Here is a 57671-nt window from a genome sequence, read left to right as displayed (position 1 = left end):
ATGAGATCCCCAGGTAAGATGAGTCCTGACTCATGCTAACGCGATTCCGCTCAAAAAACAGCAACAGAAGCCAGGGAAAACGGGGATAGGTTAGCCAGGGGGATTCCCCTTTTCCGGCCAAAAAAAACCCGGATGACGCCGTTGAGCGTGCATTCCGGGTTTATCAAACGCTTACCCCGGTCAGCGAAGCGCTATACCGGGGAATTTGCGGCTTAGATATCGATATTCGCCGCTTTCAGGGCGTTTTCTTCGATAAATGCGCGGCGCGGTTCAACGGCGTCGCCCATCAGGGTGGTGAACAGCTGGTCAGCGGCAATCGCATCCTTAACGGTTACGCGCAGCATACGGCGGCTATCCGGGTCCATGGTGGTTTCCCACAGCTGGTCCGGGTTCATTTCACCCAGGCCTTTATAGCGCTGGATAGAGAGCCCGCGGCGGGACTCTTTCACCAGCCACTCCAGCGCCTGTTCAAAGCTGGCAACCGGCTGACGGCGTTCGCCGCGTTCGATAAACGCGTCGTCTTCAATCAGGCCACGCAGCTTCTCGCCGAGGGTGCAGATACGACGATACTCGCCGCCGGTCACAAACTCATGATCCAGCGGATAGTCGGTATCGACGCCGTGGGTACGGACGCGAACAATCGGCTCGAACAGCTGCTGCTCCGTGTTTTCATGAATATCAAACTTCCACTGGCTGCCGTGCTGCTCGTTTTCGTTCAGATCGGTCACCAGCTTATTCACCCAGCGGGTTACGGCCTGTTCGTCCGACAGCTCAGCTTCGCTCAGCGTTGGCTGATAGATAAGCTCTTTCAGCATCGTTTTCGGGAAGCGACGCTCCATGCGGCCAATCATTTTCTGCGTTGCGTTGAACTCGGCAACCAGCTTCTCTAACGCTTCGCCAGCCAGAGCCGGGGCGCTGGCGTTGGTGTGCAGGGTGGCGCCATCCAGGGCGATGGAGATCTGGTACTGATCCATCGCTTCATCGTCTTTGATGTACTGTTCCTGCTTGCCTTTCTTCACTTTGTACAGCGGCGGCTGCGCAATGTAGACGTGGCCACGCTCAACGATTTCCGGCATCTGACGGTAGAAGAAGGTCAGCAGCAGGGTACGAATGTGTGAACCATCGACGTCCGCATCGGTCATGATGATGATGCTGTGGTAGCGCAGCTTATCCGGGTTGTACTCGTCGCGGCCGATACCGCAGCCCAGCGCGGTGATAAGCGTAGCGACTTCCTGGGAAGAGAGCATCTTGTCAAAACGGGCCTTCTCAACGTTGAGGATTTTACCCTTCAGCGGCAGGATAGCCTGGTTTTTACGGTTACGGCCCTGCTTGGCAGAACCGCCCGCGGAGTCCCCTTCCACGAGGTACAGTTCGGAGAGCGCCGGGTCGCGTTCCTGACAGTCAGCCAGCTTGCCCGGCAGACCGGCCAGGTCCAGGGCGCCTTTACGACGGGTCATTTCACGGGCACGGCGTGCCGCTTCGCGCGCGCGCGCGGCATCGATAATTTTGCCTACCACAATCTTGGCGTCTGACGGGTTTTCCAGCAGGTATTCGTTCAGCAGTTCGTTCATCTGCTGCTCTACCGCGGTTTTCACCTCGGAGGAGACCAGCTTGTCTTTGGTCTGCGAGGAGAACTTAGGATCCGGTACTTTCACGGAAACGACGGCAATCAGGCCTTCGCGGGCATCGTCGCCGGTGGCGCTGACTTTGGCCTTTTTGCTGTAGCCTTCTTTATCCATGTAGGCGTTCAGGGTACGGGTCATCGCCGCACGGAAGCCCGCAAGGTGCGTCCCGCCGTCGCGCTGCGGAATGTTGTTGGTAAAGCAGTAGATATTTTCCTGGAAGCCGTCGTTCCACTGCAGCGCAACTTCAACGCCGATACCGTCTTTTTCGGTGGAGAAATAGAAGATATTCGGGTGAATTGGCGTTTTGTTCTTGTTGAGATACTCAACGAACGCCTTGATGCCGCCTTCGTAGTGGAAGTGGTCTTCTTTGCCGTCACGCTTATCGCGCAGGCGAATGGAGACGCCGGAGTTCAGGAACGACAGCTCGCGCAGGCGTTTGGCCAGAATCTCATATTCGAATTCGATCACGTTGGTGAAGGTTTCATAGCTCGGCCAGAAACGTACCATGGTGCCGGTTTTTTCGGTATCGCCGGTCGCGGCCAGCGGCGCCTGCGGCACGCCGTGGGCGTACAGCTGACGGTGAACTTTATTATCGCGCTGAATCACCAGCTCCAGCTTCTGCGACAGGGCGTTAACCACGGAAACGCCTACGCCGTGCAGGCCGCCGGAAACTTTATAGGAGTTATCATCAAACTTGCCGCCTGCGTGCAGTACGGTCATGATGACTTCTGCCGCCGATACGCCCTCTTCCGGGTGAATACCGGTCGGGATGCCGCGGCCATCATCCTGTACGGAGACGGAGTTATCGCTATGGATGGTGACAACGATGTCTTTACAGTACCCTGCGAGCGCTTCGTCGATAGCGTTATCCACAACCTCGAATACCATGTGGTGCAGACCGGTGCCGTCATCCGTGTCGCCGATATACATACCCGGGCGCTTACGCACCGCATCCAGCCCTTTCAGGACTTTGATACTGGAGGAGTCATAAGAATTCGACATCAACGTTTCTCGCTCATTTAATCTTGGGTTAATCCGTTATTTTACCCTTTTCCACGGTGAACATCTTCGAATTTTTGTCCGACATGTCCATTACGTGCTCAGCGCTTATTGCGCTGACGAAAACCTGCGACTGCGTGGCTTTTAAGCGGCTGGCAAGCAGCCCGCGCCGCGCGTCATCAAGTTCCGAGGCAAAATCATCTATCAGATACAGACAGCGTCTCCCGCTTTCGCGGGTTAAAAACTCGCCCTGTGCCAGCCGTAGCGCGCACATCAGGAGCTTGAGCTGTCCGCGTGACAAGGTATCTTCGACCGGCGCACCATCGGCACGTATGCGGAAATCCGCTTTGTGCGGGCCGTGGGCGGTATAGGTCAGCATGCGGTCACGCTCGAAGTTTCTCTCCAGTACCTCAGCGTAATCCGTTTCTTTTTCCCAGCCGCGCTGGAAGGAAAAGGTCAGAGAGAATTCAGGTAAAAACTGCTTACAAGTATCCGCCATGTCTTCGACGATAGCGGCGCTGTAGTCAGCACGCCAGCGGCTAATCTGCTCCGCCAGCGGGATCAGCTCCAGATCCCAGGGCCGAATTTGCGCATAGCGGCTAACCTGACGCAGCGCGGCGTTGCGCTGCTTCAGCAGGCGCTTCAGGTTGCTCCAGGCTGTAAAAAACCCGGTTTCATTGTGAAAGCATCCCCAGTCAAGGAAGGCTCTTCTGTACTTCGGGCCGCCGTTGAGCAAAGTAAACCCTTCCGGCGTAATCAGCTGCATCGGCATTAAATGCGCCAGCTCAGCCACTTTGTGACCATCGGTGCCGTCGATCCGCACCTTGCTGTCGCCGAGCTTGTCTTTAGTCAGCCCGATGGCGACTTCACGCTCGCCATCCTGTAAGCGCCCGTGCAGGATAAATGACTCCTGCTCATGGCGGATGACGCGACCAATTTGCAAACTGCGAAACGCCCGACCGTGACCAAGCGTATAAATGGCTTCCAGCAAGCTGGTTTTGCCGCTGCCGTTGGCGCCAACCAGAAAGTTAAAGCCGGGGGATAGGGCGAGATCCGCATTTTCGATATTGCGGAAGTCTTTGATCAGGAGTCGGGATAGCGACATATCAACTCATAGCCAGGGCGTTATCGTCGCATCCAGTTTCAACGCGGACTGCGCACAGACCCTGGAGCGTACACGAAGTACGTGACAGGGGCGAGCACAGCCCAGGTTGAAAATGGCAAGTAAGATAGCCCGATATTTTCTACAACCTCATGGGCATGACAACGTAGGCTGCGGATTGTGACGCCGCATCCTCAATCTGCACGCTCGACACCGAATCGGTCAGCAAAATACGCACGTTTTCGCACTTCAGCGCATTCAGCACGTCCAGCACGTAGCTGACGTTAAAGCCAATTTCCATCTCGCTGCCGGAGTAAGAAACGTCGAGGATCTCTTCCGCTTCTTCCTGCTCCGGGTTGTTGGCGGTGATTTTCAGCTGATTTTCGCTCACGTAGAGGCGCACGCCGCGGAACTTCTCGTTCGAGAGAATTGCCGCCCGGGCAAACGCCTGCTTGAGGATATCGCAGCCGGCATCCAGATGCTTATCCGGATTCTTCGGCAGCACGCGGCGGTAGTCAGGGAAACGACCGTCAACCAGCTTCGACGTAAAGATGAAGTCACCGACGTGGGCGCGGATGTTGTTGCTGCCAATCTGCACGCGCAGCGGCGTATCGCCACCGTCGAGCATGCGCATCAGCTCAATCACCCCTTTACGCGGCACGATCACCGAATGGTTAGGCAGCGATTCACCCAGCGGCATAGAGCAGACCGCCAGGCGGTGCCCGTCGGTTGCGACGGTGCGCAGCTCGTCGCCTTCGGTCTCAAACAGCATACCGTTTAAGTAATAGCGAACGTCCTGGTGCGCCATTGAAAACTGGGTGGCTTCAATCAGGCGCTTCATCGTCGCCTGCGGCAGCGTGAATTCAACTTCGCTCTGCCAGTCGTCGAGATTAGGGAAATCAGCGGCAGGAAGCGTCGACAGCGAGAAGCGGCTGCGCCCGGAGCGCACCAGCATCCGATCGCCTTCCAGCTGAACGGCGATCTCCGCCCCTTCAGGGAGGCCACGGCAGATATCAAAGAATTTACGTGCCGGAACCGTCGTTGCGCCCGTTTCATGCGGTTGCATCAGCGCAACGCGCGCCACCATTTCCATTTCCAGGTCCGTACCGGTGAGCGACAGCGCGCCTTCCGAGACCTGAAGCAGCAGGTTACCGAGAATGGGCAGCGTCGGACGACCACCTAACGGGCCGCTTACCTGTTGCAAAGGTTTTAATAAATGTTCACGTTCTACGGTAAATTTCATAGCGTCACGAGGATAATGTTCTGATTAAATTGGAAAAATCTTCTTTGATATCGTGGCTTTCTTCACGCAGCTGCTCAATCTTACGGCAGGCGTGCAGCACGGTGGTATGGTCACGACCGCCGAACGCGTCGCCAATTTCCGGCAAACTGTGGTTCGTCAGCTCTTTAGCCAGCGCCATCGCCATCTGACGAGGACGCGCCACCGAGCGGGAGCGGCGCTTGGAGAGCAGATCCGCCACCTTAATTTTATAGTACTCCGCCACCGTCTTCTGAATATTGTCGATGGTGACCAGCTTTTCCTGCAGCGCCAGCAGATCGCGCAGCGCTTCGCGCACGAAATCGATGGTGATCGCCCGGCCGGTAAAGTTGGCGTTAGCGATAACGCGGTTCAGCGCCCCTTCCAGCTCACGTACGTTGGAACGTAAACGCTTGGCAATAAAGAAGGCCACTTCACCCGGCAGACGAATGTCGTTTTCGTCCGCTTTTTTCATCAGGATCGCCACGCGGGTTTCCAGCTCAGGCGGCTCGATCGCCACCGTCAGCCCCCAGCCGAAGCGTGATTTCAGACGATCCTCAACGCCGTTGATCTCTTTCGGATAGCGATCCGAGGTGAGAATGATCTGCTGATTACCTTCCAGCAGGGCGTTGAAGGTGTGGAAAAACTCTTCCTGCGAGCGCTCTTTATTAGCAAAGAACTGAATATCATCGATCAGCAGGGCGTCTACGGAGCGGTAGTAGCGCTTAAATTCTTCGATCGCGTTGTTCTGCAAGGCTTTAACCATGTCCTGAACAAAGCGCTCGGAGTGCATATAGACCACTTTGGCGTTCGGTTTGCGCGCAACGATGCCGTTACCGACCGCGTGCAAAAGGTGGGTTTTACCCAAACCGGTACCGCCATAAAGGAATAACGGGTTGTAGGCGCCGCCCGGGTTATCCGCAACCTGACGCGCCGCCGCGCGGGCCAGCTGGTTAGACTTACCTTCGACAAAGTTATCAAAGGTGTGCTTGACGTTGACGTTAGAGCGGTAGGTCGGTTCCGCCGGCGCCGGGACGTTATCCCAGCCTGGGCGGACGATCGTCGGCGCAACGCGCGCCATCTGAACCTGCGCGGCCGGTACGGCTGCCGCGACGTTGTTTACCGCGCCGCGCTGCGGCTGTACCGCCGGTTTAGTGCCGACTTCAAAGCGCAGCTGTGGGGCATCAGCACCGCAAAAATCATTGAGGAGTCCATTGATATTATTGAGGTATTTATCCCTTACCCAATCGAGCACAAAACGGTTTGGCGCATACAGTGCCAGCGTGTTATCGCTCAGTTCCGCCTGCAACGGGCGTATCCACATACTAAATTCTGTGGCTGGTAACTCATCCTGCAATCGGGCAAGACACTGCTGCCAAAGCGAAAGTGACACGGCGGACTCCACTCGAACATAAAATCGATATAAAGAAAAAAAGAAACAATCGTGATTGTTGGCACACGTCGACCAGACCCTGCATAAGCCGAAAAGCCCCTGCACAAAAGGGGTGACGTGCGAACCGCTATCTGCGGTTTTTGTCCGATGCGGATCCGGGGATCGCGATCGGGACCGGGGATCATAGCCTAAACTGAAAAAGATATCTTGTGTTTCTCAACAGATTCTTCCCGTTTTATCCACAGGAAGGATCGAAGCCGGGTAAGTGTAATCGATCCTGGGAAGGGTGGGACACGATTTCGCCCGCATATTGGAAAAATTAATGAGCTATGCCGGTTTTGGGCCTAAACGATCTAACAAAGATCCCCTGCGATCCTTGCGCTTTACCCGTCAGGCCGTATAATCCTCCACCCGGTGCGTAATGCCCGTTTTCCGCAGCCTGTCTCAGCTCATTTTTTGTGCGGCAAGGTGTGAGAAATAAGGAAAGAGAATTGACTCCGGAGTGTACAATTATTACAATCCGGCCTCTTTAATCACCATCGCTGAGGCGTTAGTCGTTCGAAGTTCGTTCGGGTATACGCAAAAGTCAGTGAAATAATTCAAGTTTAGGTAGAAACCGCCATGAAACGCACTTTTCAACCGTCTGTACTGAAGCGCAACCGTTCTCACGGCTTCCGTGCACGTATGGCTACTAAAAATGGTCGTCAGGTTCTGGCACGTCGTCGTGCTAAAAGCCGTTCCCGTCTGACCGTTTCCAAGTAATAAAGCTAACCCTGCGTGGTTAAGCTAGCATTTCCCAGGGAGTTACGTTTGTTAACTCCCAGTCATTTCACTTTCGTCTTCCAGCAGCCACAACGGGCTGGCACGCCGCAAATCACCATCCTCGGCCGCCTGAATTCGCTGGGGCATCCCCGCATCGGTCTTACTGTCGCCAAGAAAAACGTCAAACGCGCGCATGAACGCAATCGGATTAAACGTCTGACGCGTGAAAGTTTCCGTTTACGTCAGCATGAACTCCCGCCAATGGATTTCGTGGTGGTGGCAAAGAAAGGGGTTGCCGAACTCGATAACCGTGCTCTCTCGGAAGCGTTGGAAAAATTATGGCGCCGCCATTGTCGCCTGGCTCCCGGGTCCTGATAGGCCTTATACGGGTCTATCAGCGCCTGATTAGTCCGCTACTCGGGCCGCATTGTCGTTTCACTCCAACCTGCTCAAGCTACGGAATTGAGGCATTGCGCAGGTTTGGGGTGGTAAAAGGCAGTTGGTTGACAGTGAAACGCGTATTAAAATGCCACCCTTTACACCCTGGTGGTGACGATCCCGTCCCGCCTGGACCATTTGATACCAGAGAACACTAACGATGGATTCGCAACGCAATCTTCTTATCATCGCTTTGTTGTTCGTGTCTTTCATGATCTGGCAAGCCTGGGAGCAGGATAACAATCCGCAAGCCCAGCAGCAGCAGACCACGCAGACAACGACCACAGCAGCGGGTAGCGCCGCCGACCAGGGCGTACCGGCCAGTGGCCAGGGGAAACTGATTACGGTTAAAACAGACGTGCTTGATCTGACCATCGACACCCGCGGTGGTGATGTTGAGCAGGCGCTGCTTCCGGCTTACCCGAAAGCACTTAAGTCTACCGAACCGTTCCAGCTACTGGAGACCACTCCGCAGTTTATCTATCAGGCTCAGAGCGGTTTAACCGGTCGTGATGGCCCGGATAACCCGGCGAATGGCTCTCGTCCGCTGTATAACGTCGATAAAGATGCGTTTGTGCTGGCCGATGGCCAGAACGAAATCGTCATTCCGCTGACGTACACCGACAAAGCCGGCAACGTATTCACCAAAACGTTCACCCTGAAACGTGGTGAGTATGCGGTGAACGTAGGCTACAACGTACAGAACGTCGGCGAAAAACCGTTGGAGATCTCCACCTTCGGTCAGCTGAAACAGTCTGCTAACCTGCCAACCGCGCGCGATACGCAAACCGGTGGCCTGTCTACGATGCACACCTTCCGCGGTGCCGCGTATTCAACCGCAGATACGAAGTACGAAAAATACAAATTCGATACCATCGTCGATAACGAAAACCTGAACGTCAGCACCAAAGACGGTTGGGTCGCCATGCTGCAGCAGTACTTTACTACCGCATGGGTTCCGCAGAATAGCGGCACCAACAGCTTCTACACCGCTAACCTCGGTAACGGTATCGTCGCGATTGGCTACAAATCTCAGCCGGTTCTGGTACAGCCAGGTCAGGTTGATAAGCTGGAAAGCGTGCTGTGGGTCGGCCCGGCAATTCAGGACAAAATGGCTGCCGTTGCGCCGCACCTGGATCTGACCGTTGACTACGGCTGGCTGTGGTTTATTTCTCAGCCGCTGTTCAAGCTGCTGAAATGGATCCATAGCTTCCTCGGCAACTGGGGCTTCTCGATCATCGTTATTACCTTTATCGTTCGTGGCATCATGTACCCGCTGACTAAAGCGCAGTACACCTCCATGGCGAAGATGCGTATGCTGCAGCCGAAGATTCAGGCAATGCGTGAGCGTCTGGGCGATGACAAACAGCGTCAAAGCCAGGAAATGATGGCCCTGTATAAAGCGGAGAAGGTTAACCCGCTGGGCGGCTGCTTCCCGCTGATTATCCAGATGCCAATCTTCCTTGCGCTGTACTACATGCTGAGCGCCTCGGTTGAACTGCGTCATGCGCCGTTTATCCTGTGGATCCACGACCTGTCTGCACAGGACCCGTACTACATCCTGCCGATCATCATGGGCGCAACGATGTTCTTCATTCAGAAGATGTCGCCAACGACCGTGACCGACCCGATGCAGCAGAAGATCATGACCTTTATGCCGGTCATCTTCACGGTGTTCTTCCTGTGGTTCCCGTCTGGTCTGGTGGTTTACTACATCGTCAGCAACCTGGTCACCATTATCCAGCAGCAGCTGATTTACCGTGGTCTGGAGAAACGTGGCCTGCATAGCCGCGAGAAGAAAAAATCCTGATTCTCTTCATTCTTCAAGCCGCAGATGCGTTGGCTTCGTTAGTTCGCCCCAGGAACTTACTTCAGTAAGTTCCTGGGGCCTCTCTAATTTGACGCCTTCCTGCAACTTGAACTATTTCGAGAATATACGGTAAAGTTAATGCCAGAGAAGGCGGTCAATAGACCGCCTTTTTTACATTTACATAGAGAGTCATCATGAGCCATAACGACACTATCGTCGCCCAGGCAACCCCACCGGGACGCGGTGGTGTGGGCATTCTGCGCATCTCTGGCCTGAAGGCGCGCGAGGTCGCAGAGGCGGTCCTCGGCAAGCTGCCAAAACCGCGCTATGCCGACTACCTGCCGTTCAAGGACGTTAACGGAACGGCGCTGGATCAGGGCATCGCCCTGTGGTTCCCGGGGCCAAACTCCTTTACCGGCGAAGACGTCCTCGAGCTGCAGGGGCACGGCGGCCCGGTCATTCTCGATCTGCTGCTCAAACGCATCCTGACGCTTCCGGGCCTGCGCATTGCTAACCCGGGAGAGTTCTCCGAACGCGCGTTTCTCAACGATAAGCTCGACCTGGCTCAGGCCGAGGCGATTGCTGACCTGATTGACGCCAGCTCCGAGCAGGCGGCGCGTTCGGCGCTGAACTCGCTGCAGGGCGCCTTCTCCGCGCGCGTTAACCACCTGGTGGAAGCGCTGACGCACCTGCGTATCTACGTCGAAGCGGCCATCGACTTCCCGGATGAGGAAATTGATTTTCTCTCCGACGGCAAAATAGAGGCCCAGCTTAACGACGTGATGGCCGATCTCGACGCGGTTCGCGCCGAGGCCCGTCAGGGCAGCCTGCTGCGTGAAGGAATGAAGGTGGTGATCGCCGGGCGCCCTAACGCCGGGAAATCGAGCCTGCTGAACGCGCTGGCCGGGCGTGAAGCCGCTATTGTGACGGATATCGCCGGCACCACCCGCGACGTGCTCCGCGAGCATATCCACATCGACGGCATGCCGCTGCACATCATCGATACTGCCGGTCTGCGCGACGCCAACGATGAGGTTGAACGCATTGGTATCGAGCGCGCGTGGCAGGAAATCGCCCAGGCCGACCGGGTGCTGTTTATGGTGGATGGCACCACTACCGACGCCGTCGACCCCGCCGAGATCTGGCCGGACTTTATCGAACGCCTGCCGGCAAAGCTGCCGATTACGGTGGTGCGCAATAAAGCCGACGTCACCGGCGAAACGCTGGGCCTGAGTGAAGTAAATGGTCACTCGCTTATTCGCCTGTCGGCGCGTACCGGCGAAGGCGTTGAGGCGCTGCGCAATCATCTTAAGCAGAGCATGGGCTTCGAGACTAACATGGAGGGCGGCTTCCTCGCCCGCCGTCGCCACCTGCAGGCGCTGGAAGCAGCGGCTAACCATCTGCAGCAGGGTAAGGCCCAGCTGCTTGGCGCATGGGCCGGCGAGCTGCTGGCTGAAGAGCTGCGGCTCTCACAGCAGGCCTTAAGCGAAATTACCGGCGAATTTACCTCTGACGATCTGCTGGGGCGCATTTTCTCCAGCTTCTGTATTGGTAAGTAACCGCGACTCGCGTAGTCCGTAAACGTTCACTAACCCGCATTAACCGGCTGTTGATGCGGGTTTTTACTTTTTAAGCCCCCCGTTTTTCCTCCCAGGAAATCATTGTTGTCCAAATGGCAACTCGTACTGGCAGGCATTCACCATTACTCTGTACGGCACTATTATCGCGAGGGGTTCTATGGCACGCTTTCTGATCTGTGGTTTTGCGCTGGTTTTGCTCTATCCATCCGGCATTGATATGTATTTGGTTGGTCTGCCGAAAATTGCGCAGGATCTGGGGGCCAGCGAGGCGCAGCTGCATATTGCCTTCTCGGTCTACCTGGCGGGTATGGCCACCGCGATGCTGTTTGCCGGGCGCATTGCCGACAGGTCCGGACGCAAGCCGGTCGCTATATTTGGCGCCTTTATCTTTATTCTGGCCTCCCTGCTGTGCTCGCTGGCGCATACCAGCACCCTTTTCCTGATCGGTCGCTTTATTCAGGGCATCGGCGCCGGCAGCTGCTACGTGGTGGCTTTTGCGGTGCTGCGCGATACCCTCGACGACCGGCGGCGAGCCAAGGTGCTGTCGCTCCTCAACGGCATTACCTGCATTATCCCGGTGCTGGCACCGGTGCTGGGCCATCTGATTATGCTTAAGTACCCGTGGCAAAGCCTGTTTTACACCATGACCGGCATGGGCGTGATGGTCGGCCTGCTGTCAATCTTCGTGCTGCGGGAAACGCGCCCAACCGCGCTGCCAAACGAGGCGGATCGGCAACCCGCCGGCTCCGAGTCGCTGCTGAACCGCTTTTTCCTCAGCCGGGTGATCGTCACCACCCTTAGCGTCACCGCCATCCTCACCTACGTGAACGTCTCGCCGGTGCTGATGATGGAGGAGATGGGCTTCGACCGCGGAAAATACTCGATGGCGATGGCCCTGATGGCGCTGATCAGCATGGCCGTCTCGTTCTCCACGCCGTTTGCGCTCACCCTGTTTAAACCGCGCACCCTGATGCTGACCTCGCAGGTGATGTTCTTTATTGCCGGGGTGCTGCTCAGCCTCGCCACCAGCCAAACGGTTACCATGCTGGGGCTGGCGCTGATTTGCGCGGGCTTCTCCGTCGGCTTCGGCGTGGCAATGAGCCAGGCGCTGGGGCCGTTTACCCTGCGCGCCGGCGTCGCCAGCTCCGCGCTGGGTATCGCTCAGGTCTGCGGCTCTTCGCTGTGGATTTGGCTGGCCGCCGTCGTAGGCTTAAGCGCAATGAATATGCTGATCGGGATCCTCATTGGCTGTAGCATAGTCAGCATTGTGCTGATTGTGGCCGCTGCCCCCGCACGGGCCGCGCAAAATTATGAAGAAACCCCTGTCGAGTCTCGATCTTAATTTATTACTCTGCCTGCAGCTCTTAACCCAGGAGCTCAGCGTCACCCGCACGGCGAAACGGATGAACGTTTCGCCGTCGGCGGTGAGCAAGTCGCTGGCCAAACTCCGCGCCTGGTTCGACGATCCGCTATTCGTTAAAACACCTCTCGGCCTGACGCCAACCCCGCTGATGACCAGCATGGAGCAGGATCTGGCGGACTGGATGCAGATGGGCAACCAGATCCTCGATAAGCCGCATCACGCCACGCCCAGCGGCCTGAAGTTCGAGCTGGCGGCGGAAATGCCGCTGATGATGATCCTCTTTGATACCCTTGCCCGGCAGATCTACCAGCGCTATCCCCAGGCGCTGATCCGCCTGCGCGGCTGGGACTATGATTCGCTGGACGCCATTATTCGCGGCGAGGTTGATATTGGATTTTGCGGGCGGGAAACGCACCCGCGCTCACGGGAACAGCTGAGCCAGCTGCCGTGGTATATCGATTTCGAGGTGCTGTTTACCGACCTGCCGCAGGTGTGGCTGCGCGCGGATCACCCGGCCCTCAGCGAGGAGTGGAATCTGGAGACATTTTTACGCTATCCGCATATCAATATCAGCTGGGAGCAAATCGATACCTGGGCGCTGGACGACGTATTGCAGGATTTGGGGTACAAGCGCACCGTTGCCCTGACCCTGCCGGGCTTTGAGCAATCGCTGTTTATGGCCGCCCAGCCGGATCACCACATGCTGGCGACGGCGCCGCGTTACTGCCACCACTATAACCGCCAGCACCAGCTGCCGCTGGTGTCGCGCCCCCTCCCGCTGGAGCCCCAGCTGCTGGAAAAAGTCCGGGTGCCGTTCGTCCTGCTGTGGCATAAGCGTAACAGCTACAATCCCAAAATCGTCTGGCTCAGGGAAACCCTGAAACGACTCTATACGGACCCGCTATAGAGACGTTATACGTATCACCCTCTCTTTGTTACGCAAGAATTTGTAAAATTCACATAATCCCCTTTTCAAGGGATGATTTCCGCATTAAAACCTATCAATTCCAGGCGATAATGTAGTTCTCAATTTTTATCTCTGCCCATTAATCACGGAGCGACGAATGGCAACGCATTTTGCAAGAGGGATACTAAGCGCAAGGGAGCCGCTATCGACACGCCTGTCGGCGGCCTGTCATCAAAGCGCACGACGTTTGCCGGAGTACCGACAAACCCGCTACTGCGCGTCGCGGTCGCTGCTCGCAGAGCTGCTGTTTATGCTGTACGGCATTAGCGAGCTTCCCGAAATCATCAAAGAAGCCGACGGCAGGCCGGTCTTTCGCGACAGCCACCTTCCCCGCTTTTCCATTTCATATGCCGGAAATATCGTTGGCGTCACGCTGACAACGGAAGGCGACTGCGGCCTGGACATGGAGCTGCAGCACGCTTCTCGCGGCGTGCATCCGCTGCACGACGCCAACCGGTATGTTTTCAACAGCAACGAAAATCTCTGGATTAACAACCAGCACGATCCTGATGAAGCTCGCGCCCAGCTGGTCGCGCTGCGCCGCAGCGTCCTCAAGCTCACCGGCGAAGCACCCGTGCGCCTGCAGCTGCTGCCAGGCGCAGGTCGGCTGCGTACCGCCAACATGCAGCCCATAGAGGCGCTCTGCGACGCCGAGTCGGTGCTGGTCTGGTCCATTGCCGCTACGCCGGGTATCGGCCAGCTTAAGGTCTGGGAATACGCGGGTAGCGACGGCTGGCGTACCCTGCCGGACGCCCAGGCACGTGCGAAAGAGCCCGCAGCTCGCCTGATGCGCTTCACCAGCCTGCCGGTGGAAAAAGCACTCTCCCTCAACTGACCGGTTCGGCCGGCCATCATGATGCAAAGGAGCAATCATGTCTGATACGTTGAAAATTGTTACGTTACTCGGAAGTCTGCGCAAAGAGTCGTTTAATGGCATGGTTGCACGTACCCTGCCGGGCATCGCGCCTGAGGGGATGGCGATCTCCGCGCTGCCGTCGATTGGCGACATTCCGCTATACGATGCGGATGTTCAGCAGGAAGAGGGGTTCCCGCAAAGCGTGCAGGAGATTGCGCGCCAGATTCGCGAAGCGGATGGGGTGGTCATCGTGACGCCGGAGTATAACTACTCGGTTCCCGGCGGCCTGAAAAATGCGATTGACTGGCTATCTCGCCTGCCTGAACAGCCGCTCTCAGGGAAGCCGGTATTGATCCAAACCAGCTCGATGGGCGCTATCGGCGGCGCGCGCTGCCAGTATCACCTGCGGCAGATTCTGGTGTTTCTCGACGCGATGGTGATGAACAAGCCTGAGTTTATGGGTGGGGTTATTCAGAACAAGGTCGATCCGCAGTCGGGAGAAGTGGTCGATCAGAGCACGCTCGATCATCTCAGCGGGCAGCTGAGCGCCTTTGGCGACTATATTCAGCGCGTTAAAGCCTAGGTGACAACCCTCTCCCAGTTGGGAGAGGGTTGAGTGCGGGCAAATCAGTGGGCGTCGATAAACACAATTTTCAGCACAAACAGCAGTGATACGATAATCACGCACGGGCTGAGGTCGCGCAGGCGGCCGGTGCCAATCTTCATCACGCAGTAGGAGATAAAGCCCAGGGCGATACCTTCGGTAATGGAGAAGCTAAACGGCATCATCACCGCGGTAATGAACGCCGGTACCGCTTCCGTCAGATCGTCCCACTTCACGCGCGCCAGGCTGGAGGTCATCAGCACGCCGACGTAGATTAACGCACCGGCGGCAGCGTAGGCTGGCACCATTCCCGCCAGCGGCGACAGGAAAATCACCAGCAGGAACAGAATGCCGACAACTACCGCCGTCAGGCCGGTACGTCCACCGACGGAGACGCCGGAGGAGGATTCGATATAGGCCGTAACCGACGAGGTGCCGATAAAGGAGCCCGCTACGGAAGAGACGCTGTCCACGAACAGCGCCTGCTTCATGCGCGGGAATTTACCTTTCTCATCGGCAAGACCGGCTTTATCCGTCACCCCAATCAGGGTACCGGAGGAGTCAAACAGGTTGACCAGCATAAAGGAGAAGATAACGCCGGCCAGGCCAAGATTAAACGAACCGGCTAAATCAACATGACCGACAACCGTCATCACGCTCGGCGGCGCAGAAACAATGCCGGTGTAGTGAACATCGCCCAGCATCCAACCCAGCAGCGTTGTCACCACGATAGAAACCAGGACCGCCGCGTGGATGTTACGCGACGCCAGAATGGCGATGATAAAGAAGCCGAGGATCCCCAGCAGCACGCTGTGGGAGGTCAGGTTACCGATGCTGACCAGCGTGTCTTTGTTGGCAACGATCACTCCCGCATTTTTCAGCCCCATCATACCGATGAACAGGCCGATACCGCTGGTGATGCCCACCCGCAGGCTCATCGGAATATTGGCGATCATCCAGTAGCGTACGCGGAAAATCGTCAGCAGCAGCAGGCCGACGGCGCCCCAGAAAATAGCCCCCATCCCCACCTGCCACGGCAGGCCCATTGCCTGAACGACCACAAAGGCGAAGAAGGCGTTAAGACCCATTGCCGGCGCCAGGGCGACGGGCAGGTTAGCAAACAGCCCCATCATAATACTGCCGAATGCCGCGATCAGGCAGGTCGTCACAAACACAGCGCTGGTATCCATACCCGCCACGCCGAGAATCTGTGGGTTAACGAAAACAATGTAGACCATCGTCAGGAAGGTGGTGAAACCTGCGATCGCTTCGGTGCGTGCCGTCGTGCCATGTTCACGCAGCTTGAACACGCGCTCCAGCAGACCCTGGCCAGAAGACTGGCTGGTTTGTTGTTGACTCATTATCGGTTTCCGAACAAAGGAGGGAAAATTCGAGGCTATCCTATACCAAAATGCGACACCTGGTGCAGTTGTGTGTTAATTTTTTTTCATTGCTTTTGCTTATACGGCAACGATTGCGTCCCGCAAATCTGCATTACGAAAACGTTAAACTTGTTAAAATGGAAACAGCATGTCCCCAATAGAAGCCCTGTTTTTCGACTGTGACGGCACGCTGGTCGACAGCGAAGTGATCTGTTCCCGCGCCTATGTTCAGATGTTCAAAGAGTTCGGCATTACGCTGGATTTAGAAGAGATCTTTAAGCGCTTCAAAGGCGTAAAGCTCTACGAAATCATCGATACCATAAACGAGGAGCACGGCGTTAGCCTGCAAAAGGCGACGCTTGAGCCGGTCTATCGTGACGAGGTGGCGCGCCTGTTTGATTCAGAGCTGGAGGCTATCGCCGGTGCTGAAGCGCTGCTGGACGCGGTGACCGTTCCCCAGTGCGTGGTCTCGAACGGCCCGGTCAGCAAAATGCAGCACTCGCTCGGCAGAACCGGCATACTGCACCATTTCCCCGACCGGCTGTACAGCGGCTACGATATTCAGCGCTGGAAGCCCGATCCGGCGCTGATGTTCCACGCGGCGAAGGCGATGAACGTTAACGTCGAAAACTGCATTCTGGTGGATGACTCCAGCGCCGGCGCCCAATCGGGAATTGATGCCGGAATGGAGGTGTTCTACTTCTGCGCCGATCCGCACAATCCGCCGATCGTGCATCCGAAAGTGACGATGTTTACCGATTTAGCGCAGCTTCCGGCGCTGTGGAAAGCGCGGGGCTGGGAAGTGACCCGGTAAGCTCCCGGCGTCGCTGCGCTCGGCCGGGCCAGGGTTTCGCGAGATCCCGTTGCCCCGGCCAGCGTCGCGCGGCCGGGGAGCGGTGGTTACTCTTTCGGATCTTTACCCGCCAGCAGCTTATCCAGCTCATCGCCGCCAACGTGGCGGAAGTCCTGGCCTTTGACGAAGTAGAAGATATATTCGCAGATGTTCTGGCAGCGGTCGCCGATGCGCTCAATCGAGCGGGCGCAGAACAGGGCGGTCAGCACGCTCGGAATCGTACGTGAATCTTCCATCATATAGGTCATCAGCTGACGCACGATGCCCTCATACTCCTGATCCACTTTCTTATCTTCACGATAGATACGCACGGCTTCGTCCAGATCCATTCGCGCAAAGGCGTCGAGCACATCGTGCAGCATCTGCACGGTGTGGCGGCCGAGCGACTCCAGGCTCACCAGCAGCGGCTGATGCTGCTGGGAGAACTTCTCCAGCGCCGTGCGGCAAATTTTATCCGCCACGTCGCCGATACGTTCCAGCTCGGCAATGGTTTTGATAATCGCCATGACTAAGCGCAGGTCGCTGGCGGTAGGCTGACGTTTGGCGATGATGCGCACGCAGGCTTCATCAATGGCCACTTCCATCATATTGACCTGCTTATCACCATCGATGACGCGCTTGGCCAGCTCGCTGTCCTGGTTATGCATCGCGGTGATCGCATCAGAAAGCTGCTGCTCCACCAGCCCACCCATCGTCATCACCTGGGTGCGGATATACTCCAGTTCAGCGTTGAACTGGCCGGAAATATGTTTATTAAGATTTAGGTTATCCATCGTTCCTCCAGATGCCCAAAAGATTTCTGGCCATAGCGAGGCGGCAAGAGCGCAAATCCCCGGTCGCGTAGAGCGCTACGTAACCGGGGTGAGCAAAGGCAGCCAGCGCGGGTACAGCCTGAAAGCTGAGGAGCATATCAACCGTAGCGGCCGGTAATGTAATCTTCAGTTTGCTTCTTAGCGGGCTTAGTAAACAGATCGTCCGTGTTGCTGAATTCAATCAGCTCGCCAAGATACATAAATGCCGTATGGTCAGAACAACGCGCAGCCTGCTGCATGTTGTGAGTAACGATAACGACGGTGTAATCCTGCTTCAGCTCGGTGATCAGCTCTTCAATGCGCCCGGTGGAAATCGGATCCAGCGCGGAGCACGGTTCATCGAGCAACAGCACTTCCGGGCGAATAGCGATACCGCGCGCAATGCACAAACGCTGCTGCTGACCGCCGGAGAGAGAGTAGCCGCTCTGATGGAGCTTATCTTTGGTTTCGTTCCACAATGCGGCCTTGGTCAGCGCCCACTGCACGCGCTCGTCCATATCGGTGCGCGACAGCTTTTCAAACAGGCGAACGCCAAAGGCGATATTGTCATAAATCGACATCGGGAACGGCGTCGGTTTCTGGAAGACCATCCCGACCTTGGCGCGCAGCAGGGCGATGTCCTGAGTGTTGGTCAGAATATTATCGCCATCCAGCAAAATTTCGCCTTCCGCGCGCTGCTCCGGATAGAGCTCAAACATTTTGTTGAACGTCCGCAGCAGGGTCGATTTACCGCAGCCTGACGGGCCGATAAACGCCGTAACCTGGTTTTTGGAAATATCCAGGTTGATGTTTTTCAGGGCATGGAATTTTCCGTAGTAGAAGTTCAGGTTACGAACTGAAAGCTTACCCGGGATAGTATTCACCATACTCATCAATCTCTTCCTCATTCAGCGCCGCGTTTCGCCGCGCTGCAAAAATTAACCGTGTTTATTCTTCGCGAAAACCACGCGCGCCAGAACGTTCAGCAGCAGTACGCACAGGGTGATAATCAATACCCCGGCCCATGCCAGTTGCTGCCACTCCGCAAACGGACTCATGGCAAATTTGAAAATCGTTACCGGCAGGTTGGCGATCGGCTGCATCATGTCGGTACTCCAGAACTGGTTGGAGAGCGCGGTAAACAGCAGCGGCGCCGTTTCCCCGGCGATACGCGCGATAGCCAGCAGGATGCCCGTCATAATGCCGGAAACCGAGGCTTTCAGGGTGATCGCGGAAATCATTCGCCATTTCGGCGTACCCAGGGCGTAAGCCGCTTCACGCAGGCTGTCCGGCACCAGCTTCAGCATATTCTCGGTGGTACGAATCACGATAGGCACCTGCAGCAGCGCCAGCGCAATAACGCCCGCCCAGCCGGAGAAGTGCTGCATCTGTGCGACCACGATGGTGTAAACGAACAGGCCCACTACGATAGACGGGGCGGAGAGCAGGATATCGTTAATAAAACGAATCACTTCCGCCAGCGCGGATTTACGGCCATATTCCGCCAGATAAATCCCCGCCATGATGCCCAGCGGCGTGCCGAAGATCGTTGACCACAGGATCAGCAGGCCGCTGCCCGCAAGGGCGTTAGCCAGGCCGCCGCCAGCGGTGTTCGGTGGCGGGGTCATTTCGGTGAATAGCGCCAGGCTCATACCATCAATACCGCGGGTCACCGTGGCCATGAGGATCCAGATAAGCCAGAACAGACCGAATACCATCGTCCCCATCGAGAGACCCAGCGCGATCCGGTTTTTCAGGCGCCGCTTAGCCTGCATTTTACGCCGGGACTCCGCCAGCTCGGCGGTGGTTTGTAGCTCAATCGTCGCCATTAGCGTGCTCCCTCATTCTTCGCCAGACGCATCACCATGAACTTAGATGCGGCCAGAACAATAAAGGTAATAACGAACAGAATCAGACCCAGCTCCATCAGCGCGGCAACGTGCAGGCCGGACTCGGCTTCGGCAAACTCATTCGCCAGCGCGGAGGTGATACTGTTGCCCGGCATATACAGCGAAACGCTATCCAGCTGGTAGGTGTTACCGATGATAAAGGTGACCGCCATGGTTTCCCCCAGCGCGCGCCCCAGACCGAGCATCACCCCGCCTATCACCCCGTTGCGGGTAAAGGGCAGCACAATGCGCCAGATAACCTCCCAGGTGGTGCAGCCGATGCCGTAGGCAGACTCTTTCATCATCACCGGCGTCTGCTCGAACACATCGCGCATAACCGCGGCGATATAGGGGATGATCATGATGGCCAGAATGACGCCGGCCGCCAGAATACCGATACCAAACGCCGGTCCCGCAAACAGGGCGCCGACGAAAGGAATAGTCGACATGATGTTGCCAACCGGCTCCTGGAAGTAGGTGGCGAACAGCGGAGCAAAGATAAACAGGCCCCACATGCCGTAAACGATACTCGGAATAGCCGCCAGCAGTTCGATCGCAATACCAAGAGGGCGCTTAAGCCAGGCGGGAGAGAGTTCGGTCAGGAACAGCGCAATGCCGAAGCTCACCGGAACGGCAATCAGCAGCGCAATAAATGAGGTAACCAGCGTACCGTAGATCGGAACCAGCGCCCCGAAGACTTCGTTCGGCGCATCCCACTCTTTAGTCCACAAAAAGGAAAAACCAAACTTTTGAATGCTTGGCCACGAAGAGATAATCAGGGAAACGATGATGCCGCCCAGCATCAATAGCACAATCAGCGCCGCCAGTTTGACCAGCACGCCGAAAATTATGTCACCCTTTTTCCCCGGAGGGTTGAATGCCGGCTTGGTTGCAGCCATAGGTTACTCTTTAAGTTCGGGTCCGAAAGGCCGCTATATTACTGACCTGTTAGACAAAGGTAATGCTATACCCAAAATAATTCGCGCCGCAGCAACGGAGCCTGCAGCGCGAAGTATAGCGAGTATTAGTACAGCGCTTTACCGCTGCTGTCCTTCACGTTGGTTTTCCATGCAGCGCGAACCTGCTCAACCACGCTTTCCGGCAGCGTTGCGTAATCCAGTGCGTTAGCTTCTTTACCGCCGTTTTTATACGCCCAGTCGAAGAACTTCAGCACTTCAGCCGTCTGCTCAGGCTTGTTGGAAGCCTTGTGCACCAGAATAAAGGTGGTTGAGGTGATCGGCCATGCATTTTCACCTTTCTGGTTAGTCAGGTCCTGAGCAAAGGACTTGCTCCAGTCGATACCTTTCGCGGCGTTCGCGAAGTTATCTTCCGTTGGGCTAACCGGCTTGCCGTCGGCAGACACCAGCTTGGTGTAGGCGAGGTTGTTTTGTTTCGCATAGGCGTACTCAACGTAGCCAATAGAACCCGGCAGACGCTGAACGAAAGCGGCGATACCGTCGTTGCCTTTACCGCCCAGACCGGTCGGCCAGTTAACGGTAGAGCCTGCGCCGATTTTAGATTTCCACTCTTCGTTCACTTTCGCCAGGTAGCTGGTGAAGACGAAGGAGGTACCGGAGCCATCAGCACGACGAACCACGGCAATATTCTGTGCCGGCAGCTTCTTGCCCGGGTTGAGTTTGGCAATCGCTTCGTCATCCCACTTCTTAATTTTGCCCAGGTAGATGTCACCCAGCGTTTTACCATCCAGCACCAGCTCGCCGGACTTCACGCCTGGCAGGTTAACGGCCAGCACCACGCCGCCGATAACGGTTGGGAACTGGAACAAACCTTCCTGAGCCAGCTTGTCGTCAGCCAGAGGAGCATCAGAAGCACCGAAATCAACGGTGTTGGCAATAATTTGTTTTACACCACCGGAAGAGCCGATGCCCTGGTAGTTCACTTTATTGCCGGTTTCTTTCTGATAAGTATCAGCCCATTTGGCATACACCGGCGCAGGGAAAGTTGCGCCTGCGCCCGTCAGACTTGCTGCTGCAAATGCAGAAAAAGCGCTCATAGATAAGGTCGCGGCGACAACTGTTGCGACGGTGGTACGCATAACGTTCATAATGTCTCCTGCTGGATTCGTAAATCGTTGTTTCGAGGCTATGGTGAGCAAAATAGGACAAAGAGGTGACAGTAAAATGTACGAATTATTACAGTTTTATGACAGGTAGTTATGCGCAGAATTATGGTAAATAAAATCCTTTTTAATCATTATGTTAATCATAATAATGACGACAAGTTTACGGAAAAATTTTCTTTTTATGACAGCCTGATTTCGCGCTAAAGCGCGGCTGTTGTCATAAAAGAGTGCCGATGCGCTTTTTGATTTCGTGCGCAAAAAGCGGCCAGCGGAGCGACAAAAAAGGCCGCCATTCGGCAGCCCTTTGTGCTGGTTTAACCGCCTCTCAAAGCGGGTCCGCACGATACACCTGCCGGCCTTCGAACATCGTCCATAAAACGTTGGCATCCCGCAGTTCCTCAATGCTGACCTTCTCAAGGTTGCGGTCGAACAGCACCAGATCCGCGCTTTTTCCAACGCTAACAGACCCTATCTCCCGCTCGCGGCCAATCACTTTCGCCGCGTTTATGGTGTAGGCCTGCAGCATCGCCGCCCGGCTTATTTTTTCGCTGTCCGGTGGCAGCACGCCTGACTCAGCGGTGCGCGTAACCGCGGTGTAAATTGCCAGCAGCGGATTGGGGCTGGAGACCGGCCAGTCGCTGGCCCCGGCAATCAGCGCATGATGCCGGTACAAATCCCCAGCCGGGTAAAGATGTTGCAATAACGACGGCGCCACTTTGCCCTCAAGCAGCGTGGTTGTTGCACCATCGCTATCTTTCCCGGCCCACAGCAGCTGCATGGAGGCAGCGACGTTAAGCTGCTGAAAACGAGGAAGGCTTTGCGGGCTCACCACTTCAAGATGGGTGATGCTGTGCAGAACATTCATATTGCCATTCGCTTTGCGGGCGCAGGCCACCGCATCCAGCGACTCCTGCACCGCCCGGTCGCCTATAGCATGAAAATGCGCGATCAGGTTTTCAGCATCGGCTTTGCTAATGAGCTGGCAAAACTTCTCTTTATCCAGCGTTTCGCTGCCGCGATAGCCGGGACGATTAAGATACGGCTGGCTTAGCTTTGCACTCTGAGAGGGATACTCAATCACGCCATCCTGGAAGATTTTAATCCCCACCAGCTTAATGTCCGCAGCCTGCGAGAACTGCTCTCTGAGCGCGATGACATCATCAACGATCGCCGGCGAAGAGTTGATATTCACCAGCGCCAGCCCGCTGACATGCGCGGTTAATTTACCAGCTTTCGCCAGCGCGACGTACGCCGGGAGCAGCCCCAGGTTGCGGCGATCGGGGCTGGCGTTGAACGAAGGAGAGAGCGGGCGAATATTACTGAGCGGCTCCATCCACGCCGTGAGGCCAAAGCGGTTCATCACGTCCGCACCCGCCGTGATGGCGCGGGCGATTTTCTCGTCGTCGACGGGGGGAATGGCGCTCAGGACATGATCCCAGGCCCCTTCGGTAACGAAGCCGGATATTTTGCCGTCAGGCGTCAACACGGTACCTGCTTTAATACCGGGATCCGCTTTTTCAAGCGTCAGATCGTTTAGTCCCGCTTTGCGTAACATGGCCTGATTAACCCAGCCGGTATGCGCGTCAGCGCCGCCAAGGGCGATCGGCGTATTTTTATACGCCGCTGAGTTAAATACGCTATCCAGCAGGCCGATATTATCCCAGTAGCTCAGAGGAACGTTGCTATAAAACTGCACCCCGTGAATATCGCGACGTGGATTATTCGCATTTTTCTCAACAAACGCCCTAATCGCAGCGGCATCTTTCATGCCGTCAGGAAACGCCACGGTGAGGGTCTGAAAACCGGCATCCGCCACGTGCGCATGGCTATCGATAAGCCCCGGCATCAGGTATTTTCCCTGCAAATCCATCCGCCTGGCGTTCTTTCCCAGCTGGTTAAGCACATCCGCATAGCGGCCTACAGCAACGATCTCTTTGCCGGCAATCCCAATGGCTTCCGGATGGGGATTGTGGGGATCGGCGCTATATATTTCACCGCCATAGATAATCGTTTTATCACTACCCTGAGCGGCGTAAGCCGGAAGCGCAGATATAGCCAGGGCGCACACCAGATAAAGCATCGAGCGTTTCATTATTAACTCCGTTGCGTTGCGAATAAACACGATAATAATTATTGTGAGGCGTTATCCTTGTGGTGTTTTTTTACAGGAATGAAAATATCAAAAACATAATAATCGAGAGTAACATCGGTTTCGTTATAATATTTTTCATAGCACGGAAGGTCACCCTTCATTAATCCTCGGGCCTTTATCCAGGCAAAAGCGATCTCCCATGCTGCATCCAGGCGCTCGCCGAAAACGGCGAACTTACATACCGCGTAGCTGCCGCCGGCAATCGTCTGTACGGCAACGCCTCTGCCCGGCCTCTCTCCTTCGCTGAGCTCAATACAGACGTCGGTGCGGCAGCGCGATCCAAGCGTGACTTCAGGCGCATCCCAGTAGATGCAGACCATCCCGGCCGGCTGTCGCGGCGTCCCGCAAGGGAATGAGGCCGCCAGATCGTGATGCGTCAGCCAGCAGGTCTCTTTCCCATAGGGGCCAAATCGTCGCATATAGGCGACCCGCCGCGCCGGTAGCGAAAGCACGCCCGCCGCTAAGAAGTCAGGATCGGCCCGTACGACCTTCATCGCTTCGGTTTGAGAATAGGCGCTTTTTTCGCCCGTAACGTTTCCTGGCTTGCTTTTCACGCTGGCAGCATGCAGACGTCGGTACTCGCCGGGCGATACGGAAAAATGCTGGCGGAACGCCTTAGCAAAGTTTTGTGAGCTGGAGAATCCGACCCGCAGCGCTAAGCCGGTAATATCGCGTCGCGGAGATTCGATCAGCCACATCGCCGCCTTCTCCATCCGCAGACGGCGGGTGAACCCGGCGATAGTTTCGCCCACTTCGGCCTTGAAAATACGATGGAAATGAAAGCTGGATAGCGCAACGGCGCTGGCGATTTCCTCGAGCGTCGGGTTAAAGCACAGATTCTGGCTGATGTAGTCTATCGCTTTAAATACCTGCGCACGGTAATCCTGAGGCATGGTTCAATTATCTTCTGCATCGCGTTAATCCGTTGCTGTAATTTACGGACTGAGTCGCAGCCGGGGAATATATAAAAAGAGAAGGTGTGAAGCGGGTAAAAAAAATCCGGGGAGCTGAGTTCTCAGCACCACCGGATTTTTAATTGACTCACGAGCAGCTGAAGCACATCGCTTCAGCAAGGTGGCCTTATTCTACGGTCACCGATTTTGCGAGGTTACGCGGCTGGTCAACGTCGGTGCCTTTAATCAGCGCCACGTGATAGGCCAGCAGCTGCAGCGGCACGGTGTAGAAGATTGGCGCGATCGCCTCTTCAACATGCGGCATCTGGATGATGTGCATATTGTCGCTGCTGCTAAAGCCAGCATCACCGTCGGCAAAGACGTACAGCTGACCGCCGCGGGCGCGAACTTCTTCAATGTTGGATTTGAGCTTCTCCAGCAGTTCGTTGTTCGGTGCGACCACAATAACCGGCATCTCGGCGTCAATCAGGGCCAAAGGACCGTGCTTCAGCTCGCCGGCCGCATAGGCTTCAGCGTGGATATAAGAGATCTCTTTCAGCTTCAGCGCCCCTTCAAGGGCAATAGGGTACTGATCGCCACGGCCGAGGAACAGCGCGTGGTGCTTATCAGAGAAGCTTTCCGCCAGCGCTTCAATACGCTTGTCCTGCGACAGCATCTGTTCGATTCGGCTCGGTAACGCCTGCAGACCGTGCACGATATCGTGCTCAATCGCCGCATCCTGGCCCTTCAGACGCGCCAGCTTCGCCACCAGCATCAGCAGCACGGTCAGCTGAGTGGTGAAGGCTTTGGTGGAAGCCACGCCGATTTCGGTGCCCGCTTTGGTCATCAGCGACAGATCGGACTCGCGAACCAGCGACGAGCCAGGGACGTTGCAAATAGCCAGAGAGCCAAGATATCCCAGCTCTTTCGACAGGCGCAGAGCGGCCAGCGTATCTGCCGTTTCGCCGGACTGGGAGAGCGTGATCATCAGGCTGTTGCGGCGTACAGCCGATTTGCGATAGCGGAATTCAGAGGCGATTTCGACATCGCACGGCACGCCGGCCAGCGCTTCAAACCAGTAGCGAGAAACCATCCCGGAGTTATACGAAGTGCCGCAGGCGACAATCTGGATATGCTCAACCTGGGACAGCATCTCGTTGGCGTTAACGCCCAGCTCGCTCAGATCGACTTCTCCGTGGCTAATGCGCCCGGAGAGGGTGTTCTTGATGGCGTTCGGCTGCTCGTAGATCTCTTTTTGCATGTAGTGGCGGTAGATGCCCTTATCGCCCGCGTCGTACTGCAGGTTGGATTCGATATCCGGGCGTTTAACCTCCGCGCCTGACTTATCAAACACCACCACCGAGCGGCGGGAAACTTCCGCGATATCGCCCTCTTCGAGGAAGATAAAGCGGCGGGTCACCGGCAGCAGCGCCAGCTGATCGGAGGCGATGAAGTTCTCCCCCATACCCAGACCGATAACCAGCGGGCTGCCTGAACGAGCGGCCAGCAGGGTGCCCGGATCGCGGGTATCCATGATCACGGTACCGTAAGCGCCGCGCAGCTGTGGGATAGTGCGCAGAACGGCTTCCCGCAGGGTTCCGCCTTGCTCCAGCTCCCAGTGCACCAGGTGTGCAATCACTTCCGTATCAGTCTCTGATACAAAAATATAGCCGCGCGACTGCAGCAGCTCGCGCAGCGGTTCATGGTTTTCGATGATTCCGTTGTGGACCACCACAATATGTTCAGAAACATGCGGATGCGCATTGCTCTCAGACGGCTCGCCGTGGGTCGCCCAGCGGGTATGGGCAATCCCCGTACCGCCGTGCAACGGCTGCTCTTCTACCGCCTGAGCCAGCATCTGTACCTTACCGAGCCGACGAACGCGGGACATATGTCCTTCGTTATCAACCACTGCCAGACCGGCAGAGTCGTAGCCACGGTATTCCAGACGACGTAAACCTTCGATAAGGATTTCAGCAATATCACGCTGCGCGACTGCGCCAACAATTCCACACATAGTTAAATTTCCTGATAATGGCGTTATGCCATGCGTTGTCGCTGACCTGTGTTTTACCCAACGCATTTGCCGTTGGGTAATGCCCTTTTCGGGCGCCCCGAGCCTTGTAGAGAGTGGGGCTATTTTTATGGTTACTGCCGTGGGGGGAGGATTATTTTATCCTCTCACCCCGGCCCTCATCCCAAAAGGACGAGGGATAAATGACCTACTTTTTCTTCACCGGACGCTGCCAGCCCTGCTTATGGACCTGCGGCACGCGGCTTAATACTAATTCATTATCAGCGATATCGCGGGTTACCGTCGTACCGGCGGCAATAGTCACGCCGTTGCCTACGGTTACGGGCGCCACCAGCTGGCTGTCCGAGCCGACAAACACGTCGTTGCCGATGATGGTTTTAAATTTATTGGCGCCGTCATAGTTACAGGTGATGGTCCCTGCACCGATATTGACGTTATCGCCGATTTCCGCATCGCCAAGGTAGGAGAGGTGCCCCGCCTTCGAGCCTTTACCCAGCCGCGCTTTCTTCATTTCGACAAAATTGCCGACGTGCGCGCCTTCCAGCAGCTCCGCACCCGGACGCAGACGAGCAAAAGGTCCGATAGTGCAGGCAGCCTGCAGGTAGGCATCTTCCACCACCGAGTACGGGCTGATTTCGCAGTTATCGCCGATGGTGCTGTTTTTAATCACGCAGCCGCTGCCAATTTTCACCCGTTCGCCAAGTACCACGTTGCCCTCAAGGATAACGTTAGTATCAATCTCAACGTCGCGCCCGTGCGTCAGGGTGCCGCGCAGATCAAAACGAGCCGGATCGCGCAGCATCACGCCCGCCAGCAGCAGTTTTTCCGCCTGTTCAGACTGATAGACGCGCTCGAGGCGGGAGAGCTGCAGGCGGTTGTTGACGCCTTCAACTTCGCTTAAACGCTGCGGGTGGACGGCAACGATTTCCCGGCCTTCCTGATACGCCATGGCGATGATATCGGTAATGTAGTATTCGCCCTGGACGTTGTTATTCGTCAGCTTCGCCAGCCAGCGTTTTAAATCCGCGCCGCCGGCGATGAGGATCCCGGTGTTGATTTCCTGAATTTGACGCTGCGCTTCGCTGGCATCTTTATGCTCAACGATACCGCTTACCCGGCCGTTTTCACGGGTGATGCGTCCATAGCCGCTCGGATCGTCCAGCTTCACCGTCAACAGGCCAATCCCGCCCTGCGGTTTGGCGGCGCGCAGGCGCTGCAGGGTATCGACGGAGATCAGCGGGACGTCGCCGTACAGCATCATGATGTCTTCATCATCGGCAAAGAAAGGTGCCGCCTGCTGCATCGCATGGCCGGTTCCCAGCTGTTCCGCCTGCAGAACCCAGTTAAGGTTGTCTTCATGCAGCGTTTGACGCAGCAGATCGCCGCCGTGGCCATACACAAGGTGTACGGAAGAGGCGCCTAAATCTTTAGTAGCATCAATGACATGCTGAACCATTGGCTTCCCAGCCAGGGCGTGCAGCACCTTGGGAAGATCGGAATACATGCGGGTCCCTTTGCCTGCGGCAAGGACAACCACGCTCATCGCACTGTTTGACATACGCATCCTGACAGCTGTTAGAACGAAAAGTAAAAGCCTTTCACGTTGAAATTACTACATATTTTTCATCATGAAACGAGACGAGGATAAAACGCTCAGGCTCAACGCTATACACCATTTTATGGCGCTATTTTTAGTCACTGCAAATCAGTTTATCTCCGAAAAAACCCGATAAGAGAGATGAATATTTGCTATCCCTCTGCTTTTGCTGTTTTTTCGACGCCTGAATAAAGCGAAAACATAAAATTAAAACATGGTTTTATTATTCATTTATTGTGACGCGACAAATAGAAACGCCGTTTCATTCCCCCGATAATGCTGCTCATTATTTACTCTGGAGGAAAAAATGAATAAAAAAATCCCTTTGGCATTAGCCCTTTGTAGCTCAATTATCGCATTGCCGCTGCACGCTGGCGAGGCTCATGTCTGGCGAGGTATCGCTTTTGGTCAATCAACCGACGTTAATTTCTCCTCCAACGTACTGCCGGAAAAAATAGGGGTGAATGACGTTACGATAGCAGGTAAAAAGCTGACGCCCCAGGATACAGCCGATCTCAGCGCTCCCGTCACCATTGAGAGCCGGGGAGGCAAGATTGCGAATTCGCATGACGGCCTGACCTTCTTTTATACCATGCTGCCGGTTAGCCAAAACTTTATCCTGCAGGCGACGGTCACGGTGGATCAGTTCGGCCCGGAGAACGGCGCCCGTCCGGCAGCGCAGGAAGGCGCCGGGCTGCTGGTGCGTGATGTTATCGGTCTGCCGCGCCAGCAGCCTTTAAAGGTGGGCTATGAAGAGTTTCCGGCAGCATCGAATATGCTCATGAACGCGATCGTGACCCAGGATAAGAAAGATCATACGCATATAAAACTGCAGGCGATCGGCCGGGAAGGGATTTCCCAGCCCTGGGGCAATGCCGGTTCTTCTATTACCAGGCAGAGCTACAAAGAGAATATCGATCTCCAGCAAACCCCAGCTTTTCAGCTCAAGCTGGAACGCACTAACGACGGTTTCATCACCTCATGGGCACCGACGGGCAGCAGCGAATGGGTAAGCAAGAAGGTTCCCCGCAGCGACACGATCGCCCAGCAGGATAAAGACCATTACTACGTCGGCTTTTTCGCCTCACGTAATGCCAAAATCACCATCAGCAACGCCTCGCTGACGACTTCAGCAGCCAGGACGCAGGCTTCTGCGCCCTATATCGCGAAAGCCTGGCCGGTTGTGATGCAGATTGCCTCTGGCACCCAAAGCCAGAGCGCGGAGTATATTCTGCAGGCGCGGGCTAACTATGACGGGCGCTTCACCGTCCGCCAGGACGAAGTCATCATCGGCAAGGACATCGCCGTCAAAGCCGGGGAGATGTTTACGCAACCCGCCACGCTCAAAGACAAGAACATCTTCGAGGTGCTGTTTACGCCGGCCACCAGCGGCAAGCCGGTGACGCAAACGCTGACGGTTGAACGCAGCGTCGGCGTCGAAGGGCATACCCTCTACGTTTCTGCGCAAGGGCAGGCGAACGCCAGCGGAACGGCTGACGATCCGCTCACTCTCTCCCGCGGCGTGGAACTACTGCCGGCTGGCGGCACGCTTATCTTAGCCGCCGGAGACTATCCGCAAACGCCGATCCCGCTCAGCGCCAGCGGGCTCAAAGGGCAACCTAAGACGCTGCGGGCCGACGGAAAGGCGGTTATTCACGGCCTGCAGCTCGACGCCAGCTACTGGCATATCAAGGGGATCTCCGTCACCGATAAAAGCCTGCGCGTGCAGGGCAGCCATAATCTGATTGAGAACGTCACCGCTTATCGCAACGACGATACCGGGATTCAAATTTCCTCTCCACCGGACGTGGGACGCCCGCTGTGGGCCAGCTACAACCGGGTAGTCAACTCCGAATCGTTCAGCAATGAAGATCCGGGCAAGATCAACGCCGATGGGTTTGCGGTCAAAATGCGGGTCGGTGAGGGAAACCGGCTCGAAGGCTGCTACTCCTACGATAATATCGACGACGGATTTGACCTGTTCAACAAGATTGAAGATGGTGCCAACGGCGTTGTGACGATCGAGAACTCAATTGCCCGTAATAACACCAGCAATGGTTTTAAGCTGGGTGGGGAAGGGCAGCCGGTGGCGCATGAGGTGCGCAACAGCATTGCGATAGGTAATCACCTGGACGGTTTTACGGATAACTTCAACCCCGGCAGGCTGGTGGTGGTCAACAACGTGGCGGTGGATAATCAGCGCTTTAACTACATCTTCCGCGCCAGCCCGTACGGTAAACCCGAGACTCAAGGCTCGTTTAGCGACAATATCTCCCTGCGCAGCTGGCCGGGAAAATACGATGATGCCGTGATCGGTAATATCGACGACAGCAACTATTTTATCCACGACGGTAAGAGCATCAACGCCGAGGGAAAGAGCATTAAGAGCGACGACTATCAAACGCTGGCGCTGCCGGACCCGCTGCTGCGTCATGCGGATGGCCGTTTCAATATGGGTGATTTCCTCAGCCGCAGCCAGCCTCGTTCCTGATACTGGCCCTAAAATACAAAGGTCGCCCGCGGGCGACCTTTTACTTTCTTTCCTGCTTCACACCGCATGTGTTGTCGTTTTAGTTAGCGGTACAGCGCAAATGCAGGCCGGAGAGTGGTTTCTTAGTTATTGAAGGTACCGAAGGTCACGTTCATAGTGCTGAAGAAGGCGATGATTTTATTGAGCAGTTTCATGATGACTTCCTGAATAGAGAGACGTTTTGATAAATTATTTTTTGTGATGTACATCACAAAAAGAAGTCTACACCTCATTTTTTGAGCGATCAACAAAAACGCGATCATCATCACAAAATTTTTAAAATGTCTTTTTAGTTTTGAAATTACTGAAACGAAACCATAAAAAAAGCCAGCCTGGAAACCAGACTGGCTTTTTAACTTTCAAGCCGGTGTTACATCGCTTTTTTGGTCAATTCGATAACGCGCAGTTTGGCGATCGCTTTGGCCAGTTCCGCAGACGCCTGAGCGTAATCTACGTCGCCGTGAGAGCTGTTAATGTGCTCTTCCGCTTTACGCTTCGATTCCAGGGCTCGTGCTTCGTCGAGATCCTGGCCACGAATTGCCGTATCAGCCAGTACGGTCACGCTGCCAGGCTGCACTTCAAGAATGCCGCCGGACAGATAGATAAACTCTTCATGACCGTGCTGTTTAACGATGCGAATCATACCAGGCTTAATGGCGGTGAGCAGCGGTGCGTGACCCGGGAAAATACCCAGCTCACCTTCACTACCCGTTACCTGGATTTTCTCGACCAGACCAGAGAACATTTGCTTCTCTGCGCTGACGACGTCCAGGTGGTAAGTCATTGCCATATCACCCTCCGATTAAGGCGTTAAAGTTTTTTGGCTTTTTCCACGGCTTCGTCGATGGAACCAACCATGTAGAACGCCTGCTCCGGCAGGTGATCGTATTCGCCTTCCATGATGCCTTTAAAGCCACGGATGGTGTCTTTCAGGGAGACGTATTTGCCCGGAGAACCGGTAAATACTTCTGCCACGAAGAACGGCTGGGACAGGAAGCGCTGGATCTTACGCGCGCGAGCTACCACCAGTTTATCTTCTTCAGACAGCTCATCCATACCGAGGATGGCGATGATGTCTTTCAGTTCCTGATAACGTTGCAGCAGAGACTGTACGCCACGCGCGGTGTCGTAGTGTTCCTGACCCACAACCAGCGGATCCAGCTGACGGCTGGTGGAGTCCAGCGGGTCAACGGCCGGGTAGATACCCAGAGACGCGATCTGACGGCTCAGTACCACGGTTGCATCTAAGTGAGCAAAGGTGGTTGCTGGGGATGGGTCAGTCAAGTCATCCGCAGGGACGTATACCGCCTGCACGGAAGTGATAGAACCGGTTTTGGTGGAGGTGATACGTTCCTGCAGAACGCCCATCTCTTCCGCCAGAGTCGGCTGATAACCTACCGCTGAAGGCATACGACCCAGCAGCGCGGATACTTCAGTACCGGCCAGGGTATAACGATAGATGTTATCGACGAACAGCAGTACGTCACGACCTTCGTCACGGAATTTCTCAGCCATGGTCAGACCGGTCAGCGCAACGCGCAGACGGTTTCCCGGCGGCTCGTTCATCTGGCCGTAAACCAGGGATACTTTATCCAGAACGTTGGAGTCAGTCATCTCGTGGTAGAAGTCGTTACCCTCACGAGTACGTTCACCTACGCCCGCAAACACGGAGTAACCGGAGTGCTCAATCGCGATGTTACGGATCAGCTCCATCATGTTTACGGTTTTACCCACACCCGCACCACCGAACAGACCGACTTTACCGCCCTTAGCGAACGGACACATCAGGTCGATTACTTTGATACCGGTTTCCAGCAGTTCCTGAGAGCTTGACAGCTCTTCGTAGGAAGGCGCCGCGCGGTGGATAGCCCAACGGTCTTCTTCACCGATGTCGCCTTTCATATCGATCGGCTGACCCAGCACGTTCATGATACGACCCAGCGTTGCTTTACCAACCGGGACTTCGATCGGGTGCTCGAGGTCTTTAACTTCCAGACCACGACGCAGACCGTCAGAAGAACCCATGGCGATAGCACGTACGATACCACCGCCGAGCTGCTGCTGAACTTCCAGCACCAGACTCTCGTTACCATTTTGTACCTCAAGAGCATCGTACACGCGCGGTACGGCATCCTGAGGGAATTCGACGTCAACCACGGCGCCGATTACCTGGACAATTTTTCCAGTAGCCATCTTGAATCCTCTACGAATTAACCTGGTTATACCGCGGATGCACCACCGACGATTTCGGTGAGTTCCTGAGTAATGCTGGCCTGACGAGCTTTGTTGTATACCAACTGCAGCTCTTTAATCAGGCTGCCGCCATTATCGGTAGCGGCTTTCATCGCCACCATACGTGCGGCCTGCTCGCTGGCCAGGTTTTCTACCACGCCCTGATAAACCTGAGACTCAACGTAGCGACGCAGGAGGGTATCCAGCAGCGCTTTTGGGTCTGGCTCATACAGGTAATCCCAGGATTTACGCTTCAGATCAGCATCGTCTGACGCCGGTAACGGCAGCAGCTGAGTAATGGTCGGAGCCTGAGACATGGTATTAATAAATTTGTTGCTGACAACGTACAGCTTGTCCAGACGGCCTTCATCATAGGCCTGCAACATCACTTTTACCGGACCGATCAGTTCGGACAGGGACGGGTTATCACCCATGCCGGTCACCTGAGCGACAATATTGCCGCCCACGGAATTAAAGAAAGAAACGCCTTTAGAGCCGATCATTGCGATATCGCACTGAACGCCTTTATCGGACCAGACTTTCATATCCGCCAGCAGTTTTTTGAACAGGTTAATGTTCAAGCCACCGCACAGACCACGGTCGGTCGACACCACCAGGTAGCCTACGCGCTTAACGTCGCGTTCTTCCAGGTAAGGGTGCTTATATTCCAGATTACCGTTCGCAAGGTGACCAATCACTTTGCGCATGGTCTCTGCATAAGGACGGCTGGCCGCCATGCGATCCTGCGATTTACGCATTTTGGAAGCGGCGACCATTTCCATCGCTTTAGTGATCTTCTGCGTGTTCTGGACGCTTGCGATCTTACTACGTATCTCTTTTGCGCCGGCCATGAACTTCTCCTCAATGCCGTGCGGCTTGCCCTAAGACAAGCCGCCAGACTTTACCAGGACTGGGTTGCTTTGAAGGAGTCGAGGATGCCTTTCAGCTTGCCTTCGATCTCGTCGTTATAGCCACCGGTCTGGTTAATCTCTTGCATCAGCGGAGCGTGGTCACGGTCAACGTAAGCCAGCAGAGCGGCTTCGAAGCTACCGATTTTCGCCAGTTCCACATCTTCGAGGTAACCGCGTTCCGCAGCAAACAGAACCAGGCCCTGCTGTGCTACAGACATCGGAGCATACTGTTTCTGTTTCAGCAGCTCGGTTACTTTCTGACCATGGCTCAGCTGTTTACGGGTTGCTTCATCCAGATCGGATGCGAACTGAGAGAACGCAGCCAGTTCACGATACTGTGCCAGAGCGGTACGAATACCACCGGACAGTTTCTTGATGATCTTGGTCTGAGCAGCACCACCAACACGGGATACGGAGATACCCGGGTTGACCGCCGGACGAATACCGGAGTTAAACAGGTTGGTTTCCAGGAAGATCTGACCATCGGTAATGGAAATTACGTTAGTCGGAACGAATGCGGAAACGTCACCAGCCTGAGTTTCGATAATCGGCAGCGCGGTCAGGGAACCTGTTTTACCTTTCACTTCACCTTTGGTGAAGTTCTCAACGTATTCAGCGTTAACGCGGGATGCGCGCTCCAGCAGACGGGAGTGGAGGTAGAACACGTCGCCTGGGAATGCTTCACGTCCTGGCGGACGGCGGAGCAGCAGGGACACCTGACGGTAAGCAACGGCCTGTTTAGACAGGTCATCGTATACGATCAGCGCATCTTCGCCGCGGTCGCGGAAGTATTCGCCCATTGCGCAACCGGCATACGGAGCCAGGTACTGCAGCGCAGCGGATTCAGAAGCGGTCGCCACAACAACGATGGTGTTGGACAGCGCGCCGTGTTCTTCCAGTTTACGTACCACGTTAGAGATGGTGGACGCTTTCTGGCCGATAGCCACGTAGACGCACTTAATGCCGGAATCACGCTGGTTGATGATCGCATCGATTGCCATCGCGGTTTTACCGGTCTGACGGTCACCGATGATCAGCTCACGCTGGCCACGGCCGATTGGGATCATTGCATCGACGGATTTATAACCGGTCTGTACCGGCTGGTCGACGGACTGACGTTCGATTACGCCCGGTGCGATAACTTCGATTGGCGAGAAGCCATCGTGTTCAACCGGACCTTTACCGTCAATTGGTGCACCCAGGGTGTTCACCACGCGGCCCAGCAGGCCACGACCGACAGGAACTTCCAGGATACGGCCAGTACACTTAACCTTCATGCCTTCGGCAAGGTCAGCGTACGGACCCATCACTACCGCACCTACGGAGTCGCGCTCCAGGTTCAGGGCGATAGCGAAACGGTTACCCGGCAGAGAGATCATCTCACCCTGCATACAATCGGCCAGGCCGTGGATGCGGATAACACCGTCACTGACGGAAACGATAGTACCTTCGTTGTGAGCCTCGCTCACAACATTGAACTGAGCAATGCGCTGCTTGATCAGTTCGCTGATTTCGGTGGAATTCAGTTGCATGCTCCAGTCCCCTTAAGACTGCAAGACGTCTGCAAGGCGATCAAGACGGCCGCGTACGCTGCCATCAATGACCATATCACCCGCACGGATGATAACACCTGCCAGTACAGACTTATCGATTTTGCAATTCAGCTTAACTTTGCGTGACAAACGTTTTTCCATCGCGTCGGCAATCTTCGCGAGCTGTTCTTCACTCAGTTGGGTGGCAGAAATAACATCTACCTCTGCGGTTGCCTCACTGGCAGCGCGCAGGTGAATGAACTGCTCAAGAACATCCGGGAGCACCTTCAGACGACCGTTTTCAGCCATAACCCGAATCAGGTTCTGGCCGCTGTCGTCCAGCTGCTCGCCGCAGATCGCGATGAACGCTTCAGAGAGCGTTTCCGGCGCCAGAGCACCGGACAGAAGCTCTGCCATTTGTTCGTTTTTAGTCACTTCAGCGGCAAACGCCAGCATATCCTGCCAGCGCTCAACACCTTTGTGTTCAACGGCAAAGTCAAAAGCTGCTTTGGCGTAGGGGCGAGCTACCGTTACAAATTCAGACATCAGCCCCTCCCTCCTTACAGTTCAGCGACAAGTTTATCCACGATGTCGCTGTTAGCAGCTTCATCCACGGAACGTTCGATGATCTTCTCGGCGCCAGCAACAGCCAGGATTGCGACCTGCTTACGCAGCTCCTCACGAGCACGTTTACGTTCGGCATCAATTTCAGCCTGCGCCTGTGCGACGATTTTGGTGCGTTCCTGTTCTGCTTCAGCTTTAGTTTCATCCAGAATCTGAGCGCGACGCTTGTTTGCCTGCTCGATGATTACCTGGGCTTCCGCTTTCGCTTTTTTCAGCTGGTCGGTCGCGTTGGCCTGTGCAAGGTCCAAATCCTTCTTAGCGCGTTCTGCAGAAGCTAAGCCGTCAGAAATCTCTTTCTGCCGCTTTTCGATGGCAGCCATTAAAGGCGGCCATACGTACTTCATGCAGAACCATACGAAAAGAACAAACGCGATGGCCTGGCCGAGGATTGTTGCGTTCATGTTCACAGCACAATACCTCTTAAATTAACTCTGTGGCTTAGGTTTCTTACGTACAACTTACTACGCGACAGCAAACATCACGTACAGACCCAGACCTACAGCGATCATCGGGATAGCATCCACCAGACCCATAACGATAAAGAACTGAGTACGCAGCAGAGGAATCAGATCCGGTTGACGCGCTGCGCCTTCCAGGAATTTGCCCCCGAGGATGCCGATACCGATCGCAGCACCGATCGCCGCCAGACCCATCATCACAGCGGCAGCCATGTACAGCAGATCCATATTCAGGTTTTCCATGACAGTCTCCAGTTTGTTTCAATAAAAACGTAGTATGTTGGTAAAAATCAATGCTCTTCGGATGCCATCGACAGATAGACGATCGTCAGAACCATGAAGATGAAGGCTTGCAGCGTAATAATCAGGATGTGGAAAATGGCCCATGGCACATTCAGAATCCACTGTGACCACCACGGCAGCAGGCCAGCAATCAGAATGAAAATCAGCTCACCGGCATACATGTTGCCGAACAGTCGCAGACCCAGTGATACAGGTTTGGACAGCAGGCTTACCCCTTCAAGGATTAAGTTGACAGGAATGAACGCCCAGTGATTGAACGGCTGCAGCGTCAGTTCTTTAACGAACCCACCCACGCCTTTCATTTTGATGCTGTAGAAAAGAATCAGGATAAACACGCCAAGCGCCATCGACAGGGTGATGTTAACGTCCGCAGACGGAACCACGCGCAGTGCAGGCAGGCCGAAAATGTGTTCACCGATATAAGGAATCAGGTCGATTGGCAGCAGGTCCATCAGGTTCATCAGGAATACCCAGACGAACACGGTGAGGGCCAGCGGAGCAATCAGCTTGCTCTTGCCATGATACATATCTTTAACGCTGCCATGGACGAAGCCAATGGTCATCTCGATAGCCGTCTGGAGTTTACCCGGTACTCCGCTGGTCGCTTTCTTCGCAACGCTACGGAAAATGGTAAGGAACAACAGACCGAGCACCACTGAGAAGAACATGGAGTCAATGTTGAGCGTCCAGAAGGTGGCCGGGGGGTTGTGCGGATCCACCAGCGAGAAAGTACGCAGGTCCAGCTGAAGGTTATTCAGATGGTGTCCTATGTATTCCTGCGGCGTCATATTTTCTGCAGCCATGATGCCTTTTACCCTTTGTTGTTAATTACAGCTGGTGCCAGAATTTGTACCACCAGCACCAAAACCCACGTCACGATCAGCGGTAAAAATACCACTTTGAAAACGGCCAGCGCCATCACGAGGAGGGCGAAGGTCAGCAACACCTTGGAAGCTTCACCGATAGCGAAGGTCCAGGCCATTCGGCCTTTAGCTGGTGTATGCGCCTGATGACGCCAGGCAAAAATCATAAACATTATGTTTGGCACAACGACCGCCAAACCTCCGCATATTGCGGAGATGCCCCAGAAGGGGTCTTTGAGGCTGAACAGCAGTCCACTTGCTATTACTGCCAGTAACTGAATAAACAGAAGCTTACGAGCAACGTTTCGACTCAAGAGCGACACAGACATCACGTTTTTACTCCTGCTCCCTTCGAGGTATGTCGCGTGTCGTATAAAACGTCCTTTGAGGCGAAGAGTCAAGCATCAAAAAGCGGACAAATTATACGGTGACAACCCGTGAATTCAAACAATAAGTAGCAAAATAGTGAATAAATGTTTAATTATTTTCTGACAGGCAACTTTTCCTGCATTTTGCCAATCTGTGAGCGATCATGCAAAACTGCAAATACCGAGAAAACACGGCCTATAAAGCGTGCATTAGATCACATTATAAACATTTAGGGTTCGGTTGAATTAATTCTGTTCATAAATCATGACTTTTCATCCTTTTGATATTCAACATAAAAATCAGGGACTTTTTCTAAAACAACCCTACATACATTAAAAACGTTTTATTGACATTTATAATAAATATTTAACAACTATATGCCTGTTCAGCGCCTTGATTTGTAGCGGGCTGATATTTTCAAAGTTGACTATTGTTCTGGTAAATGAATCAGCAAACGTTAACCGCCAGAAAAACCATAGTGAAAATATGGTTAAATGCCCCCCGATAATACCCCGGCGTTACCTTCATTTTTGTAACATCCGCAGGTGACATTTTTTCCACATTTTTTGGTAAAAATTAAATCTTTTTTGATTTAATAACCACCAGGTGACGCTCCCCTTCCAGCTGGGGGACACGCAGTTTAATCACCTCGCTCACCGCGTATCCGGCAGGCAAATCGGTGAGCTCCTCTTCCTGAGCCACGCCCTTAAGCGCGTAAAAACGCCCCTCTTCTGCCGGCAAATGGTGGCACCAGCTCACCATATCGTTCAGCGAGGCGAACGCGCGGCTAATCACGCCATCAAACGGCGGCTCGGCCGGGAACGCTTCTACCCTACTCTGCACCGGCGTCACGTTCTCAAGCTTTAGCTCATGCTGAACCTGACGGAGAAAGCGCACGCGCTTGCCAAGGCTGTCCAGCAGGGTGAAATGAGATTCAGGACGTACGATGGCCAGCGGAATACCGGGCAGCCCTGGACCGGTGCCGACATCGATAAAACGGCTTCCTTGAAGATAGGGTGCAACGACAATGCTGTCGAGAATATGCCGCACCAGCATCTCATTCGGGTCGCGAACGGAGGTCAGATTGTAGGCTTTGTTCCACTTATCCAGCAGTCCAACATACGCTACCAGCTGATTTTTCTGATGATCGGTAAGCGTAATAGCCGCTTCATCCAGTAGACGAGAAAGTTTGTTGAGCACGGTCGGTACCTGTCTAAAAATAATGAGCCCGGAGGCGAAAACGCTTACCGGGCTGATGAACAACGAGGCGGAAAACGGGACGCTATCCGCCAAAAAACCTGTCTGAGGATCAGGCGCTGCGGCGCAGCATCCCCTGCTTTTTCAGCCAGACCAGCAGCATGGAGATCGCTGCAGGCGTCACGCCAGAAATGCGCGATGCCTGACCGATTGAAGACGGCTTATGATCGTTCAGCTTGGCAATCACCTCATTGGAGAGCCCAATGACCTGGCGATAATCAATCGTAGCAGGCAGCAAGGTGTTTTCATTGCGCTGGTGTCTTTCGATCTCATCCTGCTGACGAGCGATATAGCCTTCATACTTAACCTGGATCTCAACCTGCTCAGCCGCCTGCGGGTCCTGCAGACCTGGAGCGAAAGGCGACAGCTGCACCAGCTGTTGATAGGTCATCTCCGGACGACGGAGCAGATCCTCACCGCTGGCTTCGCGTGAGAGCGGCGCGGTGAGGTGAGCATTCACTTCTTCGACGCTTGCGGCCTGTGGGTTGACCCAGCTCGTTTTCAGCCGCTGACGCTCAAGTTCGATGCTTTCCAGCTTCTGATTGAAGCGCGCCCAGCGCTCGTCATCCACCAGACCCAGCTCGCGACCCTGTTCGGTCAGGCGCAGATCGGCGTTATCTTCGCGCAGCATCAGGCGATACTCCGCGCGGGAGGTAAACATGCGGTACGGTTCTTTGGTACCGAGGGTGCACAGATCGTCCACCAGCACGCCAAGGTAGGCCTGAGAGCGACCCGGCGCCCAGCCCTCTTTTTCTGCAGAGAAGCGACCGGCGTTCAGACCGGCAAGCAGACCCTGGGCCGCGGCTTCTTCGTAGCCGGTGGTGCCGTTAATCTGGCCGGCGAAGAACAGACCCTGGATATATTTGCTTTCCAGCGTCGGCTTCAGGTCGCGCGGATCGAAGAAATCATACTCAATGGCGTAGCCCGGGCGGACGATTTTGGCGTTCTCCATACCCTGCATTGAGCGAACAATTTGCATCTGGACATCGAACGGCAGGCTGGTGGAGATACCGTTCGGATAAATTTCGTTGGAGGTCAGTCCTTCCGGCTCGAGGAAGATCTGATGCTGGTTGCGATCGGCAAAGCGCATCACCTTATCTTCGATCGACGGGCAGTAACGCGGGCCGATCCCTTCAATCACCCCGGCGTACATCGGGCTGCGATCGAGGTTATTGCGGATAACGTCGTGCGTTTTCTCGTTGGTGTGCGTGATGTAGCACGGAACCTGACGCGGATGCTGATCCGCGGATCCCATGAACGAGAATACCGGCATCGGGTCATCGCCATGCTGCTGCGCCAGGACGCTGAAATCGATGGTGCGCGCGTCAATACGCGGCGGAGTACCGGTTTTCAAACGGCTGACGCGCAGCGGCAGTTCGCGTAAGCGGCGGGAGAGCGAGATCGCCGGCGGATCGCCTGCACGACCGCCGCTGTAGTTATCCAGCCCGATGTGGATCTTGCCGTCGAGGAAGGTTCCGACGGTCAGGACAACCGCTTTAGCGCGGAACTTCAGTCCCATCTGGGTCACAGCGCCGACAACGCGATCGTTTTCGACAATCAGATCCTCAACCGCCTGCTGGAAGATCATCAGGTTGGGCTGGTTTTCCAGCGCCGTCCGTACCGCCTGGCGGTAGAGCACGCGGTCTGCCTGAGCGCGAGTGGCGCGCACCGCCGGGCCTTTGCTGGCGTTTAGTATCCTAAACTGAATGCCCGCATGGTCGATCGCTTTCGCCATCAGGCCGCCAAGAGCATCCACTTCTTTTACCAGGTGTCCTTTCCCAATGCCGCCAATCGCCGGGTTGCAGCTCATCTGCCCCAGAGTGTCGATATTGTGTGTCAAAAGCAGGGTCTGCTGACCCATACGCGCTGCGGCCATTGCGGCCTCAGTGCCTGCATGACCCCCGCCAATGATGATGACGTCAAAAGGATCCTGATAAAACATGGTGGTATGCCTCGCATAAAGCGGTTTGAAAATGGATTGAAGCCCGGGCCGTGGATTCTACTCAACTTTCGACTTCCGAGAAAGCTCCGGGATCTTGAGTATTTAAAAGAAGATCTTTTATTTAGAGATCTGTTTTATTGTGATCTCTTATTAGGATCGGACCTTTCTGTGGATAAGCCGGGTCCGCGTTTTAAGATCAATCGGTTAAGGAGGATCACTTTCTGTGAATGATCGGTGATCCTGTTCCGTATAAGCTGGGATCAAAATGAAGGGTTATGCACAGCTCAAAAAGCAGGCAACGCTTATGCCTTGGATAACTACCGGTTGATCAGTGGTTTTAAGCATAGTTATCCACAGATGATCGGGCGATCTTTACAAAAATTAGATCAAATTTTTCCAGGATCCCAGCCAAATCTCGGCCGGATCTTCCGGAATCTCATGATCGAGGACGTTAATCTTCAGCGTTTCGCCGATCTGTTTGGCTCCGCATGCCTTTAAGGCATCGTCAATCTTGTCGATTGCGCCGCAGAAGGTGTCATATTCACGACTGCCGATCCCGACTGAGCCAAAGCGTACGCCTGAAAGGTCCGCCTTCTGCTCCTGCAGCGCCTCATAGAAAGGCAGCAGGTTGTCAGGAATATCGCCGGCACCGTGCGTTGAGGAGATAACCAGCCAGATCCCGTCCGTCGGCAGATCCTCAATCAGCGGCCCGTGCTGGATTTCGCTGCTGTAGCCCGCTTCTTCCAGCTTTTCCGCCAGATGCTCTGCTACATATTCCGCACTGCCTAAGGTGCTGCCGCTGATAAGAGTAATGTCTGCCATGATCGTCCGCTCATTTATTCAGTGTGGCACATTGTACGCTGTGTGTGAGCTGGGATCTACCTGTGGAAAATGTGGGATTAAAAAAGCCCGATCACGGGCGGATGGTACGCATAATCGGGTTTTGCAGGGAGATCAGCGTCTCGGTGGACTGAATTTCATCGATTGTTTGGATCTTGTTGATAAGTACCTGCTGAAGGGCGTCGATCGAGCGGCACATCACTTTAATAAAGATGCTGTAGTGGCCGGTGGTGTAGTAGGCCTCGGTCACCTCATCCAGGCTCTCGAGCCGGGCCAGCGCCGAAGGGTAGTCTTTAGCGCTTTTCAGGATAATGCCGATAAAGCAGCACACGTCGTAGCCGAGCTGCTTCGGATTCACGTCGATCCGCGCGCCGGTAATAATGCCCGCCTGCTTCATCTTCTCCACGCGCACGTGGATAGTCCCCGGGCTGACGCCAAACTGTTTGGCCAGTTCGGCGTAGGCCGTGCGCGCATTGGCCATTAACGCTTCAAGGATGCCGCGGTCCAGATTGTCGATCTGATAATTTTCCATAGGTTTTTCTTATGATGTTTGATGATTCTTTCTATATTAGCCTTATATTTTAATGAATAAAAAGTGTATTGGCCTTTTTGTTATTTGATTATTGAATTGATGGCCCGGTTTGTTGCTTAATCAATAGCAACAGGACGCAGGAGTTATAAAAATGAAAACCGCATATATCGCAAAACAACGCCAGATCAGCTTCGTTAAGTCTCACTTTTCCCGCCAGCTGGAAGACAAACTGGGCCTGATCGAAGTCCAGGCTCCCATTTTAAGCCGCGTAGGGGACGGGACTCAGGACAACCTGTCTGGCTGCGAGAAGGCGGTTCAGGTAAAAGTGAAAACGCTGCCGGATGCCCAGTTTGAAGTCGTTCACTCACTGGCTAAATGGAAGCGTCAAACGCTGGGGCAACACGACTTCAGCGCGGGCGAAGGGCTGTACACGCACATGAAGGCCCTTCGCCCCGATGAAGACCGTCTGACCGCCATCCACTCCGTTTACGTTGACCAGTGGGACTGGGAGCGCGTGATGGGCGATGATGAGCGCCACGACGGGACGCTGAAATCCACCGTAGAAGCCATCTATGCCGGGATCAAAGCGACCGAAGCGGCCGTCAGCAAAGAGTTTGGCCTGACGCCGTTCCTGCCGGAACGGATCCAGTTTGTTCATAGCCAGGATCTGCTGAGCCGCTACCCGGATCTCGACGCTAAAGGGCGCGAGCGGGCGATTGCCAAAGAGCTGGGCGCCGTATTTCTTATCGGGATTGGCGGCAAGCTGACCGATGGCCAGCGCCACGACGTGCGTGCGCCGGATTATGATGACTGGAGCACCGAGGTTGCCGAAGGTTTTGCCGGCCTGAACGGCGATATTCTGGTGTGGAACCCGGTTCTGGAAGATGCCTTCGAGCTTTCTTCTATGGGGATCCGCGTCGATGCCGAGGCCCTGAAGCGTCAGCTGGCGATCACCGGTGATGAAGATCGCCTGAAGCTGGAGTGGCACCAGGCGCTGCTGCGCGGCGAAATGCCGCAGACCATCGGCGGCGGTATTGGTCAGTCGCGCTTGACGATGCTGCTGCTGCAGCTCGACCACATCGGACAGGTCCAGTGCGGCGTATGGCCTGCACAGGTCCGTGAAAGCGTCGCTGCCCTGCTTTAATCCGCGCCTTAACGCCGCCAGCGTCGCAGCAGGCGGCTACGCAGCCCGGTATCAAAGCGCCAGATATGATCGAAGATGCGCATGATCCCGGGTTTGCCGTGCACCGACATCGCCACCGCGTGAAAACGATGCTGGTGCCTGCGCTGAAGTTCCCCCACCTTATTGATCACCTCATCCGGCAGGCGCTGGGCGATAAAATCAGAAATCACCACCGCATCGGCATCTACCCACTGCGGGTTTTGCATGCGCTCAAAAATGGCCCGAAAACAGCTGGCCAGATCGGTACCGCCGCGAAAACGCTGGCTGAGGAAACGAATCGCCTGCTCCAGCCCCTGCGGGCCGGTGAGCTCGTAATGCACCACTTCGCTGGAAAACAGCATGATAAAGCAGCGCCGGTTGTCCGCCAGCGCGACCCGCATCAATGCCAGGCAAAACGCCTTGGCGCACTGTTCGTTAAACCCGCCCATTGAGCCTGAGGTATCGACGCAGACGATAAATGGCCCGCGCGGCTGTTCGTCAAAATCCTGCCGGGTAACCGGTCGTTCAGTGATTTTTTCCCGCCACGCGTCGCCGTGCAGCCGGTAGGTCAGCAGCTGCTTTTCCACCAGCTTGCGGTAGAACTCGAACTCCAGCTCGGTGATCCCAAGGGTGGCCAGCTCTGGCGGGAGCAGGCGCAGAATATCGTCGCTTTGCTGCAGGCCATCAACCTGTTCCGGTACCGTGGCCGGTTCACGCACGAGGCTGCGAAAGGCCTCCATCGGCGCATCCTTTTTGGGGACCGATTTTGCTTCCCGCGAGCGCCCGAGCTGTTCAGCCAGCTGCATCAGCTCCGGCTGCTGCGTCAGAAAATCACCGTAGCGAACGATCAGCTGATAATCGCCGCGCTTCAGCTCGCCTGCGCTCATATCCCACAGGCGCCCTGCGGAGTTATCGTTTTCCACCAGCACCGGCTCGAGCTGGCCGCTGAGGGTCATTCGCTCCTGCATCGTGTTGAGCAGCCGATCGCGTTCCTCATCCAGCAGCTGCTGATTGAGGGTGGTAGCCTGCACCACCAGGCTCAGGCGCCAGCGCTGCAGGAACAGGGTGTGCAACGCGGGCGTAAAGTGCGGGTTATCATCCGCCAGCTGCTGGGCCTGGGCGGCAAAAGGGGATTCGAGCCTGTGCAGCTGCGTAAGAATTTGCGGCAGCTGAACGATGAACTGGGAGGTCGAAAGAAGCTGAGACCGCTGATAGTTCTGCACTTCAGCATCGAGCTCTGGCGGAATATGCGTCTCTTTTAGCCTGGCTCTGACGGCTTCGCGCCAGCGCGGGATATCGGCGGCGATAATGTTTTTCAGCCGCGGGAATTTCTCAAAGAAAACGGCAAGCTGCGGGGAGGCCAGCAGCGCCAGCAGCATCTCTTCGATCATCCCCTCTTCGCTGACTGCCAGCATGACATTCAGCATATCCAGCGTCATGGCTGACGGGCCTGTTTGATCTGCGCCCCGACGTCCTGCAGGCTGGCTTCGATACGTCCCAGCCAGTCACCGGGAATGAACAGACATTTTTGCTGTTCGCTAAAGCGGTTGTGCTGCTGATGCCACTCGTCATCGAGAGCTTCCAGCTGCTGGCGAATTTCCGCAGGCATATTTTCCTGCGATTCGCTGCCGGGAAGGGCCAGTCGGGAGCCCTGCAGGCTGACGTCGCGCACCACCAGATGCTGGCTGGTATCGACGTCCATATCTAGCGGCTGGGCAAAACCAATGCCGTTGAGCTTACCGCGGATCTCGCCGCCCTTCTCCAGCCAGTGGGAGAGCTCTTCACGGGTAAACGTAATATGGATGACCTGCATATCGTGTAGCTTAAGCGGCTGCTGAAGCAGCAGAAGGAGCGTTGTCCCTTCTACGTCGGCGGGAAGCTCATAGTGCGCTTTCCGGCTGAACATGCCGCCGAGACGCGTAACCTTCAGCGCGGTTTTGTCGCTGTGCTGCTGTTGGATCTGAATACGCCTTTGGGTGATCGCCCCGAGGCGCGTCAGCATCGCCTGCTGCTGCCAGGCGTGGTTGGTCATCAGGGTTTCCAGCAGCTGTGACATCAGGTTCATGCTTTCGATATCGTGCCACAGGCAGTCTTTCAGCAGAATCAGGTCGATGGGCGCGATGGTATCGCGGCCGCTGAAGAAGGCGCTGGCCTGCAGCAGGCGAACGGCCTTTTTCCAGCGGCGGTCCGAAACGTAGGGTGCCTTGGGCTGCGTCTCCAGCTGCTGGCGCAGCTGATAGACAAGCTCGAATACGCTATCCGTCAGCTTCACGCCGCTGATATCCTGCTGCCACTGCGCAAACTCTTCGCTACTGACCTGCAGGGCAACCGGCACCGGATTGCTGTTTTCATCCTGCTGGCTGAGCAGCATGGAGCGGAAGTTGGTTTTATCCTGTACCTTATCGAGCCACAGGCGGATCAGCATTCGGTCATACAGTGCTTCCAGGCTGCTATCCGCTTCCGGGAGTTCATTGGACGCCGCCACCAGCAGGCGCATCGGGATTTTCTCCTCGGTGGCGCCGTTGCGGAAGTGGCGTTCGTTAATGGCGGTCAGCAGGGTATTAAGGATAGCCGGACCGGCTTTCCAGATCTCATCGAGGAAGACGATTTCCGCTTCCGGCAGGTAGCCTGCGGTTAAGCGTTCGTAACGGCCTTCATCCTTCAGGGCCTGGATTGATAGCGGACCAAAAACCTCTTCCGGGGTAGAGAAGCGGGTCATCAGGTATTCAAAGGCGCGAGCCTGCTGGAAGGCGAATTTAAGACGGCGGGCGATCAGGCTCTTGGCGATGCCCGGCGGACCGAGCAAAAAAACGCTCTCGCCGCTGAGCGCGGCAAGCAGGCAGAGCCGTATCGCATGACTGCGTTCAAACAAACCTTTTTCCAGCGCTGCGCTGAGCCGGGAAATTCTTTCTGCCAGTAAATGTGATTGAGCCATAATTGAGTTGCGTGCTTTTTCATGTGTCGTTATTGAGTCGAGTATAGATGTTTGATTAGGTGTGGTAATAGCCTGAAGATTCGATTTATTTTCTTTGAGCCAGGTTAATATGGTGTCTGTTAGGGGTACGATTCAGCAAAGAATCGTGCATACTGTGCGCTTTTTGTGAGCCTGAGGACCGGGAACACATTTGTTTTATATACACAAAAACATTCAGGATGCGGCAAGGCAGCAAGGGATGAAATCCCCTGGCGCACGGCTATGTGACCGGGATTTCTGGACGCCACCTGCGCAGAAGCAGCTTGAAAAATGATATGTATAAACGAAAAGACTAGTCTATGAGCTCTGATAATAAGCAATCGCTTCCGGCAGTAACGCTGGCGGCAATCGGCGTGGTGTACGGCGATATTGGCACCAGCCCGCTGTATACACTGCGTGAATGTCTGTCAGGTCAGTTTGGGTTTGGCGTTGAACGTGATGCCGTTTTTGGCTTTCTGTCGCTAATTTTCTGGCTGTTAATTTTTACCGTATCACTCAAATATATCACCTTCGTCATGCGGGCGGACAACGCCGGAGAGGGGGGCATTCTGACGCTAATGTCGCTGGCGGGACGCAATACGTCCGCGCGAATGACGTCGGTGCTGGTTATCCTTGGGCTGATTGGCGGCAGCTTCTTCTATGGCGAGGTGGTCATCACCCCGGCGATCTCGGTGATGTCTGCGATTGAGGGGCTGGAAATTATTGCGCCCAATCTGGATACCTGGGTTGTTCCGATATCCATTATTGTGCTGACGCTGCTGTTTGCCATCCAGAAGCACGGCACCAGTATGGTGGGTAAGCTGTTTGCGCCGATTATGCTGATTTGGTTCCTGCTGCTGGCGGTGCTTGGTGCGCGCAGCATCATTGATAATCCGGAAGTACTGCAGGCGCTCAATCCCTATTGGGCGGTGCACTTCTTCCTCGAATATAAGACCGTCTCTTTTGTCGCCCTCGGGGCGGTAGTGCTCTCCATTACCGGCGTTGAGGCGCTGTATGCCGATATGGGCCACTTCGGTAAATTGCCTATCCGCCTCGCGTGGTTCTCCGTGGTGCTGCCTTCGCTGGTGCTGAACTACTTCGGCCAGGGGGCGCTGCTGCTCAAACATCCTGAGGCGATCAAAAACCCGTTCTTCCTGCTGGCGCCTGAATGGGCGCTGATCCCGATGCTGATTATCGCCGCTCTGGCGACGGTCATTGCCTCCCAGGCGGTTATTTCCGGGGTCTTCTCGTTGACCCGCCAGGCGGTGCGCCTGGGATACCTGTCGCCAATGCGCATCATCCATACCTCCGAGATGGAATCCGGGCAGATTTATATCCCGTTCATCAACTGGCTGCTGTACGTTTCGGTGGTCATTGTGATTATCAGCTTCGAGCACTCCTCCAACCTGGCGGCCGCGTACGGTATCGCGGTGACCGGCACCATGGTGCTGACTACTATCCTGTTCACCACCGTGGCGCGTCAAAACTGGCGCTGGAATAAATTCTTCGTGGCGCTGCTGTTTATCGCCTTTATGTGCATCGACCTGCCGCTGTTCTCGGCCAACCTGGATAAGATAGTCTCCGGCGGCTGGCTGCCGCTGACCCTTGGCCTGGTGATGTTCACCGTGATGACCACCTGGAAGAGCGAGCGTTTCCGCCTGCTGCGCCGGATGCACGAACACGGCAACTCGCTGGAAGCCATGATCTCTTCGCTGGAGAAATCGCCGCCGGTCCGCGTGCCGGGCACTGCGGTGTATATGTCCCGCGCCCTGAACGTTATCCCGTTTGCCCTGCTGCACAACCTCAAGCACAACAAGGTGCTGCATGAGCGGGTGATCCTGCTGACGCTGCGGACCGAAGATGCGCCTTACGTGCACAACGTTCGCCGGGTGCAGATCGAGCAAATCTCACCGTCGTTCTGGCGGGTGGTGGCAAGCTACGGCTGGCGCGAAACGCCGAATGTGGAAGAAGTTTTCCACCGCTGCGGGCTGGAAGGGCTGAGCTGTCGGATGATGGAAACCTCGTTCTTCATGTCGCATGAATCGCTGATTATCGGCAAACGGCCGTGGTATCTGCGGCTGCGCGGTAAGCTCTATCTCCTGCTGCAGCGCAACGCCCTGCGGGCGCCGGATCAGTTTGAGATCCCGCCTAACCGGGTGATTGAGCTGGGCACCCAGGTCGAAATTTGATGTTCCGAAGCCCTTCCTTGTGAAGGGCTTTTTATTGTTTTTTGCCTGCGTTCACTTTTCTCTCCCCACGCTTGCGAAACGTTTCGATGGCGATCACATTTCTCTCTTTTGGCGGTGGTTTTCTGCGCGTATTTTGACAATACTTCCTTCAGCGAAACGTTTCGCTACTGGAGCAGAAGAGAAAAATGAAAAAGGGCACCGTACTTAACGCTGATATTTCCTCGGTTATCTCCCGCCTGGGTCATACCGATACGCTGGTGGTCTGCGATGCCGGGTTGCCGGTTCCCCGCAGCAGCGCGCGTATTGATATGGCGTTAACCCAGGGCGTTCCCTCCTTTATGCAGGTTCTGGAGGTGGTAACGGCGGAAATGCAGGTTGAAGCGGCGATCCTTGCGGAAGAGATTAAAACTCATAATCCGCAGCTCCATGCGACGTTGCTCACTCACCTTGAGCGGCTGCAGCAATACCAGGGAAACACCATTGAAATTCGTTACACCAGTCATGAGCAGTTTAAAAAACAGACCGCGGATAGTCAGGCGGTGATTCGCAGCGGGGAGTGTTCCCCGTTTGCGAACGTTATTCTCTGTGCCGGCGTGACGTTCTGAGGTCGCCGATATGGAAGCCTTATTGCAATTAAAAGGGATCGATAAAGCGTTCCCAGGCGTCAAAGCACTCTCCGGCGCCGCGCTCAACGTTTATGCCGGCCGGGTGATGGCGCTGGTTGGCGAAAACGGTGCCGGTAAGTCCACCATGATGAAGGTGCTGACCGGGATCTACGCCCGCGATGCCGGCTCCTTAACGTGGTTAGGAAAAGAGACCACCTTCAACGGACCGAAATCCTCTCAGGAAGCCGGGATCGGTATTATCCACCAGGAACTTAACCTCATTCCCCAACTGACGATCGCGGAAAATATTTTCCTCGGCCGTGAGTTCGTTAACCGGTTTGGCAAAATAGACTGGAAAACGATGTATGCCGAAGCGGACAAGCTGCTGGCGAAGCTGAATTTACGTTTTAACAGCCAAAAGCTGGTGGGCGATCTGTCGATCGGCGACCAGCAGATGGTTGAAATTGCCAAGGTGCTGAGCTTTGAGTCGAAGGTCATCATTATGGATGAGCCTACGGACGCCCTGACCGACACCGAAACGGCCTCCCTGTTCCGCGTTATCCGTGAGCTGAAATCTCAGGGCCGCGGGATCGTCTATATCTCCCACCGCATGAAAGAGATCTTCGAGATTTGCGACGATGTTACCGTCTTTCGCGACGGGCAGTTTATCGCCGAGCGCGAGGTGGCGAGCCTGGATGAAGACCTGCTGATTGAGATGATGGTCGGCCGCAAGCTGGAAGACCAGTATCCGCGCCTGGATAAAGCGCCGGGCGCCGTGCGCCTCAAGGTGGATAACCTGTGCGGGCCGGGCGTGGAAAGTGTCTCCTTTACTCTGCGTCAGGGAGAGATTCTGGGCGTCGCCGGGCTGATGGGCGCCGGTCGGACGGAGCTGATGAAGGTTCTGTACGGCGCGCTGCCGCGCAGCAGCGGTTCCGTCACCCTCGACGGGCGCGAAGTGGTCGCCCGCTCCCCGCAGGATGGCCTGGCAAACGGCATCGTTTATATCTCAGAAGACCGCAAGCGCGATGGCTTAGTCCTTGGCATGTCGGTGAAGGAAAACATGTCGCTGACCGCGCTGCGCTACTTCAGCCACGCCGGCGGCCGGCTGAAGCATAAAGATGAACAGCAGGCGGTAAGCGATTTTATCCGCCTGTTCAATGTCAAAACGCCATCGATGGAGCAGGCGATCGGCCTGCTCTCCGGCGGTAACCAGCAGAAGGTGGCCATTGCCCGCGGGCTGATGACCCGCCCGAAGGTCCTGATCCTTGATGAGCCTACCCGCGGCGTTGACGTTGGGGCGAAGAAAGAGATCTACCAGCTGATTAACCAGTTTAAGGCCGATGGTCTGAGCATCATTCTGGTCTCTTCGGAGATGCCGGAAGTGTTAGGCATGAGCGATCGCATCATAGTGATGCATGAAGGGCATCTCGGCGGTGAATTTACACGCGAGCAGGCCACCCAGGAAGTATTGATGGCTGCCGCTGTGGGCAAGCTTAACCGTGTGAATCAGGAGTAAAAAAGATGACAACCCAGGCTGCTGCTGGTCGCCGCTATTTCACTAAAGCATGGCTGATGGAGCAAAAATCGCTGATTGCCCTGCTGGTGCTGATAGCGATTGTCTCGACCATGAGCCCCAACTTTTTTACCGTCAATAACCTGTTCAATATCCTGCAGCAGACTTCGGTTAACGCCATTATGGCGGTCGGCATGACGCTGGTTATTCTCACTTCGGGGATCGACCTGTCGGTGGGCTCCCTGCTGGCGCTGACCGGCGCGGTTGCGGCGTCGATTGTCGGCCTTGAGGTTAATGCGCTGGTGGCGATTGCCGGCGCGCTGGCGCTGGGTGCGGCCATCGGTGCGGTGACCGGGGTGATTGTAGCGAAAGGGCGCGTGCAGGCCTTTATTGCCACGCTGGTGATGATGCTGCTGCTGCGCGGCGTGACGATGGTCTACACCAACGGCAGTCCGGTGAATACCGGGTTTACGGATAATGCCGATCTGTTTGGCTGGTTTGGTATCGGCCGTCCGCTGGGGATCCCGACGCCGGTGTGGATTATGGCGATCGTCTTCCTTGCCGCCTGGTACATGCTGCACCACACCCGCCTGGGCCGCTATATCTACGCGCTGGGTGGCAACGAAGCGGCCACGCGCCTGTCCGGCATCAGCGTGAATAAAGTTAAAATCATCGTCTATTCTCTGTGTGGCCTGCTGGCTTCGCTGGCGGGCATTATCGAAGTGGCGCGCCTCTCCTCCGCGCAGCCGACGGCGGGGACCGGCTATGAGCTGGATGCCATTGCGGCGGTGGTGCTGGGCGGTACCAGCCTGGCCGGCGGCAAGGGGCGCATCGTCGGTACCCTGATTGGGGCACTGATCCTCGGCTTCCTGAATAACGGATTGAACCTATTAGGCGTTTCTTCCTATTACCAGATGATCGTTAAAGCGGTGGTTATTTTGCTGGCGGTGCTGGTAGATAACAAAAAGCAGTAACTAAGAACTCTACAGGACATCTTAACTATGAATATGAAAAAACTGGCGACCCTGGTATCTGCTGTTGCTTTAAGCGCGACCGTGAGCGCAAACGCGATGGCGAAAGATACCATTGCCCTGGTTATCTCGACCCTTAACAACCCGTTCTTTGTCTCCCTGAAAGAGGGGGCGCAGAAAGAAGCCGACAAGCTGGGCTACAACCTGGTGGTGCTGGATTCACAAAATAACCCGGCGAAAGAGCTGGCCAACGTGCAGGATTTGACGGTACGCGGCGCGAAGCTGCTGCTGATCAACCCGACCGACTCTGATGCGGTAGGTAACGCCGTGAAGATGGCTAATCAGGCGAAGATCCCGGTTATTACCCTTGACCGTCAGGCGGCGAAAGGCGACGTGGTTAGCCATATTGCTTCTGATAACGTGCTCGGCGGCAAAATGGCCGGCGACTATATCGCGAAGAAAGCGGGTGAGAACGCTAAGGTTATTGAGCTGCAGGGTATCGCAGGGACATCCGCAGCGCGCGAGCGTGGCGAAGGCTTCAAGCAGGCCGTCGCGGCTCACAAATTTAACGTGCTGGCGAGCCAGCCGGCAGATTTCGACCGTACCAAGGGCCTGAACGTCATGCAGAACCTGCTGACGGCGCATCCGGACGTACAGGCGGTATTTGCTCAGAACGACGAAATGGCGCTGGGCGCGCTGCGCGCTTTACAAACGGCGGGTAAATCCGATGTGATGGTTGTTGGATTTGACGGTACTCCGGATGGCGAAAAAGCGGTAAATAGTGGCAAACTGGCTGCGACTATCGCCCAGCTGCCTGAGCAGATCGGCGTGAAAGGCGTCGAGACTGCCGATAAAGTGCTGAAGGGTGAAAAAGTGGACGCCAGCTATCCGGTTGAGCTGAAACTGGTCATTAAGCAGTAATATGCGATTCGGACCGGCAACGGTCCGAGGGACAACATAAAAAAGAAAAGCAGGGCATGCGCCACCGGAGTCCGGTGGCGCGCTTTCCCGGGAACTGAGATGATGAAAACCGCAGGCAAACTTATCGTCCTTGGCAGCATCAATGCCGATCACATTCTTAACCTTCAATCTTTCCCGACGCCGGGCGAAACCGTCACCGGTAACCACTATCAGGTGGCTTTCGGTGGCAAAGGTGCCAACCAGGCCGTAGCCGCCGGGCGCAGCGGAGCAAACATTGCGTTTATCGCCTGTACCGGCGATGACGATACCGGCGAGCGCGTTCGCCGCCAGCTGGCAAGCGATAACATCGACATCGCGCCGGTGCGCGCGGTAAAAGGCGAATCGACCGGCGTGGCGCTGATCTTTGTTAACGGCGAAGGTGAGAATGTCATTGGTATTCATGCCGGCGCCAATGCCGCCCTTTCGGTCGCTCAGGTTGAGGCAGAGAAGGCGCGTATTGCCGACGCCGATGCGCTGCTGATGCAGCTGGAGTCGCCGCTGGAGAGCGTGCTGGCGGCGGCCAAAATCGCCCATCAGCATCAAACAAGCGTGGTGCTGAATCCGGCCCCGGCGCGCGAGCTGTCGGATGAACTGCTGGCGCTGGTGGATATCATCACCCCTAACGAAACGGAAGCGGAGAAGCTGACCGGTATTCGCGTCGAAAACGATGACGATGCCGCCAAAGCGGCTAACGCGCTGCATAAAAAAGGTATAGGTACCGTTATTATTACGCTGGGTAGCCGCGGCGTCTGGGTGAGCCACGATGGCGAAGGCCGCCGGGTCCCGGGCTTTAAGGTTCAGGCCATCGATACCATTGCCGCGGGTGATACCTTTAACGGTGCCCTGGTCACCGCATTACTGGAAGGGACCGCGCTGGCAGAGGCCATCCGCTTTGCCCATGCCGCCGCCGCTATTGCCGTTACCCGCAAAGGCGCGCAGCCTTCAGTGCCATGGCGAAAAGAAATCGACGAATTTTTACGTCAACAGGGGTAACGCTTGGCTACCATGAAGGATGTGGCCCGCGTGGCGGGCGTTTCCACCTCGACGGTTTCCCACGTCATTAATAAAGATCGTTTCGTCAGCGAGGCGATTACCGCCAAAGTGGACGCGGCGATCAAAAATCTTAACTACGCGCCGTCCGCGCTGGCGCGTAGCCTCAAGCTCAATCAAACTCGCACCATCGGTATGCTGATCACCGCCAGTACCAACCCGTTTTATTCTGAGCTGGTGCGCGGCGTAGAGCGTAGCTGTTTTGAACGCGGCTATAGCCTGGTGCTATGCAATACGGAAGGCGACGAGCAGCGCATGAACAGTAACCTCGAAACGCTGATGCAAAAGCGCGTCGATGGCTTACTGCTGCTCTGTACCGAAACGCATCAGCCTTCGCCAGAAATAATGCAGCGCTATCCTTCGGTGCCAACGGTGATGATGGACTGGGCGCCGTTTGATGGCGACAGCGATCTGATTCAGGATAACTCGCTGCTGGGGGGCGATATGGCGACCCAGTACCTGATAGACCAGGGTCATACCCGGATTGCCTGTATTGCCGGTCCGCTGGATAAAACGCCGTCGCGGCTGCGCCTGGAGGGCTATCACGCCGCGATGTCCCGCGCCGGGCTGCAAGTATCTGAGGGATACGTGATTACCAGCGATTTTGAGTTTGGCGGTGGATTCAGCGCGATGCAGGAGCTGCTGACCTTATCGGAACGCCCACAGGCGGTATTTGTCGGCAACGACGCCATGGCGTTTGGGGCATATCAGTCGCTTTACCAGGCCGGGCTGCGTATTCCGCAGGATATGGCGCTGGTGGGCTATGACGATATCGAGCTGGCCCGCTATATGACGCCGCCGCTGACGACTATCCATCAGCCAAAGGATGAGCTGGGCGAGCTGGCGATTGATGTACTGATTCACCGGATGGCCGATCCCGGACAGCAGCAGCAGCGCGTGCAGCTCACCCCTGAGCTTATCATTCGCGGTTCAGCCTAGCGTTTGTGCCGTTCCTTTATCAGGTTACGGCCATCCTTCGCCTTTAACAGCATAAACACCAGCGCGGACACGACGGTGATCGCGCCCATCGTAATAAAGGTGTAGTGAAACTGCTCCACGGTGCTGGCGCTGTCGAACCCTTCATAAAAGCGCAGTACCGCCGCGCTAATCGCCACTCCGAGACTGATTGATAGCTGCTGCGTGACCGCCAGCAGACTGTTTCCGCCGCTGGCGTTATCATCGGTGAGGTCGGCAAGCGTAATGGTGTTCATTGAGGTGAACTGAGTGGACATCGCCATCCCCAGAACGAAGAGCGGCAGCAGCAGCATCCAGACGGGCATCGCGGGCGACTGGAACGAGAACTGGGCGATCATCAGGCCGATAAATATCGTTACCCCTACCAGCGTTTTCCGGTAACCGAGCCAGCGCAGGATCTGCGTAACGGTAGACTTCGCGATAATAGAGCCGACGGCGGTTGGCGCAATCATGCAGCCGGCGATGATTGCCGAATAGCCAAAACCGACCTGCAGCATCAGCGGCATCAGGAACGGCACGCAGCCCGTACCCAAACGCGTTGCCAGATTACCGGCGATCCCGACGGAAAAGGTTCGGGTCTTAAATAAAGAAAGCGAGATCAGCGGGGCGGGATGGCGGCGGGCATGGCGAATATAGGCCAGCAGTAAAAGAACGCTAAGGGCGATAACCGTCAGCGCGATCCAGCTGGCGACGATTTTCTCGCCAAACAGTTCGATACCGCTGGAGAACAGCACCAGGCTTAGCCCAAAGAGCAAAAATCCGCGGGTATCGAAAGGTCGGCGTGGCGTGGTGAAGTCCGGCATGCATTTACGCGCATAAAGGATACCAATAATGCCAATGGGAATATTGATCAGGAAAATCCAGTGCCAGCTGGCCCAGGTCACCAGCACGCCGCCGAGAACCGGGCCAAGAATAGGACCGACAAGCCCCGGCATCGTCACGAAGTTCAGCACCGGCAGCAGCTCGCTGCGCGGATAGGCCCGCAATAATGCCAGCCGCGCGACCGGCATCATCATCGCGCCGCCAACCCCCTGAATGACGCGAAAGATGACCAGCTCCATCAGGGAGCCGGAAAGCGCGCAGGCGAGGGAGCCGAGCGTAAACAGGCCTACGGCAATAATAAACACTTTGCGCGTGCCGAAGCGGTCGGCCAGCCACCCGCTGACCGGAATGAGCATCGCTACCGTTAGCGTATAGCTGATGATCGCCGACTGCATTGCCAGCGGCGAACGGTTGAGGCTATGGGCTATTGCCGGAAGGGCGGTGTTCAGAATGGTGGCGTCCAGCGCCTGCATAAAAAAGGCCATTGCCGCAATCCACGGCAGTCCGGCCATACTACGCCCTTTCTTCTCGGTCATGCGGAACCCTTTATTTACCTGAATGGTTTGGTGCGCTCAGCAGGGCCTGGCAGGCGCTGAGCGCTCGCGGGCCATCGCTGTTCAGAATCGCGTCAACAATTGCCTGATGGAGATCCAGCTTCACCACCTCATTCTGAGTAATAGAAGTGAAGTAAGTGTGATAGACCGAATGGAATAGCGAGGCGAAAGAGATAAGGAAGGGATTACCGCTCATTTCATAGATGTGCTCATGCCATGCCATATCGACTTCAATCCAGCGCTCGCGCTGGAAGCGCCTTTTCAGCTCGCCCATCTCTTCCATTAGGCTATTGAGCTGCGCCTTCTGCTCCGCGCTGCCCAGGGTAGCGGCCAGAAAGCAGGCCTGCGGCTCGAGGCTGCTGCGCATGACGAGGAAGTGGGTCACCACCTCTTCGAAGTTATCTTCCGTTAACCACCAGGAGAGCAGCTCCTTGTCGAGAAAGTTCCAGCTACTGCGTGGCATAACGCGGGTACCGATGCGCGGGCGCGGCAAGAGCATACCTTTCGCTGTCAGCGTCTTGACCGCCTCTCGTACCGCCGTTCGGCTGACGCCGAACTGCTCGCCCAGCTCCATTTCGCCGGGGAGAATGCTTTCCGGCTGATATTCGCCGGTCAGAATTTTTTGGGCCAGTTTCTCCGCCAGTACCCAGGAGATATTTTTCTGTGCCGCCAGTTGCTGTGCGCTTAAAGACATAAATGCCGTTCCTTTCTCTTTTCTACTCTATCAGTATGCCACCAGGCGGGGCGTTTCGTTGTTTAAAACGGCAAAACGCCGGTTTTTTGCCACTCCGCGGCCCGTTTTGGTGAAAAAAGAGGCGGTTGAAAAGTTTTTTGCAAACAGGGCTTGTCAACGTCGGAGAACTCCCTATAATGCGCCTCCACTGACACGGAACAACGGCTTACAGGCCGCCGGGTTAGCGGGGTTCAGCGATGAACGCCGACAGAGAAAAGCAAAATTAAACGCTTGACTCTGAATGAGGAAAACGTATTATACGGGACCTCGCAACGGTGAGCGAAAGCCGCGTTGCACTGCTCTTTAACAATTTATCAGACAATCTGTGTGGGCACTCAAAGTGACATGGATTCTTAACG

At 55.5% G+C, this 57671-nt stretch carries 53 protein-coding genes (1 of these 53 running past the window's edge); 20 read left to right on the top strand and 33 right to left on the bottom strand.

Annotation, left to right across the window (positions count from 1 at the left end):
* From yidA to dnaA, 5 genes are all read right to left on the bottom strand, one after another.
* Positions 1-2, bottom strand: partial view of a sugar-phosphatase gene (gene yidA / locus M2416_RS15250; protein ID WP_041143331.1) — a 2-nt sliver only. 811 nt of this gene lie to the left of the window's left edge; a 2-nt sliver of its 813-nt coding sequence is all that appears in the window; the start codon is cut by the window's left edge — 2 of its three bases fall inside, at positions 1-2; its stop codon lies beyond the left edge, outside the window.
* Positions 3-212: 210 nt separating this feature from the next.
* On the bottom strand, positions 213-2627 hold the full coding sequence (gene gyrB, locus M2416_RS15245; protein WP_259225527.1) for a DNA topoisomerase (ATP-hydrolyzing) subunit B: 2415 nt from the start codon (positions 2625-2627) through the stop codon (positions 213-215).
* Between the two features lie 28 nt (positions 2628-2655).
* Entirely contained in the window at positions 2656-3729 is a 1074-nt protein-coding gene (gene recF / locus M2416_RS15240; protein ID WP_259225525.1) for a DNA replication/repair protein RecF, read from the bottom strand.
* 139 nt (positions 3730-3868) lie between these two features.
* Entirely contained in the window at positions 3869-4969 is a 1101-nt protein-coding gene (gene dnaN / locus M2416_RS15235; protein ID WP_076947911.1) for a DNA polymerase III subunit beta, read from the bottom strand.
* 4 nt (positions 4970-4973) lie between these two features.
* Complete coding sequence (gene dnaA, locus M2416_RS15230) at positions 4974-6377, bottom strand: chromosomal replication initiator protein DnaA (RefSeq protein WP_045853744.1); 1404 nt, start codon at positions 6375-6377, stop codon at positions 4974-4976.
* Positions 6378-6699: 322 nt separating this feature from the next.
* Between dnaA and M2416_RS27060 the strand changes: the two genes are divergently transcribed.
* The 10 genes from M2416_RS27060 (at position 6700) to M2416_RS15185 (ending at position 14736) form a co-directional block, all read left to right on the top strand.
* A complete protein-coding gene (locus M2416_RS27060; RefSeq protein WP_421673008.1) occupies positions 6700-6780 on the top strand; it encodes a hypothetical protein in 81 nt (26 codons plus the stop codon).
* 218 nt (positions 6781-6998) lie between these two features.
* Positions 6999-7139 carry a 50S ribosomal protein L34 gene (gene rpmH / locus M2416_RS15225; RefSeq protein WP_002220736.1) on the top strand — a complete coding sequence of 47 codons (141 nt, stop codon included), beginning with the start codon at positions 6999-7001 and terminating at the stop codon, positions 7137-7139.
* Positions 7140-7154: 15 nt separating this feature from the next.
* Positions 7155-7514: a ribonuclease P protein component gene (gene rnpA, locus M2416_RS15220; RefSeq protein ID WP_071844868.1), complete on the top strand. Its 360-nt coding sequence runs from the start codon at positions 7155-7157 to the stop codon at positions 7512-7514.
* On the top strand, positions 7478-7735 hold the full coding sequence (gene yidD, locus M2416_RS15215) for a membrane protein insertion efficiency factor YidD (protein ID WP_071844869.1): 258 nt from the start codon (positions 7478-7480) through the stop codon (positions 7733-7735). The genes rnpA and yidD overlap by 37 nt, the downstream gene beginning before the upstream one ends.
* A 2-nt stretch (positions 7736-7737) precedes the next feature.
* Positions 7738-9387 (top strand): membrane protein insertase YidC, encoded by a 1650-nt coding sequence (yidC, locus tag M2416_RS15210; protein ID WP_259225520.1) that lies wholly within the window; start codon positions 7738-7740, stop codon positions 9385-9387.
* Between the two features lie 194 nt (positions 9388-9581).
* Positions 9582-10946, top strand: a complete 1365-nt coding sequence (gene mnmE / locus M2416_RS15205; protein ID WP_041143338.1) for a tRNA uridine-5-carboxymethylaminomethyl(34) synthesis GTPase MnmE — start codon at positions 9582-9584, stop codon at positions 10944-10946.
* 178 nt (positions 10947-11124) lie between these two features.
* Complete coding sequence (locus tag M2416_RS15200) at positions 11125-12309, top strand: MFS transporter (protein WP_259225519.1); 1185 nt, start codon at positions 11125-11127, stop codon at positions 12307-12309.
* Positions 12278-13237: an HTH-type transcriptional regulator YidZ gene (gene yidZ / locus M2416_RS15195; RefSeq protein WP_076947913.1), complete on the top strand. Its 960-nt coding sequence runs from the start codon at positions 12278-12280 to the stop codon at positions 13235-13237. The genes M2416_RS15200 and yidZ overlap by 32 nt, the downstream gene beginning before the upstream one ends.
* Positions 13238-13394: 157 nt before the next feature.
* Positions 13395-14132: a 4'-phosphopantetheinyl transferase family protein gene (locus tag M2416_RS15190; protein ID WP_076947914.1), complete on the top strand. Its 738-nt coding sequence runs from the start codon at positions 13395-13397 to the stop codon at positions 14130-14132.
* A gap of 37 nt (positions 14133-14169) precedes the next feature.
* On the top strand, positions 14170-14736 hold the full coding sequence (locus tag M2416_RS15185) for an NADPH-dependent FMN reductase (RefSeq protein WP_259225517.1): 567 nt from the start codon (positions 14170-14172) through the stop codon (positions 14734-14736).
* Positions 14737-14780: 44 nt separating this feature from the next.
* On the opposite strand, the gene adeP is transcribed toward M2416_RS15185, so the two are convergent.
* Entirely contained in the window at positions 14781-16118 is a 1338-nt protein-coding gene (gene adeP, locus M2416_RS15180; protein WP_259225515.1) for an adenine permease AdeP, read from the bottom strand.
* A gap of 169 nt (positions 16119-16287) precedes the next feature.
* On the opposite strand from adeP, the gene yieH reads away from it, so the two are divergent.
* On the top strand, positions 16288-16953 hold the full coding sequence (gene yieH / locus M2416_RS15175; protein ID WP_259225514.1) for a 6-phosphogluconate phosphatase: 666 nt from the start codon (positions 16288-16290) through the stop codon (positions 16951-16953).
* Between the two features lie 86 nt (positions 16954-17039).
* Here yieH and phoU read toward each other — a convergent pair whose 3' ends face one another.
* From phoU to glmU, 9 genes are all read right to left on the bottom strand, one after another.
* Positions 17040-17765 (bottom strand): phosphate signaling complex protein PhoU, encoded by a 726-nt coding sequence (phoU, locus tag M2416_RS15170; protein WP_004107251.1) that lies wholly within the window; start codon positions 17763-17765, stop codon positions 17040-17042.
* Positions 17766-17902: 137 nt separating this feature from the next.
* Positions 17903-18676, bottom strand: coding sequence for a phosphate ABC transporter ATP-binding protein PstB (gene pstB, locus M2416_RS15165; protein WP_041143344.1), 774 nt, complete (start codon positions 18674-18676; stop codon positions 17903-17905).
* Between the two features lie 45 nt (positions 18677-18721).
* A complete protein-coding gene (gene pstA, locus M2416_RS15160; RefSeq protein WP_045853737.1) occupies positions 18722-19612 on the bottom strand; it encodes a phosphate ABC transporter permease PstA in 891 nt (296 codons plus the stop codon).
* Positions 19612-20571 carry a phosphate ABC transporter permease PstC gene (gene pstC / locus M2416_RS15155; RefSeq protein ID WP_041143346.1) on the bottom strand — a complete coding sequence of 320 codons (960 nt, stop codon included), beginning with the start codon at positions 20569-20571 and terminating at the stop codon, positions 19612-19614. The genes pstA and pstC overlap by 1 nt, the downstream gene beginning before the upstream one ends.
* Before the next feature lie 125 nt (positions 20572-20696).
* Entirely contained in the window at positions 20697-21737 is a 1041-nt protein-coding gene (pstS, locus tag M2416_RS15150; RefSeq protein WP_259225513.1) for a phosphate ABC transporter substrate-binding protein PstS, read from the bottom strand.
* A 343-nt stretch (positions 21738-22080) separates the two neighbouring features.
* Complete coding sequence (locus M2416_RS15145; protein ID WP_259225512.1) at positions 22081-23847, bottom strand: amidohydrolase; 1767 nt, start codon at positions 23845-23847, stop codon at positions 22081-22083.
* Between the two features lie 38 nt (positions 23848-23885).
* Positions 23886-24800 carry an AraC family transcriptional regulator gene (locus M2416_RS15140; RefSeq protein WP_259225509.1) on the bottom strand — a complete coding sequence of 305 codons (915 nt, stop codon included), beginning with the start codon at positions 24798-24800 and terminating at the stop codon, positions 23886-23888.
* Between the two features lie 187 nt (positions 24801-24987).
* Positions 24988-26817, bottom strand: a complete 1830-nt coding sequence (gene glmS / locus M2416_RS15135; RefSeq protein WP_041143350.1) for a glutamine--fructose-6-phosphate transaminase (isomerizing) — start codon at positions 26815-26817, stop codon at positions 24988-24990.
* A 205-nt stretch (positions 26818-27022) separates the two neighbouring features.
* Positions 27023-28393, bottom strand: coding sequence for a bifunctional UDP-N-acetylglucosamine diphosphorylase/glucosamine-1-phosphate N-acetyltransferase GlmU (glmU, locus tag M2416_RS15130; RefSeq protein WP_259225506.1), 1371 nt, complete (start codon positions 28391-28393; stop codon positions 27023-27025).
* A 346-nt stretch (positions 28394-28739) separates the two neighbouring features.
* On the opposite strand from glmU, the gene M2416_RS15125 reads away from it, so the two are divergent.
* The gene (locus M2416_RS15125) at positions 28740-30923 is read left to right on the top strand and encodes a right-handed parallel beta-helix repeat-containing protein (RefSeq protein WP_259225505.1); all 2184 of its coding nucleotides are present in this window, start codon (positions 28740-28742) and stop codon (positions 30921-30923) included.
* Between the two features lie 122 nt (positions 30924-31045).
* Here M2416_RS15125 and M2416_RS15120 read toward each other — a convergent pair whose 3' ends face one another.
* From M2416_RS15120 to asnC, 14 genes are all read right to left on the bottom strand, one after another.
* Positions 31046-31174: a hypothetical protein gene (locus M2416_RS15120; protein ID WP_256464594.1), complete on the bottom strand. Its 129-nt coding sequence runs from the start codon at positions 31172-31174 to the stop codon at positions 31046-31048.
* Positions 31175-31332: 158 nt separating this feature from the next.
* Positions 31333-31752 (bottom strand): F0F1 ATP synthase subunit epsilon, encoded by a 420-nt coding sequence (locus M2416_RS15115; protein WP_041143353.1) that lies wholly within the window; start codon positions 31750-31752, stop codon positions 31333-31335.
* Positions 31753-31772: 20 nt separating this feature from the next.
* Positions 31773-33155, bottom strand: coding sequence for a F0F1 ATP synthase subunit beta (atpD, locus tag M2416_RS15110; protein WP_041143354.1), 1383 nt, complete (start codon positions 33153-33155; stop codon positions 31773-31775).
* Between the two features lie 26 nt (positions 33156-33181).
* Positions 33182-34045, bottom strand: coding sequence for a F0F1 ATP synthase subunit gamma (gene atpG, locus M2416_RS15105; RefSeq protein ID WP_041143355.1), 864 nt, complete (start codon positions 34043-34045; stop codon positions 33182-33184).
* 50 nt (positions 34046-34095) lie between these two features.
* On the bottom strand, positions 34096-35637 hold the full coding sequence (atpA, locus tag M2416_RS15100; RefSeq protein WP_041143356.1) for a F0F1 ATP synthase subunit alpha: 1542 nt from the start codon (positions 35635-35637) through the stop codon (positions 34096-34098).
* Positions 35638-35649: 12 nt separating this feature from the next.
* Positions 35650-36183, bottom strand: a complete 534-nt coding sequence (gene atpH / locus M2416_RS15095) for a F0F1 ATP synthase subunit delta (RefSeq protein WP_041143357.1) — start codon at positions 36181-36183, stop codon at positions 35650-35652.
* Positions 36184-36197: 14 nt separating this feature from the next.
* Positions 36198-36668, bottom strand: coding sequence for a F0F1 ATP synthase subunit B (gene atpF / locus M2416_RS15090; RefSeq protein WP_041143358.1), 471 nt, complete (start codon positions 36666-36668; stop codon positions 36198-36200).
* A gap of 54 nt (positions 36669-36722) precedes the next feature.
* Positions 36723-36962 (bottom strand): F0F1 ATP synthase subunit C, encoded by a 240-nt coding sequence (gene atpE / locus M2416_RS15085; protein ID WP_000429386.1) that lies wholly within the window; start codon positions 36960-36962, stop codon positions 36723-36725.
* A gap of 47 nt (positions 36963-37009) precedes the next feature.
* Positions 37010-37825, bottom strand: coding sequence for a F0F1 ATP synthase subunit A (atpB, locus tag M2416_RS15080; RefSeq protein WP_041143359.1), 816 nt, complete (start codon positions 37823-37825; stop codon positions 37010-37012).
* A gap of 8 nt (positions 37826-37833) precedes the next feature.
* Complete coding sequence (atpI, locus tag M2416_RS15075) at positions 37834-38214, bottom strand: F0F1 ATP synthase subunit I (protein ID WP_041143360.1); 381 nt, start codon at positions 38212-38214, stop codon at positions 37834-37836.
* A gap of 616 nt (positions 38215-38830) precedes the next feature.
* A complete protein-coding gene (rsmG, locus tag M2416_RS15070; protein WP_041147492.1) occupies positions 38831-39454 on the bottom strand; it encodes a 16S rRNA (guanine(527)-N(7))-methyltransferase RsmG in 624 nt (207 codons plus the stop codon).
* A 109-nt stretch (positions 39455-39563) separates the two neighbouring features.
* On the bottom strand, positions 39564-41453 hold the full coding sequence (gene mnmG, locus M2416_RS15065; protein WP_259225501.1) for a tRNA uridine-5-carboxymethylaminomethyl(34) synthesis enzyme MnmG: 1890 nt from the start codon (positions 41451-41453) through the stop codon (positions 39564-39566).
* Between the two features lie 381 nt (positions 41454-41834).
* Positions 41835-42275 carry an FMN-binding protein MioC gene (mioC, locus tag M2416_RS15060; RefSeq protein WP_041143362.1) on the bottom strand — a complete coding sequence of 147 codons (441 nt, stop codon included), beginning with the start codon at positions 42273-42275 and terminating at the stop codon, positions 41835-41837.
* 91 nt (positions 42276-42366) lie between these two features.
* Complete coding sequence (gene asnC, locus M2416_RS15055) at positions 42367-42825, bottom strand: transcriptional regulator AsnC (protein WP_045853727.1); 459 nt, start codon at positions 42823-42825, stop codon at positions 42367-42369.
* Positions 42826-42976: 151 nt separating this feature from the next.
* On the opposite strand from asnC, the gene asnA reads away from it, so the two are divergent.
* Entirely contained in the window at positions 42977-43969 is a 993-nt protein-coding gene (asnA, locus tag M2416_RS15050) for an aspartate--ammonia ligase (protein ID WP_041143364.1), read from the top strand.
* Between the two features lie 8 nt (positions 43970-43977).
* Here asnA and viaA read toward each other — a convergent pair whose 3' ends face one another.
* Both viaA and ravA read right to left on the bottom strand, forming a co-directional pair.
* Entirely contained in the window at positions 43978-45426 is a 1449-nt protein-coding gene (gene viaA, locus M2416_RS15045; protein WP_076947924.1) for an ATPase RavA stimulator ViaA, read from the bottom strand.
* Entirely contained in the window at positions 45423-46922 is a 1500-nt protein-coding gene (gene ravA, locus M2416_RS15040; protein ID WP_076947925.1) for an ATPase RavA, read from the bottom strand. Before ravA ends, viaA begins: the two co-directional genes overlap by 4 nt.
* A 338-nt stretch (positions 46923-47260) precedes the next feature.
* On the opposite strand from ravA, the gene kup reads away from it, so the two are divergent.
* From kup to rbsR, 7 genes are all read left to right on the top strand, one after another.
* A complete protein-coding gene (gene kup / locus M2416_RS15035) occupies positions 47261-49129 on the top strand; it encodes a low affinity potassium transporter Kup (RefSeq protein WP_041143367.1) in 1869 nt (622 codons plus the stop codon).
* 185 nt (positions 49130-49314) lie between these two features.
* Positions 49315-49734, top strand: a complete 420-nt coding sequence (rbsD, locus tag M2416_RS15030; protein WP_041143368.1) for a D-ribose pyranase — start codon at positions 49315-49317, stop codon at positions 49732-49734.
* Between the two features lie 10 nt (positions 49735-49744).
* Entirely contained in the window at positions 49745-51250 is a 1506-nt protein-coding gene (rbsA, locus tag M2416_RS15025) for a ribose ABC transporter ATP-binding protein RbsA (protein WP_076947926.1), read from the top strand.
* A 5-nt stretch (positions 51251-51255) separates the two neighbouring features.
* Positions 51256-52221 (top strand): ribose ABC transporter permease, encoded by a 966-nt coding sequence (rbsC, locus tag M2416_RS15020; protein WP_041143370.1) that lies wholly within the window; start codon positions 51256-51258, stop codon positions 52219-52221.
* 27 nt (positions 52222-52248) lie between these two features.
* Positions 52249-53139, top strand: a complete 891-nt coding sequence (gene rbsB / locus M2416_RS15015; RefSeq protein WP_041143371.1) for a ribose ABC transporter substrate-binding protein RbsB — start codon at positions 52249-52251, stop codon at positions 53137-53139.
* Between the two features lie 99 nt (positions 53140-53238).
* Complete coding sequence (gene rbsK / locus M2416_RS15010; RefSeq protein ID WP_166793762.1) at positions 53239-54171, top strand: ribokinase; 933 nt, start codon at positions 53239-53241, stop codon at positions 54169-54171.
* Between the two features lie 3 nt (positions 54172-54174).
* Positions 54175-55167 (top strand): ribose operon transcriptional repressor RbsR, encoded by a 993-nt coding sequence (rbsR, locus tag M2416_RS15005; RefSeq protein ID WP_139339479.1) that lies wholly within the window; start codon positions 54175-54177, stop codon positions 55165-55167.
* Here rbsR and mdtD read toward each other — a convergent pair.
* Both mdtD and M2416_RS14995 read right to left on the bottom strand, forming a co-directional pair.
* On the bottom strand, positions 55164-56561 hold the full coding sequence (gene mdtD / locus M2416_RS15000) for a multidrug transporter subunit MdtD (RefSeq protein WP_076947928.1): 1398 nt from the start codon (positions 56559-56561) through the stop codon (positions 55164-55166). The two genes, rbsR and mdtD, sit on opposite strands and share 4 nt — an antisense overlap.
* A gap of 10 nt (positions 56562-56571) precedes the next feature.
* Positions 56572-57273, bottom strand: coding sequence for a FadR/GntR family transcriptional regulator (locus tag M2416_RS14995; RefSeq protein WP_259225486.1), 702 nt, complete (start codon positions 57271-57273; stop codon positions 56572-56574).
* Between the last annotated feature and the right edge of the window lie 398 nt (positions 57274-57671).

Origin of the sequence: Klebsiella sp. BIGb0132 (assembly GCF_024810075.1) — a bacterium.
Lineage (GTDB): Bacteria > Pseudomonadota > Gammaproteobacteria > Enterobacterales > Enterobacteriaceae > Klebsiella > Klebsiella terrigena.
Note: the sequence above shows the minus strand (reverse complement) of the source record. Positions and strands in the feature narration are given on the sequence as shown.

Bases quoted from the DNA above. Each gene is read 5' to 3' on its own strand.
- gyrB (WP_259225527.1), bottom strand. From the start codon at position 2,627: ATGTCGAATTCTTATGACTCCTCCAGTATCAAAGTCCTGAAAGGGCTG.
- recF (WP_259225525.1), bottom strand. From the start codon at position 3,729: ATGTCGCTATCCCGACTCCTGATCAAAGACTTCCGCAATATCGAAAAT.
- dnaN (WP_076947911.1), bottom strand. From the start codon at position 4,969: ATGAAATTTACCGTAGAACGTGAACATTTATTAAAACCTTTGCAACAG.
- M2416_RS27060 (WP_421673008.1), top strand. From the start codon at position 6,700: ATGAGCTATGCCGGTTTTGGGCCTAAACGATCTAACAAAGATCCCCTG.
- rpmH (WP_002220736.1), top strand. From the start codon at position 6,999: ATGAAACGCACTTTTCAACCGTCTGTACTGAAGCGCAACCGTTCTCAC.
- yidD (WP_071844869.1), top strand. From the start codon at position 7,478: ATGGCGCCGCCATTGTCGCCTGGCTCCCGGGTCCTGATAGGCCTTATA.
- yidC (WP_259225520.1), top strand. From the start codon at position 7,738: ATGGATTCGCAACGCAATCTTCTTATCATCGCTTTGTTGTTCGTGTCT.
- mnmE (WP_041143338.1), top strand. From the start codon at position 9,582: ATGAGCCATAACGACACTATCGTCGCCCAGGCAACCCCACCGGGACGC.
- M2416_RS15200 (WP_259225519.1), top strand. From the start codon at position 11,125: ATGGCACGCTTTCTGATCTGTGGTTTTGCGCTGGTTTTGCTCTATCCA.
- yidZ (WP_076947913.1), top strand. From the start codon at position 12,278: ATGAAGAAACCCCTGTCGAGTCTCGATCTTAATTTATTACTCTGCCTG.
- M2416_RS15190 (WP_076947914.1), top strand. From the start codon at position 13,395: ATGGCAACGCATTTTGCAAGAGGGATACTAAGCGCAAGGGAGCCGCTA.
- M2416_RS15185 (WP_259225517.1), top strand. From the start codon at position 14,170: ATGTCTGATACGTTGAAAATTGTTACGTTACTCGGAAGTCTGCGCAAA.
- adeP (WP_259225515.1), bottom strand. From the start codon at position 16,118: ATGAGTCAACAACAAACCAGCCAGTCTTCTGGCCAGGGTCTGCTGGAG.
- yieH (WP_259225514.1), top strand. From the start codon at position 16,288: ATGTCCCCAATAGAAGCCCTGTTTTTCGACTGTGACGGCACGCTGGTC.
- phoU (WP_004107251.1), bottom strand. From the start codon at position 17,765: ATGGATAACCTAAATCTTAATAAACATATTTCCGGCCAGTTCAACGCT.
- pstB (WP_041143344.1), bottom strand. From the start codon at position 18,676: ATGAGTATGGTGAATACTATCCCGGGTAAGCTTTCAGTTCGTAACCTG.
- pstA (WP_045853737.1), bottom strand. From the start codon at position 19,612: ATGGCGACGATTGAGCTACAAACCACCGCCGAGCTGGCGGAGTCCCGG.
- pstC (WP_041143346.1), bottom strand. From the start codon at position 20,571: ATGGCTGCAACCAAGCCGGCATTCAACCCTCCGGGGAAAAAGGGTGAC.
- pstS (WP_259225513.1), bottom strand. From the start codon at position 21,737: ATGAACGTTATGCGTACCACCGTCGCAACAGTTGTCGCCGCGACCTTA.
- M2416_RS15145 (WP_259225512.1), bottom strand. From the start codon at position 23,847: ATGAAACGCTCGATGCTTTATCTGGTGTGCGCCCTGGCTATATCTGCG.
- M2416_RS15140 (WP_259225509.1), bottom strand. From the start codon at position 24,800: ATGCCTCAGGATTACCGTGCGCAGGTATTTAAAGCGATAGACTACATC.
- glmS (WP_041143350.1), bottom strand. From the start codon at position 26,817: ATGTGTGGAATTGTTGGCGCAGTCGCGCAGCGTGATATTGCTGAAATC.
- glmU (WP_259225506.1), bottom strand. From the start codon at position 28,393: ATGTCAAACAGTGCGATGAGCGTGGTTGTCCTTGCCGCAGGCAAAGGG.
- M2416_RS15125 (WP_259225505.1), top strand. From the start codon at position 28,740: ATGAATAAAAAAATCCCTTTGGCATTAGCCCTTTGTAGCTCAATTATC.
- M2416_RS15115 (WP_041143353.1), bottom strand. From the start codon at position 31,752: ATGGCAATGACTTACCACCTGGACGTCGTCAGCGCAGAGAAGCAAATG.
- atpD (WP_041143354.1), bottom strand. From the start codon at position 33,155: ATGGCTACTGGAAAAATTGTCCAGGTAATCGGCGCCGTGGTTGACGTC.
- atpG (WP_041143355.1), bottom strand. From the start codon at position 34,045: ATGGCCGGCGCAAAAGAGATACGTAGTAAGATCGCAAGCGTCCAGAAC.
- atpA (WP_041143356.1), bottom strand. From the start codon at position 35,637: ATGCAACTGAATTCCACCGAAATCAGCGAACTGATCAAGCAGCGCATT.
- atpH (WP_041143357.1), bottom strand. From the start codon at position 36,183: ATGTCTGAATTTGTAACGGTAGCTCGCCCCTACGCCAAAGCAGCTTTT.
- atpE (WP_000429386.1), bottom strand. From the start codon at position 36,962: ATGGAAAACCTGAATATGGATCTGCTGTACATGGCTGCCGCTGTGATG.
- atpB (WP_041143359.1), bottom strand. From the start codon at position 37,825: ATGGCTGCAGAAAATATGACGCCGCAGGAATACATAGGACACCATCTG.
- atpI (WP_041143360.1), bottom strand. From the start codon at position 38,214: ATGTCTGTGTCGCTCTTGAGTCGAAACGTTGCTCGTAAGCTTCTGTTT.
- mnmG (WP_259225501.1), bottom strand. From the start codon at position 41,453: ATGTTTTATCAGGATCCTTTTGACGTCATCATCATTGGCGGGGGTCAT.
- mioC (WP_041143362.1), bottom strand. From the start codon at position 42,275: ATGGCAGACATTACTCTTATCAGCGGCAGCACCTTAGGCAGTGCGGAA.
- asnC (WP_045853727.1), bottom strand. From the start codon at position 42,825: ATGGAAAATTATCAGATCGACAATCTGGACCGCGGCATCCTTGAAGCG.
- asnA (WP_041143364.1), top strand. From the start codon at position 42,977: ATGAAAACCGCATATATCGCAAAACAACGCCAGATCAGCTTCGTTAAG.
- viaA (WP_076947924.1), bottom strand. From the start codon at position 45,426: ATGACGCTGGATATGCTGAATGTCATGCTGGCAGTCAGCGAAGAGGGG.
- ravA (WP_076947925.1), bottom strand. From the start codon at position 46,922: ATGGCTCAATCACATTTACTGGCAGAAAGAATTTCCCGGCTCAGCGCA.
- kup (WP_041143367.1), top strand. From the start codon at position 47,261: ATGAGCTCTGATAATAAGCAATCGCTTCCGGCAGTAACGCTGGCGGCA.
- rbsD (WP_041143368.1), top strand. From the start codon at position 49,315: ATGAAAAAGGGCACCGTACTTAACGCTGATATTTCCTCGGTTATCTCC.
- rbsA (WP_076947926.1), top strand. From the start codon at position 49,745: ATGGAAGCCTTATTGCAATTAAAAGGGATCGATAAAGCGTTCCCAGGC.
- rbsC (WP_041143370.1), top strand. From the start codon at position 51,256: ATGACAACCCAGGCTGCTGCTGGTCGCCGCTATTTCACTAAAGCATGG.
- rbsB (WP_041143371.1), top strand. From the start codon at position 52,249: ATGAATATGAAAAAACTGGCGACCCTGGTATCTGCTGTTGCTTTAAGC.
- rbsK (WP_166793762.1), top strand. From the start codon at position 53,239: ATGATGAAAACCGCAGGCAAACTTATCGTCCTTGGCAGCATCAATGCC.
- mdtD (WP_076947928.1), bottom strand. From the start codon at position 56,561: ATGACCGAGAAGAAAGGGCGTAGTATGGCCGGACTGCCGTGGATTGCG.
- M2416_RS14995 (WP_259225486.1), bottom strand. From the start codon at position 57,273: ATGTCTTTAAGCGCACAGCAACTGGCGGCACAGAAAAATATCTCCTGG.